At 72.9% G+C, this 55,183-nt stretch carries 57 protein-coding genes (2 of these 57 running past the window's edge); 36 read left to right on the top strand and 21 right to left on the bottom strand.

Translation table 11 applies throughout. From position 1 onward, the window contains the following. From IH61_RS0101400 to IH61_RS0101390, 3 genes are all read right to left on the bottom strand, one after another. Positions 1-655: the 5' portion of a Rossmann-like and DUF2520 domain-containing protein gene (locus IH61_RS0101400; protein WP_031063562.1), read on the bottom strand. It extends 260 nt beyond the left edge of the window; the window shows 655 of its 915 coding nt (coding positions 1-655); the start codon lies at positions 653-655; its stop codon lies beyond the left edge, outside the window. 77 nt (positions 656-732) lie between these two features. Next, the gene (locus tag IH61_RS0101395; protein WP_031063559.1) at positions 733-1,422 is read right to left on the bottom strand and encodes a response regulator; all 690 of its coding nucleotides are present in this window, start codon (positions 1,420-1,422) and stop codon (positions 733-735) included. Positions 1,423-1,451: 29 nt separating this feature from the next. Next, on the bottom strand, positions 1,452-2,678 hold the full coding sequence (locus tag IH61_RS0101390) for a sensor histidine kinase (RefSeq protein ID WP_031063556.1): 1,227 nt from the start codon (positions 2,676-2,678) through the stop codon (positions 1,452-1,454). A gap of 130 nt (positions 2,679-2,808) precedes the next feature. Here IH61_RS0101390 and IH61_RS0101385 point away from each other — a divergent pair, with 130 nt between their 5' ends. Both IH61_RS0101385 and IH61_RS0101380 read left to right on the top strand, forming a co-directional pair. Then, positions 2,809-3,825, top strand: a complete 1,017-nt coding sequence (locus IH61_RS0101385; protein WP_031063553.1) for an SAM-dependent methyltransferase — start codon at positions 2,809-2,811, stop codon at positions 3,823-3,825. Beyond that, complete coding sequence (locus IH61_RS0101380) at positions 3,822-4,991, top strand: NADH-quinone oxidoreductase subunit D (RefSeq protein ID WP_031063550.1); 1,170 nt, start codon at positions 3,822-3,824, stop codon at positions 4,989-4,991. Before IH61_RS0101385 ends, IH61_RS0101380 begins: the two co-directional genes overlap by 4 nt. Positions 4,992-5,048: 57 nt before the next feature. Here IH61_RS0101380 and IH61_RS0101375 read toward each other — a convergent pair whose 3' ends face one another. Next, entirely contained in the window at positions 5,049-5,945 is an 897-nt protein-coding gene (locus IH61_RS0101375; protein ID WP_063763111.1) for a hypothetical protein, read from the bottom strand. A 263-nt stretch (positions 5,946-6,208) separates the two neighbouring features. On the opposite strand from IH61_RS0101375, the gene IH61_RS0101370 reads away from it, so the two are divergent. The 6 genes from IH61_RS0101370 to IH61_RS0101345 all read left to right on the top strand — a co-directional run bounded on the left by IH61_RS0101370 (position 6,209) and on the right by IH61_RS0101345 (position 12,857). Continuing rightward, positions 6,209-7,072, top strand: a complete 864-nt coding sequence (locus IH61_RS0101370; protein ID WP_051836071.1) for a glycerophosphodiester phosphodiesterase — start codon at positions 6,209-6,211, stop codon at positions 7,070-7,072. An 89-nt stretch (positions 7,073-7,161) separates the two neighbouring features. Continuing rightward, positions 7,162-8,124 carry a Ppx/GppA phosphatase family protein gene (locus IH61_RS0101365; protein WP_031063541.1) on the top strand — a complete coding sequence of 321 codons (963 nt, stop codon included), beginning with the start codon at positions 7,162-7,164 and terminating at the stop codon, positions 8,122-8,124. Positions 8,125-8,639: 515 nt separating this feature from the next. Beyond that, positions 8,640-9,443, top strand: a complete 804-nt coding sequence (locus tag IH61_RS0101360) for a sugar phosphate isomerase/epimerase family protein (protein WP_031063537.1) — start codon at positions 8,640-8,642, stop codon at positions 9,441-9,443. Positions 9,444-9,476: 33 nt separating this feature from the next. Further along, entirely contained in the window at positions 9,477-10,265 is a 789-nt protein-coding gene (locus IH61_RS0101355; RefSeq protein ID WP_234326973.1) for a class I SAM-dependent methyltransferase, read from the top strand. A 140-nt stretch (positions 10,266-10,405) separates the two neighbouring features. Further along, positions 10,406-12,250: a dihydroxy-acid dehydratase gene (gene ilvD, locus IH61_RS0101350; protein ID WP_031063531.1), complete on the top strand. Its 1,845-nt coding sequence runs from the start codon at positions 10,406-10,408 to the stop codon at positions 12,248-12,250. A 79-nt stretch (positions 12,251-12,329) separates the two neighbouring features. After that, a complete protein-coding gene (locus IH61_RS0101345) occupies positions 12,330-12,857 on the top strand; it encodes a hypothetical protein (RefSeq protein ID WP_031063527.1) in 528 nt (175 codons plus the stop codon). Between the two features lie 6 nt (positions 12,858-12,863). Here the strand turns inward: IH61_RS0101345 and IH61_RS40205 are convergent, their stop codons facing one another. Continuing rightward, on the bottom strand, positions 12,864-14,189 hold the full coding sequence (locus tag IH61_RS40205; protein ID WP_051836069.1) for a hypothetical protein: 1,326 nt from the start codon (positions 14,187-14,189) through the stop codon (positions 12,864-12,866). A gap of 113 nt (positions 14,190-14,302) precedes the next feature. After that, entirely contained in the window at positions 14,303-14,752 is a 450-nt protein-coding gene (locus IH61_RS0101335) for a hypothetical protein (RefSeq protein WP_158844506.1), read from the bottom strand. 219 nt (positions 14,753-14,971) lie between these two features. Here IH61_RS0101335 and proC point away from each other — a divergent pair, with 219 nt between their 5' ends. From proC to IH61_RS0101300, 7 genes are all read left to right on the top strand, one after another. Then, on the top strand, positions 14,972-15,799 hold the full coding sequence (gene proC, locus IH61_RS0101330; RefSeq protein ID WP_031063519.1) for a pyrroline-5-carboxylate reductase: 828 nt from the start codon (positions 14,972-14,974) through the stop codon (positions 15,797-15,799). Positions 15,800-15,993: 194 nt separating this feature from the next. Next, positions 15,994-17,157 carry an MFS transporter gene (locus IH61_RS0101325; RefSeq protein ID WP_037971290.1) on the top strand — a complete coding sequence of 388 codons (1,164 nt, stop codon included), beginning with the start codon at positions 15,994-15,996 and terminating at the stop codon, positions 17,155-17,157. Between the two features lie 38 nt (positions 17,158-17,195). Further along, entirely contained in the window at positions 17,196-18,392 is a 1,197-nt protein-coding gene (locus IH61_RS0101320; protein WP_051836067.1) for an acetoin utilization protein AcuC, read from the top strand. Between the two features lie 226 nt (positions 18,393-18,618). After that, complete coding sequence (locus tag IH61_RS0101315) at positions 18,619-18,828, top strand: helix-turn-helix domain-containing protein (RefSeq protein WP_045699258.1); 210 nt, start codon at positions 18,619-18,621, stop codon at positions 18,826-18,828. A gap of 191 nt (positions 18,829-19,019) precedes the next feature. Continuing rightward, entirely contained in the window at positions 19,020-19,118 is a 99-nt protein-coding gene (locus tag IH61_RS44085) for a 30S ribosomal protein bS22 (RefSeq protein ID WP_003948845.1), read from the top strand. A 148-nt stretch (positions 19,119-19,266) separates the two neighbouring features. After that, positions 19,267-20,367 carry an NAD-dependent epimerase/dehydratase family protein gene (locus IH61_RS0101305; RefSeq protein ID WP_031063508.1) on the top strand — a complete coding sequence of 367 codons (1,101 nt, stop codon included), beginning with the start codon at positions 19,267-19,269 and terminating at the stop codon, positions 20,365-20,367. A gap of 7 nt (positions 20,368-20,374) precedes the next feature. Next, on the top strand, positions 20,375-21,388 hold the full coding sequence (locus IH61_RS0101300; RefSeq protein WP_031063506.1) for a lysophospholipid acyltransferase family protein: 1,014 nt from the start codon (positions 20,375-20,377) through the stop codon (positions 21,386-21,388). A 138-nt stretch (positions 21,389-21,526) separates the two neighbouring features. Here the strand turns inward: IH61_RS0101300 and IH61_RS47590 are convergent, their stop codons facing one another. The 3 genes from IH61_RS47590 to IH61_RS0101285 form a co-directional block, all read right to left on the bottom strand. Then, positions 21,527-22,828, bottom strand: coding sequence for a DUF5667 domain-containing protein (locus IH61_RS47590; RefSeq protein ID WP_031063504.1), 1,302 nt, complete (start codon positions 22,826-22,828; stop codon positions 21,527-21,529). 270 nt (positions 22,829-23,098) lie between these two features. Next, the gene (locus IH61_RS48050; RefSeq protein WP_051836084.1) at positions 23,099-23,920 is read right to left on the bottom strand and encodes an ECF subfamily RNA polymerase sigma factor, BldN family; all 822 of its coding nucleotides are present in this window, start codon (positions 23,918-23,920) and stop codon (positions 23,099-23,101) included. A gap of 571 nt (positions 23,921-24,491) precedes the next feature. Then, on the bottom strand, positions 24,492-25,505 hold the full coding sequence (locus tag IH61_RS0101285) for an HAD family hydrolase (protein WP_031063500.1): 1,014 nt from the start codon (positions 25,503-25,505) through the stop codon (positions 24,492-24,494). Between the two features lie 37 nt (positions 25,506-25,542). On the opposite strand from IH61_RS0101285, the gene IH61_RS0101280 reads away from it, so the two are divergent. The 7 genes from IH61_RS0101280 (at position 25,543) to hemB (ending at position 32,828) form a co-directional block, all read left to right on the top strand. Next, positions 25,543-25,818, top strand: coding sequence for a glutaredoxin family protein (locus IH61_RS0101280; protein WP_031063499.1), 276 nt, complete (start codon positions 25,543-25,545; stop codon positions 25,816-25,818). Positions 25,819-25,969: 151 nt separating this feature from the next. Then, the gene (locus IH61_RS0101275; RefSeq protein WP_051836066.1) at positions 25,970-26,716 is read left to right on the top strand and encodes a 3'-5' exonuclease; all 747 of its coding nucleotides are present in this window, start codon (positions 25,970-25,972) and stop codon (positions 26,714-26,716) included. Positions 26,717-26,823: 107 nt separating this feature from the next. After that, entirely contained in the window at positions 26,824-27,714 is an 891-nt protein-coding gene (locus IH61_RS0101270; protein WP_051836083.1) for a redox-sensing transcriptional repressor Rex, read from the top strand. Positions 27,715-27,739: 25 nt separating this feature from the next. After that, a complete protein-coding gene (locus IH61_RS0101265) occupies positions 27,740-29,083 on the top strand; it encodes a glutamyl-tRNA reductase (protein WP_051836065.1) in 1,344 nt (447 codons plus the stop codon). A 41-nt stretch (positions 29,084-29,124) separates the two neighbouring features. Next, positions 29,125-30,135, top strand: coding sequence for a hydroxymethylbilane synthase (gene hemC, locus IH61_RS0101260; RefSeq protein WP_051836064.1), 1,011 nt, complete (start codon positions 29,125-29,127; stop codon positions 30,133-30,135). Further along, on the top strand, positions 30,132-31,784 hold the full coding sequence (locus IH61_RS0101255) for a uroporphyrinogen-III synthase (protein ID WP_031063486.1): 1,653 nt from the start codon (positions 30,132-30,134) through the stop codon (positions 31,782-31,784). Before hemC ends, IH61_RS0101255 begins: the two co-directional genes overlap by 4 nt. Before the next feature lie 63 nt (positions 31,785-31,847). Further along, entirely contained in the window at positions 31,848-32,828 is a 981-nt protein-coding gene (hemB, locus tag IH61_RS0101250) for a porphobilinogen synthase (RefSeq protein ID WP_031063484.1), read from the top strand. An 87-nt stretch (positions 32,829-32,915) separates the two neighbouring features. Here the strand turns inward: hemB and IH61_RS0101245 are convergent, their stop codons facing one another. The 3 genes from IH61_RS0101245 to IH61_RS0101235 form a co-directional block, all read right to left on the bottom strand. Further along, on the bottom strand, positions 32,916-33,197 hold the full coding sequence (locus IH61_RS0101245) for a hypothetical protein (protein WP_031063482.1): 282 nt from the start codon (positions 33,195-33,197) through the stop codon (positions 32,916-32,918). A gap of 214 nt (positions 33,198-33,411) precedes the next feature. After that, entirely contained in the window at positions 33,412-33,756 is a 345-nt protein-coding gene (locus tag IH61_RS0101240) for a hypothetical protein (RefSeq protein WP_031063479.1), read from the bottom strand. Positions 33,757-33,834: 78 nt separating this feature from the next. Then, a complete protein-coding gene (locus tag IH61_RS0101235) occupies positions 33,835-34,179 on the bottom strand; it encodes a hypothetical protein (protein ID WP_031063477.1) in 345 nt (114 codons plus the stop codon). 305 nt (positions 34,180-34,484) lie between these two features. Here IH61_RS0101235 and IH61_RS0101230 point away from each other — a divergent pair, with 305 nt between their 5' ends. Beyond that, on the top strand, positions 34,485-35,141 hold the full coding sequence (locus tag IH61_RS0101230; RefSeq protein ID WP_031063474.1) for a hypothetical protein: 657 nt from the start codon (positions 34,485-34,487) through the stop codon (positions 35,139-35,141). A gap of 139 nt (positions 35,142-35,280) precedes the next feature. Here the strand turns inward: IH61_RS0101230 and IH61_RS0101225 are convergent, their stop codons facing one another. The 3 genes from IH61_RS0101225 to IH61_RS0101215 form a co-directional block, all read right to left on the bottom strand. Beyond that, the gene (locus tag IH61_RS0101225) at positions 35,281-35,664 is read right to left on the bottom strand and encodes a hypothetical protein (RefSeq protein WP_031063471.1); all 384 of its coding nucleotides are present in this window, start codon (positions 35,662-35,664) and stop codon (positions 35,281-35,283) included. Between the two features lie 146 nt (positions 35,665-35,810). Further along, the gene (locus IH61_RS0101220) at positions 35,811-36,083 is read right to left on the bottom strand and encodes a chaplin (RefSeq protein WP_031063468.1); all 273 of its coding nucleotides are present in this window, start codon (positions 36,081-36,083) and stop codon (positions 35,811-35,813) included. 110 nt (positions 36,084-36,193) lie between these two features. Then, complete coding sequence (locus IH61_RS0101215) at positions 36,194-36,436, bottom strand: chaplin (protein WP_031063467.1); 243 nt, start codon at positions 36,434-36,436, stop codon at positions 36,194-36,196. A gap of 347 nt (positions 36,437-36,783) precedes the next feature. Here IH61_RS0101215 and IH61_RS0101210 point away from each other — a divergent pair, with 347 nt between their 5' ends. Both IH61_RS0101210 and IH61_RS0101205 read left to right on the top strand, forming a co-directional pair. Beyond that, positions 36,784-37,023, top strand: coding sequence for a chaplin (locus IH61_RS0101210; RefSeq protein ID WP_031063464.1), 240 nt, complete (start codon positions 36,784-36,786; stop codon positions 37,021-37,023). 247 nt (positions 37,024-37,270) lie between these two features. After that, positions 37,271-38,911 (top strand): RICIN domain-containing protein, encoded by a 1,641-nt coding sequence (locus IH61_RS0101205; RefSeq protein ID WP_234326971.1) that lies wholly within the window; start codon positions 37,271-37,273, stop codon positions 38,909-38,911. Between the two features lie 9 nt (positions 38,912-38,920). Here the strand turns inward: IH61_RS0101205 and IH61_RS0101200 are convergent, their stop codons facing one another. After that, on the bottom strand, positions 38,921-39,544 hold the full coding sequence (locus IH61_RS0101200) for a DUF4291 domain-containing protein (protein ID WP_051836063.1): 624 nt from the start codon (positions 39,542-39,544) through the stop codon (positions 38,921-38,923). A 151-nt stretch (positions 39,545-39,695) separates the two neighbouring features. On the opposite strand from IH61_RS0101200, the gene IH61_RS0101195 reads away from it, so the two are divergent. Both IH61_RS0101195 and IH61_RS0101190 read left to right on the top strand, forming a co-directional pair. Next, complete coding sequence (locus IH61_RS0101195) at positions 39,696-40,961, top strand: glycosyltransferase family 39 protein (protein ID WP_031063454.1); 1,266 nt, start codon at positions 39,696-39,698, stop codon at positions 40,959-40,961. A gap of 84 nt (positions 40,962-41,045) precedes the next feature. Then, positions 41,046-41,537: a MarR family winged helix-turn-helix transcriptional regulator gene (locus IH61_RS0101190; RefSeq protein ID WP_031063452.1), complete on the top strand. Its 492-nt coding sequence runs from the start codon at positions 41,046-41,048 to the stop codon at positions 41,535-41,537. 32 nt (positions 41,538-41,569) lie between these two features. Here the strand turns inward: IH61_RS0101190 and IH61_RS0101185 are convergent, their stop codons facing one another. Beyond that, positions 41,570-42,199: a hypothetical protein gene (locus tag IH61_RS0101185; RefSeq protein WP_420713815.1), complete on the bottom strand. Its 630-nt coding sequence runs from the start codon at positions 42,197-42,199 to the stop codon at positions 41,570-41,572. 243 nt (positions 42,200-42,442) lie between these two features. On the opposite strand from IH61_RS0101185, the gene hemL reads away from it, so the two are divergent. The 8 genes from hemL to IH61_RS0101145 all read left to right on the top strand — a co-directional run bounded on the left by hemL (position 42,443) and on the right by IH61_RS0101145 (position 50,611). Beyond that, positions 42,443-43,771, top strand: coding sequence for a glutamate-1-semialdehyde 2,1-aminomutase (gene hemL, locus IH61_RS0101180; RefSeq protein ID WP_031063448.1), 1,329 nt, complete (start codon positions 42,443-42,445; stop codon positions 43,769-43,771). A gap of 58 nt (positions 43,772-43,829) precedes the next feature. Further along, the gene (locus IH61_RS0101175) at positions 43,830-44,480 is read left to right on the top strand and encodes a histidine phosphatase family protein (protein ID WP_051836081.1); all 651 of its coding nucleotides are present in this window, start codon (positions 43,830-43,832) and stop codon (positions 44,478-44,480) included. Positions 44,481-44,695: 215 nt separating this feature from the next. After that, entirely contained in the window at positions 44,696-45,313 is a 618-nt protein-coding gene (locus IH61_RS0101170) for a TlpA disulfide reductase family protein (protein ID WP_037971213.1), read from the top strand. Beyond that, a complete protein-coding gene (locus tag IH61_RS0101165) occupies positions 45,310-46,107 on the top strand; it encodes a cytochrome c biogenesis CcdA family protein (RefSeq protein WP_051836062.1) in 798 nt (265 codons plus the stop codon). Before IH61_RS0101170 ends, IH61_RS0101165 begins: the two co-directional genes overlap by 4 nt. A gap of 2 nt (positions 46,108-46,109) precedes the next feature. After that, positions 46,110-47,897: a cytochrome c biogenesis protein ResB gene (gene resB / locus IH61_RS0101160; RefSeq protein ID WP_051836061.1), complete on the top strand. Its 1,788-nt coding sequence runs from the start codon at positions 46,110-46,112 to the stop codon at positions 47,895-47,897. Positions 47,898-47,963: 66 nt separating this feature from the next. Then, on the top strand, positions 47,964-49,028 hold the full coding sequence (gene ccsB, locus IH61_RS0101155) for a c-type cytochrome biogenesis protein CcsB (protein WP_420713816.1): 1,065 nt from the start codon (positions 47,964-47,966) through the stop codon (positions 49,026-49,028). Between the two features lie 121 nt (positions 49,029-49,149). After that, on the top strand, positions 49,150-49,554 hold the full coding sequence (locus IH61_RS0101150; RefSeq protein WP_031063440.1) for a hypothetical protein: 405 nt from the start codon (positions 49,150-49,152) through the stop codon (positions 49,552-49,554). Positions 49,555-49,963: 409 nt separating this feature from the next. After that, positions 49,964-50,611 carry a ScbR family autoregulator-binding transcription factor gene (locus IH61_RS0101145; RefSeq protein ID WP_051836060.1) on the top strand — a complete coding sequence of 216 codons (648 nt, stop codon included), beginning with the start codon at positions 49,964-49,966 and terminating at the stop codon, positions 50,609-50,611. Positions 50,612-50,694: 83 nt separating this feature from the next. On the opposite strand, the gene IH61_RS0101140 is transcribed toward IH61_RS0101145, so the two are convergent. The 4 genes from IH61_RS0101140 to IH61_RS0101125 form a co-directional block, all read right to left on the bottom strand. Next, positions 50,695-51,312: a ScbR family autoregulator-binding transcription factor gene (locus IH61_RS0101140; RefSeq protein WP_031063435.1), complete on the bottom strand. Its 618-nt coding sequence runs from the start codon at positions 51,310-51,312 to the stop codon at positions 50,695-50,697. A gap of 183 nt (positions 51,313-51,495) precedes the next feature. Then, positions 51,496-51,705, bottom strand: a complete 210-nt coding sequence (locus tag IH61_RS0101135) for an acyl-CoA carboxylase epsilon subunit (protein ID WP_031063432.1) — start codon at positions 51,703-51,705, stop codon at positions 51,496-51,498. Between the two features lie 83 nt (positions 51,706-51,788). After that, a complete protein-coding gene (locus IH61_RS0101130) occupies positions 51,789-53,390 on the bottom strand; it encodes an acyl-CoA carboxylase subunit beta (protein WP_031063429.1) in 1,602 nt (533 codons plus the stop codon). Between the two features lie 489 nt (positions 53,391-53,879). Beyond that, positions 53,880-54,290, bottom strand: coding sequence for a PLD nuclease N-terminal domain-containing protein (locus tag IH61_RS0101125; RefSeq protein ID WP_031063427.1), 411 nt, complete (start codon positions 54,288-54,290; stop codon positions 53,880-53,882). Positions 54,291-54,388: 98 nt separating this feature from the next. Here IH61_RS0101125 and IH61_RS0101120 point away from each other — a divergent pair, with 98 nt between their 5' ends. Beyond that, positions 54,389-55,183 carry the 5' portion of a menaquinone biosynthesis decarboxylase gene (locus tag IH61_RS0101120; RefSeq protein WP_031063424.1) on the top strand. The gene runs 657 nt beyond the window's last position, so the window shows 795 of its 1,452 coding nt (coding positions 1-795); the start codon lies at positions 54,389-54,391; its stop codon lies off the right edge, out of view.

The following is a 55,183-nucleotide window of genomic DNA, read 5'->3' as shown; positions in this document are numbered from 1 at the left end:
TCCGGCCGGGCTCGGCGACCCCGGCGGTGCGCAGCAGCTCCATCGCCTGTGCGACCAGGGTGACCAGGTGGTTCGCGCCGTGTGCGAGGGCCGTGTGGTAGAGCGGGCGGACGTCCTCCGGCACCCACTCCGGCTCGCCGCCCATCTCCACGACGAGCGCCTCGGCGACCGGCCGCAGCTCCTCGGGGGCGGTCACGCCGAACGGGCAGCCGGCCAGCCGGGCCAGGTCGACGGAGGTGCCGGTGAAGGTCATCGCCGGGTGCAGGGCCAGCGGCAGCGCCCCGGCCCGGGTGGCGGGCTCCAGGACGGCGACGCCGTGCGCGCCGGAGGTGTGCACCAGCAGCTGGCCGGGCCGTACGGCTCCGGTGGCGGCGAGCCCGGCGACCAGGTCGGCCAGCGCGTCGTCGGGGACGGTCAGCAGGACGAGGTCGGCGGCGGCCATGACCTGCGGCGGGGTGACGATCCGCACGCCCGGCAGCAGCGCCTCGGCGCGGCGGCGGGAGGTGGCGGACACCCCGGACGCGGCGACCACGGTGTGCCCGGCCAACTGCAGCGCGGCGCCCAGCGCGGGGCCCACCCGGCCGGTGCCGACCACGCCCACCGCGAGGCGGGCCGGCCGGTTGCCGGGGTCGCTCGGGTCGTCGTAGGTGCTCACGCGCCACCCTTATTTGCCGTGAATCCGTTCCGGTCCACCTGCGGGTACCGGACGTACCGCACCAGTCTACGGGGGCGTCAGTCCGTGGCCCCGGCCCGGATCAGCCCCGCCTCGTAGGCCAGCACCACGGCCTGGACGCGGTCGCGCAGGTCGAGCTTGGCCAGGATGCGGCCGACGTGGGTCTTCACGGTGGCCTCGGAGAGCACCAGCCGGGCCGCGATCTCGCCGTTCGACAGGCCCTGGGCGACCAGCAGGAACACCTCCCGCTCGCGCTCGGTCAGCGGGGCGATCACGTCGGAGCCGGGTGCGGTGCTCGGGGTGGGCAGCACCTCGGCGAAGCGGTCGATCATGCGGCGGGTGGTGGTCGGGGCGACCACGGCGTCCCCGCCGTGCACGGCGCGGATCGCGGCCACCAGCTCCGTCGGCGGGACGTCCTTGAGCAGGAAGCCGCTGGCGCCGGCCTTGAGCGCGGCGAAGGCGTACTCGTCCAGGTCGAAGGTGGTGAGGATCAGCACCCGCGGGGCGTTGGGCAGCGGGCTGCCGTCCTCGGCCAGGCAGATCCGGCGGGTCGCCTGGACCCCGTCCAGGCGCGGCATCCGGACGTCCATCAGGATCACGTCGACCGGTGTGTGCCGCAGCCGCTCCAGCGCCTGTGCGCCGTCACCGGCCTCGGCGGCGATCTCGATGTCGCCCTGTGACTGGAGGATCATCCGGAAGCCGGTGCGCAGCAGCTCCTGGTCGTCGACGAGCATCACGCGGATGGTCAAAGGTGGCTCCTAGGGCGTCGGCGCGGCGGTCAGTGCGCGGTCTTGAGGGGGAGTGTGGCGCGGATGCGGAAGCCTCCGCCGGGGCGGGGGCCGATGTCGAGGTTGCCGTTGATCATGCCGACGCGTTCGCGCATGCCGATGAGGCCGTGGCCCTGGCCGTCGGTGCCGCCGGCGGCGAGGTGCTCGGTGGTGGTGCCGCGGCCGTCGTCCTCGATCTGGACGGCGAGTTCGCGGTCGCCGTAGTCGACGGTGACGTGGGCGTGGGCGTGGGGTCCGCCGTGTTTGCGGACGTTGGTGAGGGCTTCCTGGACGATGCGGTAGACGGTGAGTTCGACGCCGCGGGGGAGGTCCTTGGGGGCTCCGGTGGTGGTGTAGTCGACGTGGAGTCCCGCGGTGCGGACCTGGTCGAGGAGTTCGGGGAGTTCCTCGACGCCGGGCTGGGGGACGTAGTCGTCGGTGGTGTCGCTGGTGCGCAGGACGCCGAGGAGGCGGCGCATCTCGACGAGGGCCTGTCGGCCGGTGGTGGCGATGGTGGTGAGGGCCTGTTTGGCCTGGTGGGGGTTGTTGTCGAGGACGTAGGCGGCGCCGTCGGCCTGGACGATCATGACGGAGACGTTGTGGGCGACGACGTCGTGGAGTTCGCGGGCGATGCGGGCGCGTTCGGCGGCGACGGCGACCTTGGCCTGGGCATCGCGTTCGCGTTCGAGGCGGGCGGCGCGGTCCTCGAGCTCGGTCAGGTACGCGCGACGGACCCGCGTCAGCCGACCCCACGCCCAGCACAGGATGAACGGGGTGCTCATCAGCAGCATGATCAGCGCCGCTTCGCCCAGGTTGTACGAGCGGGTGTGCGCGTCGCCCGCGGCGTCGATCGTCGTCTTGACCGGGTGCATCCGCCAGTAGACCAGCGGTCCGGCGCTCGCCCCGGCGACCAGCGCCAGCCGGGACGTCCACTTCTGGCCGAAGGCGGCGCCGGTGTAGGCGAACACGAGGTAGGCGAGGGAGGAGGCGGCGGGATCGATGTTGGCGGCGATCTGGCCGAGCGCGATGCCGGTGGCGCCGGCCACCGTGACGTCCGGGAAGCGCCGCCGGAAGACCATCAGCGCGGGCAGCAGCAGCGCGACCAGGATCTGGGCGTCGAATCGCCAGCCCTGGTCGGAGGCGTTGTTCGGCAGGAGGCCGAAGAAGAGCACGACCGACGCCCATACGGAGTCGACCACCATGGGGTGTCGGCGGAGCCAGGCGTTGAGTCGATGCACGTGTCCAGCGTAGGCAGTCGGGTGTGGTGCGAAGGTCCGCCGATAGGGCGATACGTCCCTACTCCGTAGGTCGGAGACGTCCCTGTGCCGGGGGAGGGACACCGGCACGCGGCCGGTAGCGTCCCCCTCCATGACGTGGATGCGGTGGGCGCCCGCCGTGGAGAAGGCGCTGTACGACCCCGAGGGCGGTTTCTACCGCAGGCCCGAGGGCCCCGCCGGGCACTTCCGCACCTCGGTGCACGCCTCGCCGAGGTTCGCCCGTGCGGTGGCCCGGCTGCTGCTGGAGGTTGACGCGGCCCTCGACCGCCCGGAGGAGCTGGCCCTGGTCGACGTCGGGGCCGGGCGCGGGGAACTGCTCACCGGGGTCCTGGCCGAACTGCCCGCCGAGGTGGGGGAGCGGCTGCGCCCGTACGGCGTGGAGATCGCCGGGCGCCCGGCCGGTTTGTCGTCCACAGCCCTGTGGACGAGCGAGGTGCCGCGCGGCGTCACCGGGCTGCTGTTCGCCAACGAGTGGCTGGACAACGTGCCGCTGGACGTCGGGGAGGTGGACGACGCCGGGGTGCTGCGCTACGTGGAGGTGGAGACCGGGACCGGCGAGGAGCGGCTCGGCGAGCCCGTCCCGGCGGCGGACGCGGCCTGGGCCGCCCGCTGGTGGCCCGTCGAACACCCCGGGGACCGGGTGGAGTTCGGCGGCCCCCGCGACGCCGCCTGGGCACGGGCCGTCGCCGGGCTGGAGCGGGGCCTGGCCGTCGCCGTCGACTACGGGCACACGTCCGGGCGGCGGCCGCCGTTCGGGACGCTCGCCGGATTCCAGGGCGGGCGCGAGGTGGCGCCCGTACCGGACGGCTCCCGCGACGTGACCGCCCACGTGGCCCTGGACGCGATCGCCGTCCCCGGTCTCCACAGCCTGTGGACGACGCAGCGCGAAGCCCTGCGCGCGCTCGGGGTCAGCGGCGGGCGGCCGCCGCTCGCGCTCGCCTCCACCGACCCGGCCGGGTACCTGCGGGCGCTCAGCGGCGCCGGGGAGGGGGCCGAGCTCACCGACCCGGGCGGGCTCGGCGGCTTCGGGTGGCTGCTGCAGGCCGTCCGCATGCCGGTACCTAGGGGCTTGGAGACCCTCGTGGGATGGCAGACTCTGGGGTCATGAGGGAGACCACGGTCGGCATCGGAGCGGGAGCCGAGAACTTCACCGGCGCGGCGGGCACCACCGACATGGTGCTCAACATCGGCCCGCAGCACCCCGCCACGCACGGCGTGCTGCGGCTGCGCCTGCTGCTGGACGGCGAGCGGATCGTCACCGCCGAGCCGGTGATCGGCTACATGCACCGGGGCGCGGAGAAGCTGTTCGAGGCCCGTGACTACCGGCAGATCATCATGCTGGCCAACCGGCACGACTGGCTCTCCGCCTTCTCCAACGAGCTGGGCGTCGTCCTCGGCGTCGAGCGGATGCTCGGCATGGAGGTCCCCGAGCGGGCGGTGTGGATCCGCACCCTGCTCGCCGAGCTCAACCGGGTGCTCAACCACCTGATGTTCCTCGGCTCCTACCCGCTGGAACTCGGCGGCATCACCCCCGTCTTCCACGCCTTCAACGGCCGCGAGGACCTCCAGCACGTGCTGGAGGAGGCGTCCGGCGGGCGGATGCACTACATGTTCAACCGCGTCGGCGGCCTCAAGGAGGACCTGCCCGCCGGCTGGCTCGGCCGCGTCCGCACCGCCGTCGGCGTCGTCCGCTCGCAGCTGCCCGTCTTCGAGGACCTCGTCCTCGGCAACGACATCTTCCGTGCCCGTACGGCCGGCGTCGGCGTCCTCACCGCCGCGCAGGCCCAGGCGTACGGCGTCAGCGGGCCCATTGCCCGGGCCAGCGGGCTCGACCTCGACCTGCGCCGCGACGAGCCGTACCTCGCCTACGGCAGCGAGGAACTGCGGCAGGTGCTCACCGTGGTCACCCGCGAGGAGGGCGACTGCCTCGCCCGCTTCGAGTGCCTCCTGGAGCAGGCCCACAACTCCCTGGACCTCGCCGACGCCTGCCTGGACAAGCTCGCCACCCTGGCGCCCGGGCCCGTCAACCAGCGGCTGCCCAAGGTGCTCAAGGCACCCGAGGGCAGCACCTACACCTGGACGGAGAACCCGCTCGGGATCAACGGGTACTACCTGGTCTCACGCGGCGACAAGACGCCCTGGCGCCTCAAGCTGCGCTCGGCGTCCTTCAACAACGTCCAGGCGCTGACCGAGCTGCTGCCCGGGACGCTGGTGGCGGACATGGTGGCGATCCTGGGGTCGATGTTCTTCGTCGTCGGGGACATCGACAAGTAGGGCTCAGGCCCTCAGGCCCTCGGGGCTCCAGGGCTCCAGGGCCCGGGCTTTCAGGGGTCAGGGCTTCTTCTTCGGCTTGACCGGGTCCGCCGGGTGCGGCGCCACCTTGCGGTCGCCCTTGGTGGCGATCCGCTCCTCGCACAGGCCGGCCAGCACGTCGTACGCCGCCTTGCCCATCAGCTCGGTGAGCTCCGGGCGGTAGCTGACGTACACCGGCTCGGCACCCTGGTGCGCGGCCGGGGCGCCCGTGCACCACCAGTGCAGGTCGTGGCCGCCCGGGCCCCAGCCGCGGCGGTCGTACTCGCCGATCGAGACCTGGAGGTAGCGGGTGTCGTCGGGGCGGTCGATCCAGTCGTAGGTGCGGCGGATCGGCAGCTGCCAGCAGACGTCCGGCTTGAACTCCAGCGGCTCGTGGCCCTCCTTGAGCGCCAGCGCGTGCAGGGCGCAGCCGGCGCCGCCCGCGAAGCCGGGGCTGTTCACGAAGATGCAGGCGCCGTTGACGCGGCGGGTCTGGCGGTCGCCGTCCTCGTCCAGCATGGTGACGCCGCCGTCCGCGACCAGCCTGCCCTTGGCGTCCGTGCCGTGCGGGTGGTTCTCCCACAGCTCGGGCGTCAGGCGCTTCGCGTGCTTCATGACGCGCTTCTCGTCGTCCTCGTCCGAGTAGTGCGCGCCCAGCGTGCAGCAGCCGTCCGAGGCGCCGCGGCCCTCGCGGATGCCGTGGCAGCCCTGGCCGAAGACGCAGGACCAGCGGGAGGTCAGCCAGGTCAGGTCGCAGCGGAAGACCTGCTCGGCGTCCTCCGGGTCGGCGAACTCGATCCAGGCGCGGGGGAAGTCGAGCGGGACCTCGTCGCGCGGGATCTCGCGGCGCAGGGTCGGCATCGCGAGGTCGACGGGGGCGGGGGAGGCTTCGGGCTTCGCCTTGGCCTTCTTCTTGGACGTTTCTGCTGGTGCCACCCGGTAAGGGTAGAGCTTTCGCGGGGCAGTGGACGGGTTGCGGCGGGTGTCGGCGGCGGTGGACGGTACGGTCTTCGACGAACCGGAGAACTGGCGGGCCGTCATCATCCGGAGGATTTGGGGCGGTTTGATCGGAATCGCCCCTCCACCCCGTTGTTCCGGACGGCAGACCGCAAGCCGCAGATCGCAAGCCGCAGACCGCAGACCGCAGACCGCAGGCGTCAGACGACCCCGCCCGAGCAGGAGCAGGAGCCACCCCGGCCGTGACCGCCTCGCCCCGCGCCGCCGTCCAGGCGGCCGCTCTCCTCGCCCTCGCGGTGCTGGCCGCCGGCTGCGCGGCCTCCGAGGGCCCCGCCCTGCGGGCCCGTTCCGCGTCCGCGCCGCCGGTCTGCGACAGCCCGGTGGTGGTGGGCCACCGGGGGGCTCCGCGCAGTGCGCCCGAGAACACGATGGCCTCCTTCGAGGCGGCCCTCGACCAGGGCGCGGACTGGCTGGAGACGGACGTGCAGACCACCCGGGACGGCGTCCCGGTGCTGATGCACGACGCCACCGTGGACCGCACCACCAACGGCAAGGGCGCCGTCGGCGACCTGACCGCCGCGCAGGTCGCCGCCCTGCGGGTGACGGCGGGACCGGGCCGCGCCGAGCCCGTCCCCACCCTGGAGCAGCTGCTCAAGCGCCTCGTCGGCAGCAACGCCACGCTGCTGATGGAGATCAAGTGGCAGCGCACGCCCGAGGACGTCACCCGGATCGCCAGGATCGCCGCCGGCAGCGGCGCCCACGTCGTCATCTACAGCTTCTCCGTGGACCACCTGCGCCGCGCCCACGCCGTCGCCCCCGCCCTGCCGGTGGTGCTGATCCAGGGCGCCGGGCTCGCCGAGGACCCGGGCGACCTGCCGTTGCGCGGGATGGCCCTGGAGTCGACGCTGGCCTCCGCCGACCGGATCGCCGCGGAGCGGAAGGCTGGCCGTGAGGTCTACGTCTGGACGCTCGACGACGAGGTGAACTGGCAGACCATGGCCGCCCGGGGCGCGGACGGCCTGATCACCGACCTGCCCGGCGCGGCCCGCCGCTGGGCGGACACCAACTGCCGCCCCGAGCGCAGGATCGCCCACCGCGGCCACTGATCACGGACCGTCACGGACCGGTCGCGGACCAGCGCGACTACCGCTGCAACGGGCCTGCCCCGGGACGAGATCGCGTAGCGTGGAGAGTTATGCGACTCGGTGTACTCGACGTAGGTTCCAACACGGTCCACTTCCTCGTGGTGGACGCCCATCCGGGCGCTGCCCCCCTGCCCGCGTACTCCCACAAGGCCGAACTGCGCCTGGCCGAACTGCTCGACGAGGACGGCGCGATAAGCGAGGCCGGCATCGAGCGGCTCGTCGGCCACGTCGCCTCCTCGATCCGGGTCGCCGAGGACAAGGGGGTCGTCGACGTCCTGCCGTTCGCCACCTCCGCCGTCCGCGAGGCCGCCAACGGCGAGGAGGTGCTACGCAGGGTCACCGCCGAGACCGGTGTCGAACTCCGGGTGCTCTCCGGCCAGGACGAGGCCCGGCTGACGTTCCTGGCCGTGCGCCGCTGGTTCGGCTGGTCCTCGGGCCGGCTGCTCAACCTGGACATCGGCGGCGGCTCCCTGGAGATCGCCTGCGGCCCGGACGAGCAGCCCGCCGTCGCCTGTTCGCTGCCGCTGGGCGCCGGCCGGCTCACCGCCCGCTGGCTGCCGGAGGACGTCGCCGACCCGGACGGGCTGCGCGAGCTGAGACGCCACGTCCGCGCCGAGATCGCCACCGTGGTCGGCGAGATCACCCGGCTCGGACCGCCACAGCACGCCGTCGCCACCTCCAAGACCTTCAAGCAGCTCGCCCGGATGACGGGCGCCGCCCCCGCCGACGCCGGCCCGTACGCCGACCGCCGGCTCACCCGCTCCGGACTGCTGGCCTGGCTGCCCCGGCTGTCCGCGATGACCGTCGCCGAGCGGGCGCAGATCCCCGGCGTCTCGGAGGGCCGCGCCAAGCAGCTGCTCGCGGGCGCGATCGTCGCCGACGCCGCGATGGACCTGTTCGGGCTGGAGGAGCTGGACGTCTGCCCGTGGGCGCTGCGCGAGGGCATCATCCTGCGCCGCCTGGACACCATGGACAGCCCCACCGACCGCCGCCGCCCGGCGCTGGCGAGCTGACGGGCCGGGGCCGCCCCCGGGCACCCGCTCCCCGTCCGGAGCGCGGTCCGTTTACGCTGTCTCCCGTGGTGCAACCAGCGGACGACGACGGGACGCGGGAGGGCCGCGCCCCCGGGGACGGGCGGCAGCGGCCGGACGGACCGCGCCGTCGGCTCGGGGAAGCGGTGCAGCGCACCGCCGGGAAGGCCGCCGCCAAGAAGGCAGCCGCGAAGAAGGCGACGGCGGGGAAGGCCGCCACCGAGAGCACCCCGAAGAAGGCCGCGCGCAGGAAGCCCGCGCAGAAGAAGCAGAGCCAGCAGAGCCAGCAGAGCCAGCAGGGCCAGCAGAGCCAGCAGAAGCAGCAGAGCCAGCAGCCGCCGCCCCGGAAGCCCGCCGAGACCCGCACCGCCCGCGCCGCCGGAGCCGCCAAGGCCGCCGTGCAGTCCGTCCGCTCCGTCAAGGCCGCCAAGCGCGACGCCGCCCGCCCCCCGCTGCTGCGCACCACCGACCGCCTGGTGCTGCCCCGGCACCCGGCCCTGCACATCCCCGACACCAAGGTGGCCCTGTCCACCGCCTCGGTGTACCCGGCGAGCACCGTCGTCGCCTTCGAGCTGGCCGCCAGGCTCGGCTACGACGGCGTCGAGGTGATGGTCTGGAACGACCCGGTCAGCCAGGAACTCGAGGCCCTGCGCCGCCTCTCCGACACCCATCGGATGCCGATCCTGGCCGTCCACGCGCCCTGCCTGCTGATCACCCAGCGGGTGTGGACCACCGACCCGTGGACGAAGCTGGTCCGGGCCCGGGCGGCGGCCGAGAAGCTCGGCGCGAGCGCCGTCGTCGTCCATCCGCCGTTCCGCTGGCAGCGCCAGTACGCCCGCGAGTTCGTCGAGGGCATCAACCGGATGGCGGGCGAGACCGACGTCCGCTTCGCCGTCGAGAACATGTACCCCTGGCGCTACCGCGACCGCGAGGTGCTCGCCTACTCCCCGGGCTGGGACGTCACCGACGAGGAGTACCGGCACTTCACCATCGACCTCTCGCACGCCGCGACCTCCCGGATCGACGCCTTCGCGATGGTCGAGCGGATGGGCGACCGCCTCGCCCACGTGCACCTCGCGGACGGCAGCGGCTCCGGCAAGGACGAGCACCTGATCCCCGGCCGGGGCAAGCAGCCCTGCGCCGAACTGCTGGAGCACCTGGCCCGCACCGGCTTCGACGGCCACGTGGTGCTGGAGGTCAACACCCGCCGCGCCGCCTCCCCCGCCGAACGCGAGGCCGATCTCGCCGAGGCCCTCGCCTTCACCCGGCTGCACCTCGCCTCCCACTCGGGCGTACGCTGACGGCCGGTCCGCAGGGCACGCCGAGGGGGAGCAGTGACGAACGATCAGAAGTTCTCCGAGATCCGCAACTTCCGCGAACTCGCCGCGAGCTTCGGCTCCGTGGCCGCCGCCTACGACCGCGGCCGCCCCGGCTACCCGCAGGAGCTGTTCGACGAGCTGGAGCGCGCCTGGGGCCGCAGCCTCGAGGGCGCCAGGACCCTGGACGTCGGCGCCGGTACGGGCATCGCCGCCCGCCTGCTGGCCGCCCGTGGCGCGGACGTGGTCGCCGTGGAGCCCTCCGCCGGGATGGCCGCCCAACTGTTGGCCGTCTCACCGCAGTTGCCGCTGGTGCGTGGCGAGGGTGACGACCTGCCCTTCCACGACGACTCCGCCGACCTGATCACCTACGCCCAGGCGTTCCACTGGACGCACCCCGAGAAGTCCCTGCCCGAGGCGGTCCGGGTCCTGCGGCCAGGCGGCGCCCTCGCCGCCTGGTGGAACGTCTTCGACGAGAGCGTCCCCTGGGTCCGCGCCCGCGACGAGCGGCTCTCCGCCGCCCTGTCCGGCCGCTACCACGGCTACGGCCACATCGACGACCTGACCGCCCCCTTCGCCGCCGCCGGGCTGCGGGTCCACCGCGCCGAGCTGAGCTGGCAGCGACGGGTGCCCGTCGAGCAGGTCGTCGACAACCTCACCTCCCGCTCCTTCTTCGCCTCCCTGCCGCCCGAGCGCCGCGAGCCGCTGCTCGCCGACGAAAGGGCCGCGCTGCTGGCCGAGTTCCCGGACGGGCAGGTCGTCGAGCCGTACGTCCTCGACCTCACCGTCGCCGTCACCCCCGCTTGATCCGCGCTCGACCGGACCTGCCCGCATCGCGGACGGACCGTCCGCCGGCCGGACAGCGGGCGTAGGCTCGATACCCACAACGGCCCCCGCACCCTTCCACCGGCGGGGCGCCGGCGAGAGCCCCGAAGGAGTGGAGCACAGTGCCCGAGCTGAAGTCCCGTACGGTCACCCACGGTCGCAACATGGCAGGCGCCCGGGCGCTCCTCCGGGCCGCCGGCGTAGCCCGCGAGGACTTCGGCAAGCCGATCATCGCGGTCGCCAACTCCTTCACCGAGTTCGTCCCCGGCCACACCCACCTCCAGCCGGTGGGCCGGATCGTCTCCGAGGCGATCAAGCAGGCGGGCGGCATCCCGCGCGAGTTCAACACCATCGCCGTCGACGACGGCATCGCCATGGGCCACAGCGGCATGCTCTACTCGCTGCCCTCGCGCGACCTGATCGCCGACTCCGTGGAGTACATGGTCAACGCGCACTGCGCCGACGCCCTGATCTGCATCTCCAACTGCGACAAGATCACCCCGGGCATGCTGATGGCCGCGCTGCGCCTGAACATCCCGACCGTCTTCGTCTCCGGCGGCCCGATGGAGGCCGGCAAGGCCACCCTCGTCGACGGCACCGTGCGCAAGCTCGACCTGGTCGACGCGATCTCCCAGGCGGTCAACGAGAACGTCTCCGACGAGGACATCGCGATCATCGAGGAGAACGCCTGCCCGACCTGCGGCTCCTGCTCCGGCATGTTCACCGCCAACTCGATGAACTGCCTCACCGAGGCCATCGGCCTCTCCCTGCCCGGCAACGGTTCCGTCCTCGCCACCCACACCGCGCGCAGGGCCCTGTACGAGAAGGCCGGTCGGACCGTCGTCGAGATCACCAACCGCTACTACGGCGGCGACGACGCCTCGATGCTGCCCCGCGCGATCGCCACCCGCGCCGCCTTCGAGAACGCCATGGCCCTGGACATCGCCATGGGCGGCTCGACCAACACCATCCTCCACCTGCTCGCCGCCGCCCAGGAGGCCGAGCTGGACTTCGACCTGTCGGCCATCGACGCGATCTCCCGCAGGGTGCCCTGCCTGTCCAAGGTCGCGCCCAACGGCTCGTACTACATGGAGGACGTCCACCGCGCCGGCGGCATCCCCGCCATCCTCGGCGAGCTGTACCGCGGCGGACTGCTCAACGAGGACGTCCACACCGTCCACTCCGACTCGCTCGACGAGTGGCTCAAGACCTGGGACGTGCGCGGCGGTTCGCCCTCCGCCGAGGCCGTCGACCTGTGGCACGCCGCCCCCGGCTGCGTCCGCTCCGCCGAGGCGTTCTCGCAGTCCGAGCTCTGGGAGTCCCTGGACACCGACGCCGCCAAGGGCTGCATCCGCAGCGTCGAGCACGCCTACTCCGTCGAGGGCGGCCTCGCCGTGCTGCACGGCAACCTCGCCGAGGACGGCTGCATCGTGAAGACCGCCGGCGTCGACGAGTCGATCTGGACGTTCAGCGGCCCCGCCGTGGTCTGCGAGTCCCAGGAGGACGCCGTCGAGGCGATCCTCGCCAAGCGCATCAAGGAGGGCGACGTCGTCGTCATCCGCTACGAGGGCCCCAAGGGCGGCCCGGGCATGCAGGAGATGCTCTACCCGACCTCCTTCCTCAAGGGCCGGGGCCTCGGCAAGGCGTGCGCGCTGGTCACCGACGGCCGCTTCTCCGGCGGCACCTCGGGCCTGTCCATCGGCCACGCCTCCCCGGAGGCCGCCTCCGGCGGCACCATCGCCCTGGTCGAGGACGGCGACACCATCGCCATCGACATCCCCGGCCGGACCATCTCCCTCGAGGTCCCGGACGAGGTCCTCGCCGAGCGCCGCCGCGCCCTGGAGGCCGGGGACGGCTACCGGCCGAAGAACCGCGACCGCCAGGTCAGCGCGGCCCTGCGCGCCTACGCGGCGATGGCCACCTCCGCCGACAAGGGCGCCGTCCGGGACGTGTCCAAGCTCGGCTGACACCGTGGGCAGCGGGGAGCCGTTCCGATCGACGGGACGGCTCCTCGCCGCCGACCCCGCCCGGGGGATAATCGACGGCGTGAGCGAGCAGCCCCCCACCACCGCCCCCGTCCCCGGCGCCCCCGAACCGGAGACGATCCGCTTCTTCGGCACCACCTGGCTGAACCGGGACGGCGGCTACTGGCTGCGCCGGGTCGGCTTCTCGGCGGGCGCCCTGCTGGCGACCGCCGCCGCCGTCCTCGTCCTGCGCTTCGGCGTGGAGGGCGTCAGCCTCTCCCGGAGCGGCGGCTTCCTGAACGGGCTGCTGACCGCCGCCATCGCGGTCTGCTCGATGATGGCCGTCATGCGCACCTGGAAGGTGCTCACCGAGGGCAAGGACCGGCTCACCGGCTGGATGGCCGAGGACAAGTCGCTCGGCGCGGTCTGGCTGATCGGCGGCGCCGGCACCCTGGCTGCCTACTTCGCCCGCAGCCTGGTCGAGGCCCCCGGCGAGTCCGTCAAGCGCGCCGCGCACGAGCGCGCCCTCGCCCAGTACGCCAAGCGCCAGTCGGGACGCACCGGCCGGCCCGACGCCAAGGCGCCGGGCCGGGGCAAGCGCAAGCGCTGACGGCGCTCAGCTGCGGCTGACGGTCCCGCAGCCATGGGTGGTGCCGTCCGACAGGCCCTTGCTGCGGTCGTACGGGTCGGTGGTCGGACCGGTCCGCTCGGGGCCGGGACGGTCGAATCGGTCGAACTGGGCGAACTCCGGGTGCAGGAAGCCGTCGTAGACGTAACAGGCGCTGTTGCCCTTCTCCGACTGCGACTTGGCGATGACCAGCTTCTTCGGCTCGACCTTGTAGTGGTCCGGGTCGTAGAAGCGGTAGTCGTCGACCCTGCGGAGGATCGTGCGGGCCGTCCAGTCGGAGCCGGCGGACTCGGACGCGCGGACCACCAGGCCCACCGGGTGGGCGGTGCCGCCCTGGGGAGCCGGCTGCTGCGGCGGGGTGGCGGGCGAGGCTTGCCGGTCCTTGGCCAGCTTCTCGGCGTCGGGGCCCGGCGCCACCGGGTAGACGTACGTGAAGTCGGTGTGGACGAGCACGCCCCCGGCGCCGTCCCCCTCGTAGGTGAGCTGGCCCTGGACCTTGACGACCTCACCGATCATGCGGGCCTCGCGCGGGTCGAACCGGGCGAACCAACCGGTCGCGTTGGAGCCCTGCTTGGGGTGCTCGAGGGCGGCGACGGCACCGGCGCGGTCCTGGCTGTCGAGGAGCGCCAGCGCGGCGTCCGGGCGGGCACCCGCGATCACCTTGGGGTCGAGGTTGGCAGCGGTCAGGTAAGCCTTGACCTGCTGCAGCTGCTCGGCGACCTCCTCGGCCGAGAAGACACCGACGGCCTTGGCCTCCGGCAGCACGAACGCCTCGGCGCCGTTCGGCCAGCCCTCGGCGGGGGAGCCGGCCCACGGGTGGGCGACGGTCGGCTGGTCCGGGTCGGTGGTCGGCGGCGCGGAGCTCGGCTTGGCCGTCTCCGGGGCGACGGTCGGCACGGGCGTGGAGGCGCCGGTGCCGGACGAGTCGCGGTGGAGCCAGTTGCGCAGCCCGTCCACGTTCAGCGCCGCCAGCAGCACCACGACGGTCAGCACGATGAACAGCGGGGTGCGCCACTCCAGCCCGCGGCGGCGCGGCTTCGGGTTGCCCCACGGGTCGAGCGCCTGGAGCTTCGGCTTGCGGCCGAAGCGGCGCTTGGGCGGCTTCGGCCCGTCGTTGACCGAGCGGCGCCCGCCCGGGTCGACCGGCGGGGTGTGCTTCCACCGTGCGGAGAGCATGCGGGTGCGCCCGCTCTGCTCCTTGACGGAGGCCCCCTTGACGAAATCCTCGTCCAGGACGAGGTCTGCGAACGGGTCCTTCCCGCCCGCCTCGCGGCCCTCGTCGGGACGCGGTTCCGGATCTTCGGCTATCGGCATCGCGCCAGTATGCCGACAGGGGGTGACGGTTTGTCGATCGGGGGCACACCTTGTGGTGAACTCGCGCGCGAGCCGCGCGAGTTCAGTGTCGTTTCATCCGGAACGCGCCGCTTTCACCCCTTCTTGCGGGCCTGCTTCACCGACCCCACCACGCCGACCACGCCCAGCAGGATGGCCGCGGGCAGGAGCGACTCGAAGAAGGCCCAGATCAGGCCCGCGTCACTGAGCAGCCACTGCGCCACGGTGTTCAGCACCAGCAGCCCGCCGGCCGCCGGAAGCGCCGCCTTCCACGGGTGCGCGTCCGCCCAGCGGGCCAGCCGCCGGTCCGTGGTGTCGCGGCGCAGCTGCCCACCGACCGAGCCGACCAGGAAGAAGAAGAACAGGCCCCAGCCGGCCGGACCGGCCAACATGCTCAGCGCCCAGTCCCCGGTGATCGCCTCGATCCCCAGGGCGGTCGCCCCCACCACCGCACCGACTCCCGCGGCAGTCCGCCACGGGCCCACCGTCGCCGAGGCGACCGCGAGTTGCCGGTTCTCACGTCGGGACATCTCGTCGTGTGCCATGGCTCCACGGTGCTCCCGCGAAGCCCCGCGAGCCATAGGGGAAACCCCCGAGTTTCCCCTGAGGGCAGCCTCCACCCGGCAGAACCGCCCCTGCCCCTGCCCCTGTCAACGCCGCCGTCCCCGCCCCGGTCCCCGCCACCGCTCACGGAGCGGACGCTCCCACCGCCCGCCCCCGCCCGGTGCGAGGATGGCCGCAGTACCGAGGTGAGGAGCCGAACAATGGCCAGCAGTGGGGCACACGGACAGAAGATCGCCTTTCTGGGCACCGGCAAGATCGGCGAGGCGCTGCTCTCCGGCCTGCTGCGCGCCGGCAAGGCCCCGGCGGACGTGATGGTGACGGCCCGCCGCCCCGAGCGCGCCGCCGAACTCGCCGACCGGTACGGCGTGGCGGCCGTCTCCAACGCCGAGGCGGCCAAGCTCGCCGACACCCTGATCCTCGCCGTGAAGCCCCAGGACATGGGCTCCCTGCTGGAGGAGCTCGCCCCGCACCTCGGCGCCGACCGGCTGGTGATCTCGGCGGCGGCGGGCATCCCGACCGGCTGGTTCGAGGAGCGGCTCTCCGCCGGTACGCCGGTGGTCCGGGTGATGCCCAACACGCCCGTCCTGGTGGACGAGGGAATGAGCGTGATCTCCGGCGGCTCGCACGCCACGGAGGAGCACCTGGCGCGGGCGGAGGAGATCTTCTCCTCGGTCGGCAAGGCCCTGCGGCTGCCCGAGGCCCAGCAGGACGCGGCGACCGCGCTCTCCGGCTCCGGCCCGGCGTACTTCTACTTCCTGGTCGAGGCGATGACGGACGCGGGCATCCTGCTCGGCCTGCCCCGGCAGGTGGCGCACGACCTGATCGTGCAGTCCGCGATCGGCGCCTCGGTGATGCTGCGCGACTCCGGCGAGCACCCGGTGAAGCTGCGTGAGGCGGTGACCTCCCCGGCGGGCACGACCATCGCCGCGATCCGCGAGCTGGAGAACCACGGGGTGCGGGCCGCGCTGCTCGGCGCCCTGGAGGCGGCCCGGGACCGCTCCCGGGAACTGGCCTCAGGCGGCAAGTAGGCGGTGGATCCCGTGGAGAAAGTCGCTGCACGACCCCTCCCGTAGCGGCGGCGCACCCCCTACGCTCTCGGCCAATATCGTCGTACCGGCCAGTAGCGAGGTCCCGCATGAGCGTCGAAGCACCCGCGCAGTCCGGACAGCCCGAACAGCCCGAACAGCCCGAACAGCCCGGAGCTCTTGAGCTCACCCCCGGGCTGCGCGCCGGCCGGGCCGCCCTCGCGGTCAGCTTCCTGCTCCAGGGCGTCACCTTCGCCCTGCTGGTCACCTGCATCCCGGAGATCCAGCACCGCTACGGGCTGAGCGACGGACTGTTGCCCGTCTTCCTGGCCGCCGTGCCGATCCTCGCGGGCGTCGGCTCGCTGACCTCCGAGCGGGTGGTCAGGCGCACCGGCGCCCGCGCCGTGCTCAGGGTCGTCCAGCCGGCGATCTGCCTGAGCCTCGCGGCCGCGGGCCTCGGCGACGAGCTGTGGCAACTCGCCCTGGCCCTGGGCGCGTTCGGGCTGCTGGTCGGCGCACTGGACGCCAGTATGAACATGCTCGGGGTCGGCCTCCAGCACCGCTACGGCCGCTCGATCATGATCGGCTTCCACGCCGCCTTCAGCCTCGGCGGCATCCTCGGCGCCGCCGTCGCGGGCCTCGGCTCCCACTACGACCTCGGCCTGCCGGTGCTGTTCGGCGCCTCCGCCGCCGTCATCGCCCCGCTCGCGGTGCTGACCGGCACCAGATTCGCCGGGCCCGCCGAACTCGGCGACGCCGTACGGGAGGCGGCCGAGGCCGCGGCCCGGTCCATCCCCTGGCGCCCGCTGCTGCCGCTCTGCCTGGCGATGGCCTTCGCCTACATCGCCGACGCCTCCGTCTCCAACTACAGCGTCAAGTACCTCACCGACGGCCTCGGCAGCCGCGAGGACCTCGCCAAGCTCTCCTACCTCGGCTACATGGTGGCCATGCTCCTCGGCCGCGCCCTCGGCGACCGCGCGGTGCAGCGCTTCGGCGCCGTCCCCGTGGTCCGCGTCGGCGCCGCGCTGGCCGCGCTCGGCTTCGCCCTGGCCGCCGCCGCGCCCGGCGCCTGGGCGGGCATCGCCGCCTTCACCGTCCTGGGCCTGGGCATCTGCGCGATCATCCCGCAGGTCTTCGCGGCCGGCGGCCGGCTGTTCCCGGCCGACTCGGACGCCGCCGTGGCCCGGCTCAACCTCTTCAACTACGTGGGCTTCCTGATCGGTTCGCCACTGGTCGGCGCGATCGCCGACGCGAGCTCGTACCGCTGGGCACTGCTCGCCCCGATGCTGCTGGTGCTCGCCGTCCTGCCGCTGGCCGAGCGCTTCGCGCCCACCCCCGTTCCCGCACCCGTCGCGCCCTGACAGCCGCCCGGCCACCCCCACCCGCTACGGTGGAGGCCATGCCCGAAGCCGAGCGTGACACCCCCTGCGGCCTGCACCTCTTCTGGGACGAGGCCGTCACCGCCTACGACTTCGGCCCCGGCCACCCGATGGACCCGACCCGGCTCGCGCTCACCATGCGCCTCGTCGAGGCCCTCGGGCTGAGCACCGGGCCCGGGGTGGGCGTCCGCTCCGCCCCGCCCGCCGGGGACTCCACCCTGCAACTGGTGCACACCCGGGAGTACGTCGAGGCCGTCAAGCACGCCGCCGCCCACCCCGAGCTGTCCGACCCCCGGCACGGGCTCGGCACCGAGGACAACTGGTCCTTCCCGGCCGTCCACTCGGCCTCCGCGCTGATCGCCGGGCAGTCCGTGGCCGCCGCCGAGGCCGTCTGGCGCGGCGAGACCCCGCACGCCGTCAACTTCTCCGGGGGCCTGCACCACGCCATGCCCGACAAGGCGTCCGGCTTCTGCGTCTACAACGACCCGGCCCTGGCCATCGCCCGGCTGCTCGAACTCGGCGCCGAGCGCGTCGCCTACGTCGACGTGGACGTCCACCACGGCGACGGCGTCCAGCAGGCGTTCTGGAACGACCCCCGGGTCCTCACGATCTCCCTGCACGAGCACCCCGCCACGCTCTTCCCGCAGACCGGCTGGTCCACCGAGACCGGCGGCCCCGACGCCGTCGGCACCGCCGCCAACCTCCCGCTGCCCGCCGGCACCGGCGACGCGGGCTGGCTGCGCGCCTTCCACGCCCTGGTGCCCGAGCTGCTCTCCGCCTTCCGCCCGCAGGTCCTGGTCACCCAGCACGGCGCGGACACCCACCTGGAGGACCCGCTCGCCCACCTCGCCGTCACCGTCGACGCCCAGCGGCTGATCGCCGAGGAACTGCACGACCTCGCCCACCAGGTGGCCGGCGGCCGCTGGGTCGCCACCGGCGGGGGCGGCTACGCCGTCGTCGACGTCGTCCCGCGGACCTGGACCCACCTCGTCGCCACCGCCGCCGGACGGCCCGTCGACCCGGCCACCGAGACCCCCGAGACCTGGCGCGCCGAGGTCTACCGCCGCACCCGCCGCCCCGCCCCGCTGCGGATGACGGACGGCGCGCGCCCCGCCTGGCGCGACTTCGACGCGGGTTACGATCCGGCGGACCGGCTCGATCAGGCCATCCTCGCGGCCCGCCGCGCGGTGTTCCCCCACCACGGACTGCTGGCCTGAAAACGGCGTTTCGGCCGTCGGCGGACCGGGCGGTGCGTACGCCGACCGGGCACATCGGCCGGGCGGCTACGTACTGCAACAGTCCTATCTCTCACCGTACGAGGACTGCTTCTCCCCTCTTCCCACTGGTACCACCCATAACTACTCTGGGGATACACGTGTGCCGGTGGAGTCACCGGAGGGGAAGCCGGTGCCTTGCACACGGGTTAAGGGTCGGGTGATGGTCATGAGTTCCGTCGAGCGCCCCCTGCAGGAAGTCGTCTTCCTGACCGTGGCGGAGGTCGCTGCGGTCATGCGGGTGTCCAAGATGACGGTGTACCGCCTGGTGCACAGCGGAGAGCTGCCGGCCATCAGGGTCGGGCGGTCCTTCCGGGTGCCCCAGCAGGCGGTGCACGAGTACCTCAAGGAGTCCTACGTGCGTCTCGAGAGCGCGTAGTTCGCGGGCGTTCGGACCCGGGCCCGCCGACGCGGACCCGGGTCCGTTCGCCGTGGATTTCCCGGGCGTTCCCCGGATGAGGGGAGTGCGAGTTAGGGCCCCGGGCACCCGGACGGTAGGCTAGGCCCTCACGTCAGTCGTATGGGCTCCGTCTCTCACGGGCGAGAGTCTCAGTGAGCGAGGGTTGTTCCGTGGGCTCTGTCATCAAGAAGCGTCGCAAGCGTATGGCCAAGAAGAAGCACCGCAAGCTTCTCAAGCGGACCAGGGTCCAGCGTCGCAACAAGAAGTAAGCGTCCCCGGCCGCGCCTAGCGCGCCCAGCGCTTGCATCGCCCGCCCAGGCCCTCGTGGCCCGGGCGGGCGATGTCGTTTCACGGCCCGGTACGGCGGCGCGGTACGGTGCACGCAGGCTTCTCGGGCCGGGAATGGGGTGCAGCACCGTGGGCGTCGTCGTGCTCGTCACCGGCGTGGCACGCCATCTGGGTGCCCGCTTCGCCGCCGAGATCCGCCGCCGTCCGGGTGTCGACCTGGTGGTCGGCGTGGACGTGCAGCCGCCCCGCCTCCCTCCGGAGGAGCCGGAGGGGCCGGCCGCCCCGTACCGCTTCCACCAGCTGGACCTGCGCCGCCCGGCCGTCGCCCGGGTGATCGCCGAGCACCGGGTGGACACCGTGGTGCACCTGAGCGTCAGCGCCACCGGGCTGGGCTCCACCAACCGCTCCGCGGTGAAGGAGTCCAACGTCATCGGCACCATGCAGCTGCTCGGCGCCTGCCAGAAGGCCCCAGGGGTGCGCCGGCTGGTGGTGAAGTCGACCACGGGCGTGTACGGCTCCGCCCCCCGCGACCCCGCCGTCTTCAGCGAGCGGATGCAGCCCAAGGACCAGCCCGGCGGCGGCTTCGCCAAGGACGCGGCCGAGGTCGAGGGGTACGTGCGCGGCTTCGCCCGCCGCCGTCCGGACGTCGCGGTGACGGTGCTGCGTTTCGCCAACATCGTCGGCCCGGGCGCGGACACCCCGCTCAGCGAGTACTTCGCGCTGCCCGTCCTGCCGACCGTCCTCGGCTACGACCCCCGGTTGCAGTTCGTCCACGAGGACGACGCCGTCGCCGTGCTCTGCCGGGCCGCGGGGGAGCCCGAGCCGGGCACCGTCAACACCGGGACCTTCAACGTGGCCGGCGAGGGCGTGCTGCTGCTCTCCCAGTGCGCCCGCCGGCTCGGCCGCCCGATGCTGCCGCTGCTGCTGCCCGCCGTCTCCTGGATGGCGGTGCTGGCCCGGCAGACCAGGCTGGTGGACGTCTCGCCGGAGCAGTTGCGCCTGCTCACCCACGGCCGGGTCGTGGACACCACCCGGCTGCGGGAGACCTTCGGCTACCGGCCGCTCTTCGGCACCCCGGAGGCGTTCGCCGACTTCGCCGCCGCCCAGCGGCCGGGCCTGCTGCCGCCCGAGCGGCTGGCCGCCGTCACCGACCGGATGACCGCCCTGCTGGGCCGCGAGGGCACGAGCGACCTCCCTTCCGCACCGACCCGCCCCCGCCCGAGGAGCTGAACCCGCCATGAGTGCCGCAGCCGAGAACGCGCCGCGCGAGGCCAAGGTCATCCCCATCGAGTCCGCCCCGAGCTGGTCGACCTCCGAGGCGACGGCCCCGGCCCTGGCCGACCGGATCGCCGGGGCCGTGGGCGGGGCGCTGTCCGGGCAGCTCGGCCCGGCCGCCACCAGGGTGTTCGGCAAGGGCTGGGAGGGCCGGGCCGCCGAGGGCCTGTCCTTCCTGCGCCGCCGGCTCACCGGCGAGTACGAGGTGGACGAGTTCGGCTTCGACCGGGAGCTCACCGAGGAGGTGCTGCTCTCGCTGCTGCGCCCGCTGGCCGAGAAGTACTTCCGCATCGAGGTGCAGGGCGTCGAGAACATCCCGGCGGAGGGCGGCGCGCTGATCGTCGCCAACCACTCCGGGACGATCCCGCTGGACGCGCTGATGACCCAGGTCGTCATCCACGACCACCACCCGCACCGGCGGCACCTGCGGATGCTCGCCGCCGACCTGGTGTTCGTGCTGCCGGGGGTCAACGAGCTGGCGCGCAAGGCCGGCCACACCCTGGCCTGCAACGAGGACGCCCAGGCGCTGCTGGAGCGCGGCGAGGTCGTCGGGGTCTGGCCGGAGGGCTTCAAGGGCATCGGCAAGCCGTTCTCCGAGCGCTACAAGCTGCAGCGCTTCGGGCGGGGCGGCTTCGTCGCCTCGGCGCTGCGGGCGAAGGTGCCGATCGTGCCCTGCTCGATCGTCGGGGCGGAGGAGACGTACCCGATGATCGGCAACGTGAAGACCCTGGCCCGGCTGCTGGGCCTGCCGTACGTGCCGATCACGCCGACGTTCCCGTGGCTGGGCCCGCTCGGGGCGGTGCCGCTGCCGACGAAGTGGACGATCCGCTTCGGCGAGCCGATCGCGACCGACGGCTATCCGGCGGAGGCGGCGGACGACCCGATGCTGGTCTTCGACCTGGCCGACGAGGTGCGCGAGACCATCCAGCACACCCTGTACCAACTTCTGGTGCAGCGCCGCTCGGTGTTCTTCTGACGCCCGGTGTTCTTCTGGCGCACGGTGTTCTTCTGGCGCCCGGTGTTCTGACGCCCGGTGTTCCTCTGATCGGTTGATCAGTGCGCCCACGGGCCCCGGTGGAGCTTCCACCGGGGCCCGTGGGCGTTCCGGGCGGGATCAGCCGCCGAGGATGCGCAGCCCGGGCAGCAGCCCCGGGACGAGCGGGGGCACGTCCACGCCCTGCTGCTGCGGGGCCGCGCCGGCCGGGCCGGGCGCGCTGCTGGCCTGGGGCGCCTGCGGCGGGGCCGCGTCGGTGCTGGGCGAGGGCTTGGTGCCGGTGAGGCCGTTGGTGAGGTTGCCCACCAGGCCGTTGACGGCGTCCGCGCCGCCGCCGGGCAGGGTGCTGGGCAGGCCGCCGCCCTGGGTGCCGCTGCTGGTGGCCCCGTTGCCGGGGTTGGCCGGGGTGCGGTCGGTGCCGCCGGGGCGGTTGGCGCCCGTGCCGGTGCCGCCCTGGGTCTGGTCGGTGCCGGGCGTGGTGCCGGTGCCGGCCGGGGTGTCGGCGGAGGAGCCGGGGGTCCTGCCGGCGGTTCCGTCGTCCGCTCCGTTGCCGGGCCGGCCGTCGCTCTTGGCGGCGGGCTGGGCCAGGTGCAGGGGCGCGACGTCCTCGCTTATGTCGTCGAAGAGGCGGTTCACCAGGTCGGCCTGCTGGGTGAGTTGGACGGGCAGTTTGCCCTCGAGCTCCGTCCAGCGACCGTCCTCGTCCTTGGCGAACCCGGCGAGGGCGCGCATCGGCTCGAGCGAGCCGTTGCTGCGGTAGATGGAGCGCAGCAGGTCGCGGCCCTTGAGGGCGTCGGCGTGCATGTCGTCCAGGGCGCGGCGGACCTGGTCGACGGTGCCCGGGCTGAGGGCGCCGGCCGGGTCGGTGCGGCCGACCAGGCTCTTGGCCTCGCCGAGGCGGGTGGCGGCGTTGTCGAGCAGTAGTTGGCCGCGCTCGGAGTCGGAGTCCGCGAAGTCGAGCCGGAGTCCTTCGAGGCCGCGCTTCATGCCGTACAGCGTGTCGCCCGGGAGGGCGTTGGAGCTGGCGGCCGCGGCGCCGGCCAGGCTGCCGACGGCGAGCCCGGCGACCAGGCCGCCGATCGCGAACCGGCGGCTCCAGCGGCCGCGCGGTGCGGTGCGGACGGCGCGGTGGCGTCGCTGGCGGGGCACGGTGGCGCCGCCTCCGCCGGCGAAGGCTTGCTCGAACGCGGCCATCAGCTGGGCGCGTTGGACGGTCCGGACCTCGGGGTCGAGCTCCGGACCGGGCAGGGCTCCCAGCGCGTCGGCCATGCCGACCAGTTCGGCCATCGCGGCCGGACCGGCGCCGGTGGCGGCGGGGTCGGCCGTCTCGGCGCCGGCCGCGCGGCGCTGCTCCGTCTGGTGGGCCTCCAGCACCTCGGCGAAGGCCCTCGCCCGCCGGTGCTCCAGCACGTTTGCCGTCACGGGCCACACCTCCCTTCGTCGTTGTCGACTGCCTGGCCTGCCGGACGGTTGCCCGGGCGGGCCAAGGCCACTCCATCGGGTGACAGGTCGCAATTCGACTTGACGGTATGCCCGGTGGTGGCTTGCACGCTGGCCAACGAGCGGTGCGGGCGGTCGGTTACGCGTGGCTGATCATCGGATCGACCGTTCACCCGGACGTGTCGGCCGCACACGGATGGTGACGTGCGGCCCGGCGGGCCCCCGGCTATCGCGCCTTCGGTCACCGCCGCCTCACCGCGCGTCGGGCGGGAGGAGCCGGGCCAGGGTGCGCACGGCCCGGTACTGGAGGGTCTTGATGGCGCCCTCGTTCTTGCCCATGATGCGCGCCGTCTCGGCCACCGAAAGCCCTTGCAGGAAGCGGAGGGTGACGCACTCCTGCTGCTGCGGGTTGAGCCGGCGCACGGCGTCCAGCAGGGCGGCGTTGGAGAGGGACTCCAGCACCGACTCCTCGGGGCTGCGCTCGCACTCGTTGGAGTCGAGCATCTCGCCGGTGGTGACCTCCAGCCGGAACCGGCTGGACTTGAAGTGGTCGGCCACCAGGTTGCGGGCGATGGTGACGAGCCAGGCGCCGAAGTCCCGCCCCTGCCAGGTGAAGGTGCCGATCCGGCGCAGCGCGCGCAGGAACGTCTCGCTGGTGAGGTCCTCGGCCGTGGCCCGGCTGCCGACCCGGTAGTAGATGTAGCGGTAGACGGTGTCGGCGTAGTGGTCGTAGAGCCGGCCGAAGGCGTCGCTCTCGCCGTTCTGGGCCCGCTCGACGAGCTCCATGATCGGGTTGTGCTCGGTCTCGTAGCCGGGGCTGGGGGCGGTGCGGGTGCGCCCGCGTCCGAGGCCCGTGCTGCCGGAGCGGCTGCGCGAGCCGGTGCCGGCGGAGCCCGCGGCGGTGGTGCGCAGGGCGAGGCCCGGCCCGGGCTGGGGGCCGAACGCGGCTCCGGCGGGGACGAGTTGGGGTGAGGCGGCGAGCTGGCTGCGCAGCAGGGTGCGCAGCAGGTCGAGGCCCGTGGAGATCTGCCGCTCGGGGGCCGGTCGGCCGCGCAGACCGGTGCGGGGGCGCAGGGGCGCGGACGACGGGCGGGAGGGTGCAGGCGCGTCGTTCCGGACGGGTGGGTACACGGGACTCCCAGAGGCAGAACTGTGGACGGATCACCTCCGCCTGCGCGGAGAGCGCGCCCCGTGCCGCCCGTTCGAGCGGGGCGGTGGGGTGACGCGCATCCAGGAGAGAATAACGCTTTGTGCAATGACAGCTACACCGTGTGGCCGAAGTGGTCGTTTGAGATCCACTTGATGTGCATATTCGGCTGACACTGACCGGAGATGTCATCGTTCATCCGGCTCAACGTGACCGAACGGGCGCCCAGGGTGACCAATTCGATGCTGCGACGGGCGGTTTCCCAGCCTTGGCGGTCGGCAATCCCTGACTTTCCCGGACTGGCGAACGATCAGAACCGGTCACCGGCTGCCAGGTTCACACAGTGGGGTGCGAAACGCCTGGTGGGAGCGGGAGTTCGCCCGTACGAGGGGGCGGAAAAAGGCCCTGGTTGACGCCGCGTCGCCCGTCCGGGGGAGTGTCGGGGAATGCCGGGGGAGTGTCGCGAAACCCTGCGAGGAAGGGAGTTCGGGCGGCGGCTCAGCCGCGCCGGCGCCGTCGGTGCAGCGCCACCGCGGCCGCCGCCGCCCCGGCGAGCACCCCGAGCGCGGCGGCCGCCGGCAGCCCGATGCGGGCGGCCCTGCGCCCGGTGCGGAAGTCCCGCACCCGCCAGCCCTGGGCCCGGGCGTGGCGGCGCAGCGCGCCGTCCGGGTTCACGACGTACGGGTGGCCGACGAGGGAGAGCATCGGGATGTCGTTGGCCGAGTCGCTGTAGGCGGCGCAGCGGTCGAGGTCGAGGTGTTCGCGCCGGGCGAGGGCGCGCACCGCGGAAGCCTTGGCGGGCCCGTGCAGCATCTCTCCGACGAGCCCGCCGGTGTAGAGGCCCTCGCGGGCCTCGGCGACGGTGCCGAGCGCGCCGGTCATGCCGAGGCGGCGGGCGATGATCCGGGCCACCTCCAGCGGGGCTGCGGTGACGAGCCAGACCCGCTGCCCGGCGTCCAGGTGCATCTGGACGAGGGCGCGGGTGCCGGGCCAGATCTTGTCGGCGACGACGGGCTCGAAGATCTCCTCGCAGATCGCCTCGAGGTCGGCGGTGGGCTTCCCGGCGACGATGCCCAGGGCGGTGTGCTTGGCGTCGGAGATGTGGTCCGGGTCCTCGGTGCCGTGCAGTCGGAAGAGCGTCTGCTGCCAGGCGAAGCGGGCGATGTCGCGGCGGGTGAGGAAGCCGCGGCGGTAGAGGCCGACGCCGAGGTAGAAGATCGCGGCGCCGCGCAGGATGGTGTTGTCGCAGTCGAAGAAGGCGGCGGCGTGCGGGTCGTCCGGGTCGGGGGTGTGGTTCCCGGCGGGGGCCTTGGGCGCCTTGCGGCCCCCGGCGGCGGGCGCCTCGAGGCCCTCCGCCGCGCCCTCCGGTGCGGCCTTCGGCTCGTCCTCCGGCAGGGGCTGCGGCGCGGCGCGCAGCGCCGCCTCGGCGGCCTCCGCCGCGGCCTCGCCCGCCAGGGCGCTCCGCTCGGTGGGGGAGCGCCTCGCCTGGGTGAGCCTTCGGAGCACGGCCATGTCATCGAGCATAGCCAGCCGGGCGGAGAATGCTCCCGTGAGCCCTTTGCTGCGACGCAGGACCCCCAAGCCCGAGGACCGTACCGTCACCCTCCTCGCCAAGCCCGGCTGCCATCTGTGCGACGAGGCCCGCGAGGTGCTGCAGCGGGTGGCGGGCGAGCTCGGGGTTGCCTTCGAGGAGAAGGACATCACCGAGGACGAGGAGCTGTTCCGCCGTTACTGGGAGCAGATCCCGGTGACCCTGATCGACGGGCGCCAGCACGACTTCTGGCGGGTCGACGAGGCGAGGCTGAGGGCCGCCCTGGCGCACTGACCGGGCTTCACCGCCCCCGCCGTCCGGCGGGGGCGGTTCGCCGAATCGTTGTCGAATACACCCCGGCTCGGCTTGGTTCGGGGTGCCACGGTCGGCTTACGATCGAATGCGTTTGCGCCCGTGGGGGGCTGAGCACACGAGGAGTGCCACCATGCTTCCCCGCCCGACCCCCGGCACGCCCGAAGCCCCCTCCGGGGCCCGGGGCTTCGCCGTGGTGGACGTGGAGGCGACCGGCCGCAGCCCGTGGCGCCACCGGGTGGTGGAGATCGCGGTGGTGCTGCTGGACGTGGGCCTGCGTCCCGAGGGCGAGTTCGCGACCCTGCTGGACCCGTCGGGCCCGGTCGGCCCCACCCATGTGCACCGGATACGCCAGGCCGACGTCGAGGGCGCCCCGCGCTTCCGCGAGATCGCCCCGCACCTGCTGGAGCTGCTGGCGGGCCGGGTGCTGGTGGGCCACCACGTCACCTGCGACCACGCCTTCCTGGACCGCGAGTTCGCCCGGATCGGGGTGCCGCTGCCGCCCGTCCCCCTGCTGTGCACGATGCGCCTGGCCCGCGAGCACCTGCCCCCGGCGCCCGGCTACGGCCTGGCGGCCTGCGTGGAGGCGGCGGGCCTGGGCTGGTACCCGGCGCACACCGCGCTGGGCGACGCCCGGGTGACGGCCGAGCTGCTGCGGCACTGCCTGGGCGCCCCGTCCTGCCCGCCGGACGACTGGGCGGGCCCGCTGCGCGAGGCCGCCGTGGTGCCCTGGCCCCGGCTGGGCCGGGCCCGCTCCCGCCCGTCCGACGCGGGCGTCCCGCTGGTGCGCAGGGAGGCGCCGTACGGCCCGTGGCTGCCCGGTGCGCAGGCCCCGGCGGTGGTCCTGACGCGGTGCGGTGCTATGGGCTCGACGGCGTGATGCGCATCACTGTGCGGGGACAAATCGGACACCATCTTTGTGCACACGTTCACAAACGCATAGCCTGGCTGCCAAAGCCCAGCTTCACCCACAGGAGCACCGTGGCAATCGGCCGATCACCACAGAGCAGTTCGCAGACGCCCGACCAGGGCGCCGCGCGCCGACCCTCGCGTGCCCGGGGTATCCCGGAGGCGACCGTCGCGCGCCTTCCCCTCTATCTGCGGGCCCTCACCGCGCTCTCCGAGCGCTCGGTGCCGACCGTCTCCTCCGAGGAGCTGGCCGCCGCGGCCGGAGTGAACTCCGCCAAGCTGCGCAAGGACTTCTCCTACCTCGGCTCCTACGGCACCCGGGGTGTCGGCTACGACGTCGAGTACCTCGTCTACCAGATCTCCCGCGAGCTCGGCCTGACCCAGGACTGGCCCGTCGTCATCGTCGGCATCGGGAACCTCGGCCACGCGCTCGCCAACTACGGCGGCTTCGCCTCCCGCGGCTTCCGCGTCGCCGCCCTGCTGGACGCCGACCCCAACGTGGTCGGTTCCACGGCGGCCGGCCTGCCGGTACGGCACATGGACGAGCTGGAGTCGATCGTCGAGTCCCAGCACGTCTCCATCGGCGTGATCACCACCCCGCCCGGCGCCGCCCAGCAGGTCTGCGACCGACTGGTCGAGGCGGGCGTCACCAGCATCCTGAACTTCGCCCCCACCGTGCTGACCGTCCCGGACGGCGTGGACGTGCGCAAGGTGGACCTCTCCATCGAGCTGCAGATCCTCGCCTTCCACGAGCAGCGCAAGGCCGGTGAGGAGCCCGACCGCACCGAGTCGGTCCTCGACCGCGCTCCGGGCCCGGTCCGAGCGGCCGCCGCCAAGCTGAGGCGGGCGGCCGGCGGCAGTGGCAAGGGCCGCGCCGCCGCCGACCCGGCGGCCAACGACCAGGCCGAGCAGGTCAAGGACAAGAGCGCCAAGGGCGACGGGGACCTCTCCGCGGTGATGCCCGCATGAACACCGAGAGCCGCTGGGGGCGGGCATGAGTCTTCTCGTCGTCGGACTGAGCCATCGCACGGCTCCGGTCGGCGTGCTGGAGCGCGCCGCGCTGACGGGCGAGGTGCCCACCCGCCTGCTGCACGACGCCGCCGCCACCGCCACGGTGGCCGAGGCCGCGCTGCTCAACACCTGCAACCGGATCGAGCTGTACGCGGACGTGGACAAGTTCCACGCCGGCGTCGCCGAGCTGTCGCTGCTGCTCGCCCACCACAGCGGGGTGGACCTGGAGGAGCTGACCTCCCACCTGTACGTCCACTACGAGGACCGCGCCGTCCACCACCTCTTCTCGGTGGCCTGCGGCCTGGACTCGATGGTCGTCGGCGAGGGCCAGATCCTCGGCCAGCTGCGCGACTCCCTGGCCAAGGCCCAGGAGGAGCACACCGCCGGGCGCGGCCTCAACGAGCTGTTCCAGCAGGCCCTGCGGGTCGGCAAGCGCGCCCACAGCGAGACCGGCATCGACAAGGCCGGCCAGTCCCTGGTCACCTTCGGCCTGGAGCAGGTCGCCGCCGGCGCGGGCGAGATCGCCGGCAAGCGCGCCCTGGTCGTCGGCGCCGGCTCGATGAGCTCGCTGGCCGCCGCCACCCTGGTCCGCTCCGGCGTCACCGACCTGATGATCGCCAACCGGGCCCCCGCCCGCGCGGAGCGCCTGGTCGAGATCCTCGGCCCGGACGTCGCCCGCACCCTGGACCTCGCCAAGGTCCCCGAGGCCCTCGCCGACGTCGACCTGGTGATCTCCTGCACCGGCGCGGCCGGCGTGGTGGTCAGGGCCGAGGACGTGGCCGCCGCCGTCGCCCTGCGGCCGGCCGGCGCGAGCCCGCTCGCCCTGCTCGACCTCGCCATGCCGCGCGACGTCGACCACGCCGTCCACGAGCTGGACGGCGCCCTGCTGGTCGACCTGGAGAGCCTCTCCCACGCCCACGCCGCCACCCCCGGCGCCGGCGACGTCGACCAGGTCACCCGGATCGTCGCCGACGAGGTGACGGCCTTCGGCGCCGCCCAGCGCGCCGCCCGGATCGCGCCGACCGTCGTCGCCCTGCGCTCGATGGCCTCCGACGTCGTCGCCGCCGAGCTGGGCCGCCTGGACTCCCGGCTGCCCGACCTCGACGAGCGCTCGCGCGCCGAGATCACCCAGACCGTCCGCCGCGTCGTCGACAAGCTGCTCCACGCCCCGACCGTCCGGGTCAAGCAGCTCGCCGCCGAGCCCGGCGGCGCCTCCTACGCGGAGGCCCTGCGCGAGCTGTTCGACCTCGACCCGGCGGCCGTCCACGCCGTCTCGGGCACCCCGGTCGGCGGCGCACCCCAGCCCTCCGCCGGGGGCACCAGATGAACCGTCAGCCATCCCACGAGTACCACCGGGACGATCACCTCATGAATGGTCAAGCGATCACGGAGCCGGCCCCGGCCGACTCCGCCCCCCTGCGGCTCGGCACCCGGCGCAGCGCGCTGGCCATGGCCCAGTCGGGCATGGTGGCCCGCGACGTGACCAGGGTCACCGGGCGCCCCGTCGAGCTGGTCGAGATCACCACCTACGGCGACACCTCCCGCGAGGCGCTGGCGCAGATCGGCGGCACCGGCGTGTTCGTCTCCGCGCTGCGCGACGCGCTGCTGGAGGGCCGGATCGACTTCGCCGTGCACTCGCTCAAGGACCTGCCCACCGCCGCCCCCGAGGGCCTGGCGCTGGCAGCCGTCCCCGAGCGCGAGGACGTCCGCGACGCCCTGGTCGCCGCCGAGGGCCTGGCGCTGGACGAGCTGGTCGAGAAGCTGGAGGGCGCTGGCCGCCCGGCCCGCGTCGGCACCGGCTCCCCGCGCCGGATGGCCCAGCTCAACGCCTGGGCCGCCGCCCGCGGCGCCCAGCTGGAGACCGTCGCGATCCGCGGCAACGTGGACACCCGCATCGGCTACGTCGCCTCCGGCGAGCTGGACGCCGTCGTGCTGGCCACCGCCGGACTCAACCGGCTCGGCCGCAGCGCCGAGATCTCCCAGCACCTCGACCCGGAGCTGATGGTCCCCGCCCCCGGGCAGGGCGCGCTCGCCATCGAGTGCAGCGCCGCCGACACGGAGCTCACCGCCGCGCTCGCCGCCCTGGACCACGCCCCCACCCGGGTCGCCGTGACCGCCGAGCGCGCCCTGCTGGCCACCCTGGAGGCCGGCTGCTCGGCCCCGGTGGCCGCACTCGCCACCTGGGGCGGGGAGAACGAACTGCGGCTGGACGGAGTGGTCGGAGACCCCGACGGAACCGCCCTGCTGAAGATGTCCGCCAACGGTCCGATCGTCCTCGACGAGACCGCCGAACAGCAGGCGCGGGCCCTCGGCCACGCGCTCGCTGAACGGCTGCTCGCCGCGGGCGCGGCCACCCTGATGGGGGAGCGAGCCCGATGAGCCCCACCGCCGCCACCGACGCCCTGTTCCCGAACGGGCACCCCGCCACCGGGCGGTGCACCTTCCTGGGCGCGGGCCCCGGGGACCCGGGCCTGCTGACCCTGCGGGCGGTCGAGGTGCTGGCCACCGCCGACGTCCTGGTCGCCGACCCGCTGACCGCCGTCGCCGTGCGCAGCCACTGCCCCGCCTCCGTCCAGGTGCACAACCCGGCCGCCGAGGGCGCCGACTTCGACCTGGCCAAGCTGGTCGGCGAGGCCGTCCGCTCCGGCAAGCACGTCGTGCGCACCGTCGACGGCGACCCGGGCCTGGACGGCTGCGCCGCCGAGGAGATGCTCAGCTGCGCGGGCGACGGGATCGCCTTCGAGGTCGTCCCGGGCGTCGCCCAGTCCGTCGGCGTCCCCGCCTACGCGGGCGTCCCGCTGCGCGGCGCGTCCGGCGCCGACGTGCGCTTCGTCGAGGCTTCCGCGCTGCTGGCCGGCCGCCCGGTGGACCTCGGCTCGGCCGACACCACCCTGGTGGTCCGCACCACCCTGGGCCAGCTGCCCGCCACCGCCGGCGCCCTGGTCGCCGGCGGCCGCGGCGCCGAGTCGGCGCTGAGCGCCACGCTCTCGGGCACCACCACCCGCCAGCGCACCTTCACCTCGACCCTCGCGGGCATCGCCGCCGACCTCAAGGCCGCCCGGGTGCTGCCCTCGCCGGTCTCGGCCCCCGTCGACCCCGCCACCCCGGTGATAGCCGTGGTGGGTGAGCAGGTCGCCCACCGCGCCTCGCACTCGTGGTTCGAGACCAAGCCGCTGTTCGGCTGGAACGTCCTCGTGCCGCGCACCAAGGAGCAGGCCCACGGCCTGTCCGAGCAGCTGCGCTCGTACGGCGCGGTGCCCCAGGAGGTGCCGACCATCGCGGTCGAGCCGCCGCGCACCCCGCAGCAGATGGAGCGGGCCATCAAGGGCCTGGTCACCGGCCGCTACGAGTGGATCGCCTTCACCTCGGTCAACGCCGTGCGCGCCGTCCGGGAGAAGTTCGAGGAGTACGGCCTGGACGCCCGCGCCTTCGCCGGGATCAAGGTCGCGGCGGTCGGCGAGACCACCGCGCAGGCCCTGGTGGACTTCGGCGTGAAGCCCGACCTGGTGCCCTCCGGCGAGCAGTCCGCCGCGGGCCTGCTGGAGGACTGGCCGCCGTACGACCCGGTCTTCGACCCGATCGACCGGGTGCTGCTGCCGCGCGCCGACATCGCCACCGAGACCCTGGTCGCCGGCCTGGTCGAGCTGGGCTGGGAGGTCGACGACGTGACGGCCTACCGGACGGTGCGCGCCTCGCCGCCGCCGGCCGAGACCCGCGAGGCGATCAAGGGCGGCGGCTTCGACGCGGTGCTCTTCACCTCCTCCTCGACGGTGCGCAACCTCGTCGGCATCGCCGGCAAGCCGCACAACGTCACCGTCATCGCCTGCATCGGCCCGGCCACCGCCAAGACCGCCGAGGAGCACGGCCTGCGGGTCGACGTGATGGCCCCGGCACCGTCGGCGGCCGCGCTGGCCCAGGCGCTGGCAGACTTCGGGGCCAAGCGCCGGGACACCGCGTCGGCCGCCGGTGAGCCGGTCTACCGGCCCAGCGAGCGCCGCCCCGGCTCGCGCCGCAAGGCCGCCCGCTGATGTTCCGCCCGGGGGCGGTGACCACCGCCCCCGGTGCCGTGCAACCGTTCGGAGAGAGAAGCCGTGTCCGCTGAATTCCCGTTCGTCCGCCCCCGTCGGCTCCGCCGGAGCCCGGCGATGCGCCGCCTGGTCGCCGAGACCCGGCTGCACCCGGCGGAGCTGATCCTGCCGCTGTTCGTCCGCGAGGGCGTCAGCGAGCCCGTGCCGGTCACCTCGATGCCCGGGGTCGTCCAGCACACCCGCGACACCCTGCGCAAGGCCGTCGTGGAGGCGGCCGAGGCGGGCCTGGGCGGCGTGATGCTGTTCGGCGTCCCGCTCGTGCAGGACGCGACGGGCAGCGAGGGCACCAACCCGGACGGCATCCTCCAGCAGGCGATCCGGGACGTGGTCTCCGAGGTCGGCGACTCCCTGGTGGTCATGTCCGACCTCTGCCTGGACGAGTACACCGACCACGGCCACTGCGGGGTGCTGGCCGCCGACGGCAGCGTCGACAACGACGCCACCCTGGAGCGCTACGCCGAGATGGCCCGGGTGCAGGCCGACGCGGGCGTCCACCTGGTCGGCCCCTCCGGCATGATGGACGGTCAGATCGCCGTCATCCGCAAGGCGCTGGACGAGTCCGGGCACCAGGACACCGGCATCCTCGCCTACACCGCCAAGTACGCCTCCGCGTTCTACGGCCCCTTCCGCGAGGCCGTCGGCTCCTCGCTCAAGGGCGACCGCAAGAGCTACCAGCAGGACCCGGCCAACGCCCGCGAGGCGCTGCGGGAGCTGGAGCAGGACCTCGCCGAGGGCGCGGACATGGTGATGGTCAAGCCGGCCATGGCCTACCTGGACATCCTGCGCCAGGTAGCCGACGCCTCCCCGGTGCCGGTCTCCGCGTACCAGGTGTCCGGCGAGTACGCGATGGTCGAGGCGGCCGCCGCGAACGGCTGGATCGACCGCGAGCGGATGGTCATGGAGACGCTCACCTCGATCCGCCGCGCGGGCGCCGAGCAGATCCTCACCTACTGGGCCCTCGAGGCCGCCGCGATGCTCAAGTAGCAGGCACGGTACGACGGAAGGCCGGGCCCCCGCGAAGGAGGGGGCCCGGCCTTCCGTCATGCGAACGTGCGACCGTACGACCGGAGACTACTTCCAGTCGTGGGAGTGCCAGCCGTTGGTGTGGGCGAAGCCCTCGAAGCCGCCCATCACGTCGGTGGAGGTGGCGGCGATGCCGCCCATGGCACCGGCGGCGGTGTTCGAGGTGTGGGCGATGCCCCAGCCCTCGGCGGCCAGGAACGGCTCGTCGGCGGAGGCGACGAACTGGCCGCCGCCCGCGAGACCGGTGTGGGCGAACGCCGGGGTGGCGGCACCGGCGAGCGCCAGTGCGGCGGCGGCGGTGAGCGCGGCCTTGGCCAGCGTGCTCTTCATGGAACTGCCCTCTCTCTCGGAGCGCCCGGGCGGGCGCTCTTGACACGTGATCACATCCGGCCGCCGGGCCCGACGCCCCACGCGCCGGGCCCGGCAGCCGGTCACCCGGTCGGACCGCGCCGGATGGGCGGCCGGGCCGGACACCTCGTCACAAGCCCGGAGGGCCCGGGGAGACCAACCTCCCCGGGCCCTCCGTCCGTGCTGCGCGCCTTGATCAGCCGATCAGGTGCGAGACACCCGCGTCGCCCGAGGACTGGGTGTTCTGGCCGACGTTGCAGATCTGCTTCGGGGTGCTGTTCAGGACGGGCACCTCGACCGGAACCGCGACGCCGACGACGGCGACGGCGATGTTGTGGACCTCCGGCAGGCAGATGTTGGCGTTGTCCAGGGTGTGGAAGTTCGGGCTGCCGTTGCCGTGGGTGCCGGTCTGGTTGGTACCGCCGTTGCCCTGAACGGAGGTGGCGGCGCCGTCCGAGTCGATGATGGCGGAAGCCGAGCCGGCGGACATCGCGATGGCGGCGGCGGCCAGGCCGGCGGCGGCGAGGGACTTCTTGATCATTTCCGGTTTTCCTCTCGAGGGGTGAATCGGGGAGCGATTCGAAGGTGGTTCAGAAGGTTCGGTGCGGCTGGGGGAGCGTCAGCCGACCAGGTGGGACACGCCCGCGTCGCCGTGGCTCTGGGTGCCCTGGCCCTGGGTGCAGTACTGCTTGCCGCCGCTGTTGGCGATCGGGACCTCGACCGGAACGGCCACGCCGAGCACACCCACCGCGATGTTGTGGATCTCGGGGAGGCAGACGTTCGCGTTGTCCAGGAAGTGGAAGTTCGGGCTGTTGTTCCCGACGGTGCCGGTGAAGTTGGTGCCGCCGTTGCCCTCGATCGAGGCGGCGGCGCCGTCCGCGTCACCGATCGCCGAAGCGGGCGCGGCGGCGGCGGCCAGCGCGGCGACGGCCAGGCCGGCGGCGGCGAAGGACTTCTGGATCATGGGGAGATCCCTCTCTGAAATGCTCTCTGGTTTCCGTGCGTACAACGCGTAGAACGCTCAGACCCGGTCTGCAGTCACTGACGTCCAGATCAAAGAATGACGGCACGGAAGGTTACGGGGATTTTTGAAAAGAGTCCGGGAGGCGCGTCCGGGGGTGGTTTCCGGTCGGATTATTAGTCCGAACCGGTTAACGCCCGCAATCCGGACTCGGGCTGACTCGTTGAAGCAGTTTGCTTTCCGACCGCGTGCGCGCGGTCTTCGGTACGAATGGATCTCCAGTACGGACAGGTGGAACGGTGAAAAGCATGAAGTTCTCCAAGCGGGCCGGCGCGATGCTGCTGGCGGTCGGTGCGGGCGTGCTCGCCTCCCAGGGATCGGCCTCCGCCGCCCCGATCGGCCCGGACCAGGTCGGGGCCCTGGAGGACAAGCTGGCCACCCAGCAGGTCCCCGCCGACATCCCGCTGGCGCCGCTGGGCAGCCACCTCCAGGCCGGCATCCCGGCCTCGCTGCTCATGCCGCCCGTGCCCGGCCGCACCACGAGCACCGAGCTGGTCCCGGACCACCTCGTCCCGCAGCTGGGCACCGGCAGGGTCGGCCCCAGCGCCAAGGCCGAGCTGCCGCTCCCGCTGGTGGACCGGGGCGCCGACCTCGGCCAGGTGCTGCTGGACGCCCCGGCGGCCCCGCTGCACGCCGACACCCCCGGCCTCGCCGTCGGCAAGCCGCTGGCCCTCGCCCAGGACGGCACCGGCCAGCTCGCGGACGGCCGGCTCAAGGTGGACGAGGTGGACCCGCGCCTGCTCACCGGCGCCGTCCAGGCCGTCCCCGGGGCCAGCGCCAGCCTCGGCGGCGACGACGAGCGGATCTCCGTCACGGACAAGGTGAACGACCTGGCCACCACCGCCACGGCGACCACCACCGGCGTCGTGCAGCAGACCGGCCTGAGTGACCTGACCCAGCTCTGAGGGTCCGAACGAGGAAGGGCCGGGCCCCCGCCGCGGGGTGCCCGGCCCTTCGCCGTACCTCGTCGTACCTCGTTGTACGTCTTCGCACCTCGTTGTACGTCGCCGCACTTCGCCGCACTTCGTCGTACGCGGCGCGGGCTCAGCCCGGCAGCACGCCGCTCAGCCCGCCGACCAGCGGCAGGTCCTTGACGCCGCCGCCCGCGCTCAGCGGCCCGGTCAGCAGGTCCGTGCCGACCGGGGCGATGCCCTGGTCCGGCTTGACGGTCGCGCCGTTGTTCAGCACGTCGGCCGAGGAGTTCGCCCACGGGTCCAGCCGCAGGCTCTTGATCGGCGCGACGCCGTAGCCGAGGCCGGAGGTCGTCCCGCCCAGCGCCTGGCCGACGTCCGTCTTCGCGAGCGTCGCCGGGCCGGCCGCGGGGGCCGGGGCGGTGGCGGCCTGGGCCGTGCCGGCGCCCAGCAGCACCGCGGCGCCCACCGCGGCGGCCAGCGAGGCCCCGGTCTTCGTCGAGGTCTTCGGAAGCATGCGGATCACCCTTCGGTGGATCGGGGTTCCGGACGGTCGACCGCCCGGGGATGCCGAACTGCCCCCCGGCCGGTCGGTCGGGGGGCAGCACTACGGCCGATGGGGGTCCCCCGGCCGAAGGCCGGGGGGAGGGTGCCGATCGGCGATCAGCAGTCGTCCGCGGGGTGGTGCGGGTGCGCGTCGACGTTGGCGCAGGTGTTGCCGAAGGCCGGGTTCAGCAGGCCGATCACGTTGATCGAGTTGCCGCACAGGTTGATCGGCACGTGGACCGGGACCTGGATCTGGTTGCCCGAGGCGACACCGGGGGAGCCGGCGGCCACGCCCTCGGCGCCCGAGCTGGCGGCGGCGGAGCCGGCCGCGCCCAGGACCAGGCCGGCAGCGGCGGCGGAGAGGACGGCGGCCTTCTTCATGTTCTGCATGGGGGTTGATCTCCTCGATCACACACGGGGTGGAGCGTGCCGCGCCCCGCACTCCGGGGCGCGGCACGGGCTCGGGGGAATCGCGCGTCGCCGGTGCGGCGACGGCCGATTCAGCCGATGTTGGCGCAGTTGTTGCCGAACGCCGGGTTCAGGATGCTGATGACGCCGATGGAGTTGCCACAGACGTTGACCGGGACGTGGACCGGAATCTGGATCTGGTTGCCCGAGAGCACACCCGGGGAGCCGGCGGCGACACCCTCGGCGCCGGAGCTGGCGAACGCACCGCCCGCAGCACCGAGGACCAGGCCGGTGGCGGCCAGGGACAGCGCGGCGGCCTTCTTGAAGTTACGCATCTGTTCTCCTCCGATTTCTGCCCGACCGATGGGAAATGTCGGGAGGCGGGCGAGCAGGAATGCTCACCCGAGGTCTTCTGGGATTTCCGTGGTTTTCACTCCGGCGGCGCACACCGGCGTGTGGACGCCCATGGCTCGGACGTTGACGCAGCCGCCGCGTCGTGAGGGAGAACGAGACACGAGCCGTGGGGAAACGGTCCGGCCGAAGGTGATCACCCGAATGCCGATCGGGGCCGCCATTGCTCCGGACGGGTGACAGTGCGGGCACTGTCGCAACCGGCCCGGATGGGTCTCGTTCTAGATGTCGCACTCCCCGTGCATCTTTGTTGATCAGTCAGGAGGCTCACATGAGCATCAAGAAGACCGCCGCCGTCGGCGCGGCCGTGGTGGGCATCGTGGCCGCCGGCGCCGGCACCGCGATGGCCAGCTCCGGCGCCGAGGGTGTCGCCGCGGGTTCCCCCGGTGTCATCTCGGGCAACCAGGTTCAGATCCCGGTGCACATTCCGGTCAACCTGTGCGGCAACACCATCGACGTCGTGGGCCTGCTGAACCCGGCGTTCGGCAACCACTGCGTCAACGCGGGCTGACACCCCGGCACCCGGTTCGGCCGGTGCGGGCCGCCGCCGCGCGCTTCCCTCCTGGGGCGCGTGGCGGCGGCTCTTTCGCGTTCCCCCTCGGAACCGCCCGGAGCCTCCGTCACGGGGCTTGCCGCAAGCCTTGTTGGACTACTCGTCAGTACCTAATGTGAGACCTGCTCACCTTTTCTTGCTCCTCCTGCTCGAACCGCCCGGCGCCCCCCGGCCGGCGGTTCCCCACCCCCGCAAGGAGTTGCGTGTGACCAGGTTCCGATCGCCGGGGGCGCTGCTCGCCACCGGCGCCCTGCTCGCGGCCCTCGGCTTCGTCGGCGCCCCCGCCGCCGTCGCCGACACCCCCGCCGCCCCGGCCCCCGCCACCGCCCGTCCGGCCGCGATCGTCTCCCTCGGCGACAGCGCCATCTCCGGCGAGGGCGCGGGCACCGACACCAACGACGGGTACTTCCCGGAGACCGACACCCCCACCAACTACTGCCACCGCCATCCCAAGTCGGAGATCTTCGTCACCGACATCCCCGGGGTGACCCCGATCGACCTCGCCTGCTCCGGCGCCCAGACCGGCGACCTGGTCAGCGACCCCGCCCTCGCGAAGATCACCGGCCCGGGCAGCGGCGACTTCGGCGAGCCCAAGCAGGACGTCGAACTCGCCGACGCGGCCGGGAAGTACGACGTCAAGATGGTCGTGGTGACCATCGGCGCCAACGACGACTTCAACTTCAGCGGCGTCATGATGCACTGCCTCGCGCAGTACTTCCCCGTCCCCAAGGACCAGGGCTGCCGCGACACCATCGGCAGCGACGAGATCCGCCGGCGGGCCGTGGCCCTCCAGCCGAAGGTCGTCGCCGCGCTGAAGAACATCCGGCAGACCATGCGCAACGCGGGCTACGACGACTCCTCGTACCAGCTGGTCTACCAGTCGTACTTCAACCCGATCACCCCGGACATCCGCCGCAACGACTACCTCGGCAAGATCGCCGACGGCTGCCCGGCCTTCCCCGAGGACCTCGCCTGGGGCCACAACTGGGTGGTGCCGACCTTCAGCGACGCCCTGCGCGGCGCGGCCGAACAGGTGCCCGGCGTGCGGTACCTGGACCAGCGACGGGTCGCCTTCGGGCACGAGGTCTGCGCCGAGTGGACCAGTTCCCCGTACGAGTACTCCAACGGCGACGTCATCAACCTCGCCGAATGGGCCCGCAACGGCTGCGACTCGCAGATCGGCATCCCCGGCCTGTGCATGAACATGGTCCGCCAGTCGTACCACCTGCGGGTGGCCGGCTACCGCGGCGAGGGCGTCTGCCTCGGCCAGTTCTTCGCCCGGCCCGACCTGCCGCAGGCGTACTGCACCCTCAACCAGCAGAACGTCACCTCCATCCAGCCGCTCAGCCCCGGCAAGCCCTTCGGCGACACCCCCGAGGACGGCGCCTGGTACCAGCTCACCAACGCCGCCAGTGGCAACGCCCTAGACCTCACCGGCGGCGGCACCTACGGCGACTCCACCAACGGCCGCACCGCCATCACCTATCCGGCCACCGGCGGGCTGAACCAGTCCTTCGTCCTGGAGGCCAAGGCCGGCGGCAGCTACGAACTCGACTTCAGCGGCAACCGCGGCATGTGCCTGGACGCCGACACCGCCTCCACCGCCCCCGGCACCCGGATCCAGCAGTGGGGCTGCAACGCGGGCGCCAACCAGCACTGGATCTTCAAGCCCGCCGGCGACGGCACCTACCGGATCGCCGACTCCGCCGACCCCACCAAGGTCCTCGCCGCCTCCACCACCCTCGACGCCAAGGGCAACGCCACCGTCCGGCTCGCCACCGACACCGGCGCCCCCGAGCAGCGCTGGCAGCTCACCAAGCTCGGCATCGTCTACCTCCACGGCTAGACACCGCCGCTACGAAGCCGTCGCCGCCCCCACCCGGGCGGCGACGGCCCCGCTCATCGGGTACGGCGTCTCCACCGGCAGCAGCCCCGGATCACGGGTCAGCCGGACCTGCTCGGCCAGCGCCGTGACGTCCGTGATCCGCACGATCCACTCGTCCGCGTAGCGCCGCGCCGCCTCACCGCGCAGCCCGACCTGGATCGTCCGCCACCCCAGCGCGCCCAGGTTCACCGACCGCTCCGGGTCCCACTGCACCCGCACCGGGCTCTGCCGCAGCTCCCGCTTCCACGCCGCCTGCGACTCGTGCACCCGGCCCGTGTACGCGCTGAGCACCGACCGCTCCAGCGCCCACTCGAAGCCCTCCCGGGCGATCTCCACCGCGAGCACCCGCTCCTGGCCGGCGCTGCGCCCCCAGTCGCTGCGGTGCATCATCCACAGGAAGGACGGCTTGATCCACGTCATCCGCTCCCGCGAGAACGCCTCCGGGAACCGCCCCTCGGCCGCCGCCGGCTCGGCGATCTCCGGCCGGAACGCCTGGTAGACGGTCAGGGTGTCGGCGGTGTGGGCGGCCCGGATCTGGCGCAGCGGGACCGGGGGAGGCAGCGGGACGGGGGGAGGGGTTGCGGTGCTCGGCATGGCGGCATCGTCCAGGGCCGCGCCCGGCGGGCGCCACGGGTTTTCGCCGGGCGAGGCGGGAGGGGCTGGAGGGACGGTGCCGTAGGCTCTCGGGCAAATCGCTGCGCCGAAGCCGCGCGGGAGCCATGAGCGGGGCGGAGTACGAGAGCAGATGAGCACGGCATCGAGTACCGCGTCGTCCAGTGCCGGGACCGCCGCGGCGCCGAGGGCACCCGAGGTCACGGAGCGGGCGCCCGGGGGGTTCGGGGCGCTGGCGCGCCGGTTCGCGCCCGCCCTGGGCGCGTACGCGGTGGTCAAGGCGATCGGCCTGGCCGTCTTCATCGGGCTGCTCGTGCACACCGGGGACTACCTCAGGAAGGCCCCGGGCCGCGGCGGCGGCGCCCGCCCCTGGGACGTGCTCGGCACCTGGGACGGCATCTGGTACCAGCGCATCGCCGCGAACGGCTACAACCCGCAGCTGATCCCGCTGCACGGCTTCCCGCAGGCCACGTTCTACGAGAACTCCTCCGCCTTCTTCCCGCTCTACCCCTGGCTGATGAGGCTGGTCGGCGCCGTCACGGGCCTGGGCCCGTACGGCTCCGGGATCGTCGTCTCGGTGCTCGCCTCGCTGGTCGCGGCGGCCGGGATCTTCGCCGTGGCCGAGCGGCTGGGGGGCTTTCGCGCCGGGGTGATCGCCGCCGTGGTCTGGGGGCTGTTCCCCGGCTCGGGCGTGGAGTGGGCCGTCTACTCCGACTCGCTGTTCGTCGCCCTCTCCGCCTGGGCCTGCTACTGCGTGATGACCCGCAGCTGGCTCACCGCCGGCGCGCTGACCCTGGTGGCGGGCCTCAACCGCCCGACCGCCGCCGCGCTGATCGCCGCCGTCTCGATCTCCGCCCTGGTGGCGCTGGTCCGCCGCAGGGACGGGGTGGCCCGCCCGCTGACCGCGATGCTGATCACCCCCTGGGGCCTGATCGGCTACATCGCCTGGGTCGGCTGGCGGATGGGCGACTGGGGCGGCTACTTCAAGCTCCAGCGCGGAGCCTGGAACCGCTACTTCGACGGCGGTGCCTCCACCCTGCGCACCGTCATGGACGTGGTCACCGGCCACTGGACGTTCTGGCAGTCCAACCCGGCCCCGGACCTCATCGCCATCGCCCTGCTGATGGCCCTGCCGGGCCTGCTGGTGCTGCTGCGGCAGGCCCGCCCGCCGCTGGTGCTGTGGGTCTACACCGGGCTCACCATCGCCACGGCCCTGAGCAGCAATCAGATCTTCGACAACATCTCCCGCTACCTGCTGCCCGCCTTCCCGCTGTTCATCGGCCTGGCGGTGGCCCTGCGCAGGGTGCGGACCTCGACCCTGGTCGGGCTGTTCGCGATGCCCGTCCTGGCGGCCGGCTGGTACGCGGGGTACGCGCTCTTCGAGCTGGGCATCCCGTAGGCCCGGCGGCCGCGGTGGAGCCACGCGGATTGGTTCGCAACGGGATCATCCGCTCCCGGACGGGCCGTTGCTAACCTCGACCGCATGACGACGACCCCGCCGGCGCCCCGCACCCGTGACCTCTCCGGACTGCTGGACCACGCCAGCCACGTCCTGGCGACCAGGATGGCGGCGGCCTTCGCCGAGCTGGGGATCACCCCCCGCGAGTACAGCGTGCTCTTCCACGCCCAGCAGGCCGAGCACACCCAGATCCAGCTGGCCGAGCTGACGGACGTCGACAAGACCACCATGGTCGTCACCGTCGACGAACTGGAGAAGGCCGGCCTCGCCGAGCGCCACCCCTCCACGGCCGACCGCCGGGCCCGGATCGTCTCCGTGACGGAGGCCGGCGCCCACGCCGTCGAGCGCGGCACCGCCATCGCCGACCGCGTCCACCGGGACCTGCTGGACTCCCTGCCCAGCTCCGAGCGCGAGGTCTTCGTCACCGCACTGGCCCGCCTGGTGGAGGGCCACCTCGCCGAACCGGTCGGGAGCGACCGCCCCGTCCGCCGCGCCCGCCGTCCCCGCGGCACCTGACCACCGGCCAACTGCCGCGCGGCGCGGGACCGTTACGGCCAGACCAGGCAGTACAGCTGGTGCCCGGCGTCGTGCAGCCGGTTCGCGAAGTCCTGCCACTCGTGCAGCATCGTGTAGATGACGAAGGCGTCGCGCGGCCCGCGCCGGTCCGGGACGGTGGACCAGATGAAGGCCGCCGCGCCGAGCTCGGTCTCGTCCGCCTTGCGCAGCGGCTCGACCACGTTGTGCGGGAGCTGGACGACGGCGTAGTCGGGGTGCAGGACGACGAGCTCGAGCGGCGGCACCTGGTGCAGCGGTACGCCCTGGATGCCGGTGAGCACCATCGCGCTCATCGTCTCCGGCTTGATCTTGGTCGACAGGTGCCCGTTGGGCGAGCCGCTGGTCTCCATCAGGTCCCCGAGCCGGCCGAGCGCGCCGAGCTCGCCCGCGTCCAGGCCCAGCCCGCCCGGGCCGAGCGCGGTGGGCACTCTCGCGGCGGTCGCGCGGTCCGGTGCGCCGAAGTACTTGTACGTCACCCCCACGCGTCCCTCACCCCGCCTCTCGCCGCCGCGACGGCCACGTCCCGTACCCGCTCCCGTACCCCCGCGTGCGGCTTCGGTCGGACGGCGGGGGCCACCCGCAGCCTCGTCGTAGCCGTCCTGCGCCTCGGACACTCGGACCATCCTCACCGGAATTCGCCGGAATCGACAGACCCCCGCACGCCCGGCGTCCCTCCGGACGTGCTCCTTACCCGTCATGCGCCGCCGTACCCATTCGCGGTACGCGGCAGTCCTTCCACACCCCTGCCACTCACCGGCGCGCTCACGCGCCCGGTGTGCAAGGACAACCTACCGACAACAGTGCCCGGATCATCGTTCCAGATGATCGGGTCCGACATGCAGAGGGCAAGGACACGATTTGAGACCATGTCCTTTGTGAGCTACCCCTATGAAGCCCCCCAGTCCCAGTCGCTGTTCGACCGCGCCTCGGTCGTGACGCCCGGCGGCGTCAACTCCCCGGTGCGCGCCTTCCGCGCGGTCGGCGGCACGCCGCGCTTCATGGTCTCGGGCACCGGTCCCTACCTCACCGACGCCGACGGCCGCGAATACGTCGACCTGGTCTGCTCCTGGGGCCCGATGATCCTCGGCCACGCGCACCCCGCCGTGATCGACGCCGTCCAGCAGGCGGTGACCCACGGCACCTCCTTCGGCACGCCCGGCCGGGGCGAGGTCGAACTGGCCGAGGAGATCGTCTCCCGGGTCGCCCCGGTCGAGCAGGTCCGCCTGGTCTCCTCCGGTACGGAGGCCACCATGTCGGCGATCCGGTTGGCCCGCGGCTTCACCGGCCGGGCGAAGGTGGTCAAGTTCGCCGGCTGTTACCACGGTCACGTGGACGCGCTGCTGGCCGCCGCCGGTTCCGGCGTCGCCACCTTCGGCCTGCCGGACACGCCCGGCGTCACCGGCGCCCAGGCCGGCGACACCATCGTGCTCCCGTACAACGACCTGGCCGCCGTCGAGGCCGCCTTCGCCGCGCACCCCGGCGAGATCGCCTGCGTCATCACCGAGGCGTCGCCCGGCAACATGGGCGTCGTCCCGCCGCTGCCCGGCTTCAACGGGGGCCTGGCCCGCCTCTGCCGCGAGAACGGCGCGCTGTTCGTCTCCGACGAGGTGATGACCGGCTTCCGCGTCTCCAAGGCCGGCTGGTACGGCCTGGAGGCCGCGAACGAGGGCTGGGCGCCTGACCTGCTGACCTTCGGCAAGGTCATGGGCGGCGGCTTCCCCGCGGCGGCCTTCGGCGGCCGCGCCGACGTGATGGCCCACCTCGCCCCGGCCGGCCCGGTCTACCAGGCGGGCACCCTCTCCGGGAACCCGATCGCCACCGCGGCGGGCCTGGCCCAGCTGCGCGGCTGCACCGACGAGGTGTACGCGACGGTCGACAAGGTCTCCGCCGAGATCTCCGGCCTGGTGTCCGAGGCGCTCGCCAAGGAGGGCGTGGCCCACCGGCTGCAGACCGCCGGGAACATGTTCTCGGTCTTCTTCACCGAGGCGCCGGTCACCAACTACGACGAGGCGAAGACCCAGGAGGCGTACCGTTTCACCGCCTTCTTCCACGCCATGCTGGCCGAGGGCGTCTACCTGCCGCCGTCCGCCTTCGAGTCCTGGTTCGTCTCGGCGTCCCACGACGAGCGGGCGATCGAGCGGATCGCCGCCGCCCTTCCGGCCGCCGCCCGCGCCGCTGCCGCCGCCACCGCCTGACCGAGACCTTCAGGAGTACCGAGAAGTGAGCGCCAAGGAGATCACCGTCGTCCACGTGATGCGACACGGTGAGGTGCACAACCCGGAGGGCGTCCTGTACGGGCGCATGCCCGGCTACCACCTGTCCGAGCTGGGCCGGCTGATGGCCGACCGGGTCGCCGAGGACCTGGCCGGGCGGGACATCACCCACGTGGTGGCCTCCCCGCTGGAGCGCGCCCAGGAGACCGCCGAGCCGATCGGCAAGGCGCACGGCCTGGAGGTCGCCGTCGACGAGCGGCTGATCGAGGCGGAGAACATCTTCGAGGGCAAGACCTTCGGCGTCGGTGACGGCTCGCTGCGCAACCCCGGCTACTGGAAGTACCTGACCAACCCGTTCAAGCCGTCCTGGGGCGAGCCCTACCTCGACCAGGTCGTGCGGATGATGGGCGCGCTGGGCGCCGCCCGGGACGCCGCGCGCGGGCACGAGGCGGTCTGCGTCAGCCACCAGCTGCCGATCTGGATCCTGCGCTCCTTCGTCGAGCGCCGCCGGCTCTGGCACGACCCGCGCAAGCGGCAGTGCTCGCTGGCCTCGCTGACCAGCTTCACCTTCGAGGGCGACAAGATCGTCTCCGTCGGCTACCGCGAGCCGGCCCGCGACCTGCTGCCCGCCCACCTGATCGGCAAGGGCAAGAAGGGCGACAAGCCGGTGGGCAAGAGCTTCGGCGCCTGAACGCGACCGAACGCGCCCGCACGTGGCCGCACGCGAGCGAGCTCGGCTGAGTGCGGCCGAGCGCCGCGCCAGGCCCGCGTAAACGGCGGGTAAGTATGGCCTCGGGCCGCCCGGTGACCCCCGGGCGGCCCGATTGCGTCGCAGGTCAGACGGGGTGCGGCGCGCAGGGCGGGACCCCGGCGAACGGTGCCCGGCCTCCATGCGAAACTTTTCACATGTCTGCCATGACGCGCCCCCGTCCCCGTGTCGCCGCAGCCGCCGCCGCCACTGCCGCCGCCGCTGCGCTCGCCCTCACCGGATGCTCCTCCTCGGGCTCCTCGGGCAACGGCGCGGACCAGGTGGGCTTCGTCTCCGTCAAGGACACCAACATCTCCAAGGCCGAGCCCGGCCACCGCGTGGAGGCCCCCGACATCTCCGGCGAGACGCTCGACGGAGGCCAGGTGAAGCTCTCCGACTACCGGGGCAAGGTCGTGGTGCTCAACGTCTGGGGCTCCTGGTGCGGCCCCTGCCGCGGCGAGGCGGACGACCTGCAGCGCGTCTGGACCAAGTACAAGGACCAGGGCGTGCAGTTCCTGGGCATCAACACCCGGGACTCGGAGAAGACCAACGCCGTCCGCTTCGAGCAGGAGAAGGGCGTCACCTACCCGAGCATCTTCGACCCGGCCGGCAGCCAGCTGCTCAAGTTCCCCAAGGGCAGCCTGAGCATGCAGTCCATCCCGACCACCCTGATCATCGACCGGGACGGCAAGCTGGCCGCCCGCGCCGTCGGCGGCACGGTGGACGACGCGCTGGAGTCGATCCTCCAGCCGGTGGTCGCGGAGCCCGCGAAGTGAGCGCCGAAGCCGCCGCACTCCACCCCGCCGCACTCCACCTGGCCGACACCTTCACCACCGTCCAGAGCGGGGCGCTGCTGGCCGCCGCGCCGATCGCGGTCGCGGCCGGACTGCTCTCCTTCTTCTCGCCCTGCGTCCTGCCGCTGGTGCCCGGCTACCTCTCGTACGTCACCGGCTTCTCCGCCGCCGACCTCGCCGACGCCCGCGGCGCCCGCCGCGGCCGGATGCTGGCCGGCGCGGCCCTGTTCGTCCTCGGCTTCACCGCGGTCTTCGTCTCCGGCGGCGCGCTGTTCGGCCAGTTCGGCGACACCCTCCAGGAGCACAAGCGGGTCATCTCGATCGTGCTCGGCACGGCGACCGTCGTCATGGGCCTGGCCTTCATGGGCCTCGTCCCCGGCCTGAGCATGCGCGAGGTCCGCTCGCACCGCCGCCCGGCCATCGGCCTGCTGGGAGCCCCCCTGCTGGGCGTGGTCTTCGGCGTCGGCTGGACGCCCTGCATCGGCCCGACCATGTCCGCCGTCCAGGGCCTGGCCCTGAACCAGGCCGATGCGGCACGCGGCGCACTGCTGATGACCTTCTACTGCCTGGGCCTGGGACTACCGTTCATCGTGGCCGCGCTGGCCTTCCGCCGGGCGCTGGGCGCCTTCGGCTGGGTCAAGCGGCACTACCCGCTCGTCATGCGGATCGGCGGCGGCATGCTCGTCCTGGTCGGCCTGCTGCTCGTCACCGGGCAGTGGGACGCGATGGTGAGCGACCTGCAGTCCTGGACCGCCGACTTCCAGATCGGAATCTGAGCGTGAGCAAGACCACGACCGAGGCCGAGCTGCCGCCGGCGCCGGACGACACCGAGGCCGAGCGGCTCAGCACCGCGCCGGTCGATTCGGACGGCCCCACCGGCATAGGGGTGATCGGCTGGGCGCGCTGGATGTGGCGTCAGCTGACCTCCATGCGGGTCGCGCTGATCCTGCTGTTCCTGCTGTCGCTGGCCGCGATCCCCGGCTCGCTGCTGCCGCAGAACGGCCAGGGCAGCCAGGCCGCGCTCAAGGTCGTCGCCTGGAAGGCGCAGCACACCACCGTCGCGCCGATCTACGAGAAGCTCCAGCTGTTCGACGTCTACAGCTCGGTGTGGTTCTCCGCGATCTACATCCTGCTGTTCGTCTCGCTGGCCGGCTGCATCGTGCCGCGCACCTGGCAGTTCGTCGGCGTGCTGCGCTCCCGCCCCCCGGCGGCGCCGCGCAACCTGACCCGGATGCCGGTGTACGCGGCCTGGCGCACCGAGGCCGAGGCGGAGGCGGTCAACGCCGCCGCGCACCGGCTGCTGCGCAGGCGCGGCTTCCGGGCGCACCTGTCGGGCGACTCGGTGGCGGCCGAGAAGGGGTACCTGCGCGAGGTCGGCAACCTGCTGTTCCACCTGTCGCTGTTCGCCCTGCTCGGCGGTTTCGCCTGGGCGAGCCTGGCCTCCGGCACGGCCGGCAAGCTGATGATCGAGGGCGAGGGCTACGCCAACACGATCACCCAGATCGACGACTTCAGCGGCACCCCGTTCTACACCTCCGACGACCTCGACCCCTTCTACCTGAAGCTGGACGCCTTCACCGCCCGCTTCCAGTCCAGCGGTTCGCAGATCGGCGCGGCCCGGCAGTTCACCGCGAACGTCGAGTACTCCACCGGCAGCGACCCGACGCAGACCAAGCAGGGCAAGATCGAGGTCAACCACCCGCTGGAGATCGGCGGCAGCAAGGTCTTCCTGATCGGCCACGGCTTCGCGCCCGTGGTGACCGTCAAGAACGCCAAGGGCGAGGTCGTCTACCACGGCGCCACGCCGTTCCTGCCGCAGGACGCCAACCAGACGTCCACCGGCGTCGTGAAGGTCTCCGACTACGGCGTCGGCCCGGACGGCAAGAAGGTCCAGCTCGGGTTCACCGGCAACTTCCTGCCGACCGCCCCGGCCAGCTTCGAGAACACCGGCCCGATCTCGCTCTTCCCGGACGACGCCGCCCCGATGCTGGTGCTCAACGCCTGGGCGGGCGACCTCGGCAACGACGCGGGCCGGCCGCAGAACATCTACCAGCTGGAAACCCGCAAGATGACCCAGCTGATGCAGGACGGCCAGCCCGCGAGGGTCCGGCTCAAGCCCGGCCAGGGCTGGGACCTCCCGGACGGCTACGGCACGCTCACCTTCGACGGCTACAAGCGCTTCGTCAGCCTCAACATCTCGCACCGCCCGGGCAACGAGGTCGCCCTGACCGGCGCGGTCCTGGCGATCCTCGGCCTGATCGGCTCGCTGTTCATCCAGCGCCGCCGGATCTGGGTGCGGGCCCTCGCCCTGCCGGGCGGCGGCACCCAGGTGGAGCTGGCGGGCCTCAGCCGCAGCGAGTCGGCCAAGATCGCCGAGGAGCTGGCCGAACTCGCGGTGGACCTCCAGGACGACGCCCCCGCCACGGACGACGCCTCCGCCGCGGACGGCTCTGACAACACTGACGACTCCGACGACTCTGACGACTCGGAAGACCCCGGCCCCGACCCCGGAGCTGTGGACGCACCCTCGGAACCTGCCCCCGCCGACCTGAACTCCAAGGAGTAGACGGTGCAACTCGCCTCGGTCGACCCACAGCTGGCCGATCTTTCCAACAAGCTGATCTATTCGGCCATGGTGGTCTACACCCTCGCCATGTTCGCCCACATGATCGAGTGGACGTTCGGCAGCAAGGGCGCCATCGCCGTCCGGTCGAACGCGGCGGCGGCCAGCCTCTCCGAGACCGTCGCCACGGCCTCGACGAAGGCCGCCAAGAAGGTCACCGTCACGGTGGCCGGTACCGGCGGCCGGACCACCACGCTCACCCGTACCGCCGTGGCCGGCGAGGGCGCGACGGTGGTCACCAGCGGCCGCGGCGCGGACGAGGTGGACGGCCCCGGCGCGGCCGGCACCAGCGAGCGGGCCGACCTCGCCGGCCGCATCGCCGTCTCCCTCAGCGTGCTGGCCCTGCTGCTGCACGGCGGCGGCATCGTCGCCCGCGGCCTGTCGGTCTCCCGCTGGCCGTGGGGGAACATGTACGAGTTCTCCTGCGCCTTCGCCTTCGCGATGACGGCCTCCTACCTGGCGCTGCTGGCCTGGAAGAAGAACGTGCGCTGGCTGGGCCTGCCCGTCGTGCTCGCCGCGCTGCTGACCCTGGGCATCGCGACCTCGCTGCTGTACACCGAGTCCGACCAGCTCGTCCCGGCGCTGCACTCGCCGTGGCTGGCGATCCACGTCTCCACCGCGATCTTCTGCGGCGGCGCCTTCTACGCGGCGTTCATCGCCACCCTGCTCTACCTCGGCAAGGACTCCTTCGAGAGGCGCACTGCCGCCGGTCTGACCACCGGCCCGCTGGGCACCTCGGCCTCGATCTGGCGCCGCCTGCCGGCCGCGTCCACCTTCGACAAGCTGTCCTACCGGATCAACGCCCTGGTGTTCCCGCTGTGGACGTTCACCATCATCGCGGGCGCGGTCTGGGCCGAGGCGGCCTGGGGCAAGTACTGGGAGTGGGACCCGAAGGAGACCTGGTCGTTCATCACCTGGGTCGCCTACGCCGCCTACCTGCACGCCCGCGCCACGGCTGGCTGGAAGGGCCGCAAGGCGGCCTACCTGGCGCTGGCGGCCTTCGCCTGCTGGCTCTTCAACTACTACGGCGTGAACATCTTCGTCACCGGAAAGCACTCCTACGCGGGGGTCTGACCGGGGCGGCACACACCCACCGGCCCGGCTTTCCGCAGAGGTAGCCGGGCCGAGGTGCGACAGGGGTAGTTCGTGCCGGCCGCCGGCCGGTACGGGAGGGACTTGAGGAGGAGATCGCGCAATGGAGTGCGACGAGGTCATGCTGACCGTCCGAATCACCGCTCGTGAGCAACTGCTGCTCCGGCGGCTCGCCCAGGGGCACCGGAGCGACGTGTCCGAGGTGGTGGCGGACGGCCTGCTGGACGTCATCCCCACGCTCAGCTCGCCGCAGGACGCCTACCGGCTGCTCGGCGCCCTGGCGTCGCCCGCGCCGTGCGCCCTGACGGTCTGGCTGCCGGCCCCGCTGGCCGACCTGCTGGTGCCGGGGGCGGCCCGGATCGCCCAGATCACCGGGCTGCGGATCGAGTCGGCCAGCGCGATGCTGGGCGCCGCGCTGCGGCTCTGGCTGACCCAGGACCCGGTCCGGCTGGCCACCAACCTCAGCGTGATGCACGCGGGCCGCCCGGCGGCCCTGGCCGCCGCGTAGAGCCCGCTCCCCGCCTCCCGCGTCAGCCTGCCGGCGGGAGGCGGGACCCGGCTCCGACCGGCTCCACGAGCAGCAGGCTCCGGATGCTGGCCGGATGCTTCGGACGCTTCGGAGCAAAACATACATACCACCCGGTATGTGTTTCTGCGGTCAGGGCCACCCCGGCCGCGCGACCCGTCACACCCCCTCTGGACTGCGGAAATGCCGGTCGGGCGACCCCCGACCTCGGGCGGGGGCCCGTCCCCCCTGAACGGCGGGGTCGACGAGGGGGCTAGGTTAGAGACCAGCCGTGCGGTTTCGGTGATCGCCGTGCGCATGCGAGGCGCTGCACGCCGCGGTCGACGGCGCGCTGACAGCAGCCGGACGGGGTGGGGACCGCGTCCGGCAGAGCCATGAGGGGCGGGGGCCAGTGGTCAAGCAGGTACGCGCGGAACGGACCAGGAGCGCCGTGCTGGTCGCGGCGGCGAACACCTTCGCCGAGGTGGGCTTCGAGACCGCCAGCCTGGTCGGCATCAGCCGCAGGGCGGGCGTGAGCAAGGGCGCGCTCTACTTCCACTTCGTCTCCAAACAGGCCCTCGCGGACGGTGTGCGCGCCGCCGCCGGGCGGGAGATCGGCTCGGCCGCGCTGCGCGCCCTGCGCACCGAGGGCCGCCCGCTCCAGGGCCTGATCGACCTCTCGCACGAACTCGCCCGCATGCTGCGCGAGGACGTGGTGGTCCGGGCCGGCGTGCGGCTCGGCCGGTACGGGGCCGGCGACCAGGGGCTCTGCGCCGGGGCCGGGAGCACCCCGGCGGGCACCGACGCCACCTGGCGCAGCCTCACCGCCGTCGTCCACCGCCTGCTGGAGCGCGCCCACGACGCGGGGGAGCTGTGCCCCGAGGTGGACCGCCGCGCCGCTGCCGAACTGCTGACGGCCGTCGCCGCCGGACAGGTGCTGCTGTCCGGAGGCCGCCCGGAACGGCTCGGCCCGGACGGCGTGCGCCGGGTCTGGAAGGCCCTGCTGCCCGCCCTCGTCCCGGTCGAGCGCCTGGACTCCTACGACTACTGGCCGACCTGACCGACCTGACCGACCGACCTGACCGACGGTCCTGGCCGACCGACCTGACCGACCGGCCTGACCGACCGTCCTGGCCGACCGTTCTAGCCGTTCGTACGGTCGGCCACGCTCAGCCGGGCGAGCGCGTGCGGCTGGACGAGCCCGGGCAGCAGCAGCGTCCACATCGTGGTCATCCGCGGCACGAGGTCCCGCCGGTCGGTGAGCACCTGGGAGCTGAGCTGGATGCCGGTGACGGCCCCGGTGATCACCCCGGCGGCCGCCGCCGGCTCGATGCCCGGGTGGAGGTCGCCCTCGGCCGCGGCCTGCCCCAGCAGCTCGGCCACCAGGTCCATCCAGCCCTGGTAGGCCGCGCGCTGCGGCTGGGTGAAGCTGCCGTGCTCGATGGTGAGCCGGATGCTGCCGCGCACCAGCGCGTCCTCCTGGAGGGCGTGCGCGAAGGCGTACCCGAGGTCGATCAGCTTCTGTACCGGGGAGTCCGAGCGCGGCACCCAGGTGGCGATCCAGGCGCCCTGCCCCTCGATGACGGCGAGCGCCAGCTCCTCCTTGGAGCGGAAGTGGAAGTAGAGCGCGCCCTTGGTGACGCCGGCGCGCTCGAGGATCTCGGCCATCGTGGCGGCGGCGTAGCCCCGCTCGTCGAAGACCTCGGCCGCCGCCAGGAGTACCGCCTGGCGCGTCGCCAGCGCACGGGCCTGCCTGGCCATCGCAGCCTCCTGGTGGTTCTGGTGCCCTGGGGCGGGGCCGCGGTTCAGTCCGCTACGCATCCTACCGAGCCGGTTCCGCTTGTCGGGGCGGGTGGAACGCCCGGTGGGCGCCTTGTGCGTGGCGCCGGAACGCAGAGACGGCCGGTCACCGCGAAGGGTGACCGGCCGTCTCGAGGAGTGGGATCAGGCGGCCTGCTGCCAGCTGACGGGGGAGTAGTACGCCGGGCGGCGCTCCAGGCGCTGCCAGCTGGCGATCGGCTCGACCGGCGCGGCGGCCGCGGCCTGCTGCGCGACGGCCGCGCGGGCCGCCAGCACGGCGGTGAGGGCGGCCAGCTCCTCGTCGGAGAGGGAGCCGCGCACGATGCGGACGAGAGGTTCGGCGGAAGCGGTCATGGTCTGGTTTCTCCCCCGGTGGCAGTGGTGTGTGGTGGCACTCGGTACGGCACTCGGAACGGCCCGCGGCGCGAAGCGCCGTGCTACATCGGCGGGTTGCCGTGCTTGCGGCTGGGCAGGTCGGCGTGCTTGGTGCGGAGCATCGCGAGGGCGGAGGCGATCACCTGGCGGGTCTCGGCGGGGTCGATGACGTCGTCCACGAGGCCGCGCTCGGCCGCGTAGTACGGGTGCATCAGCTCGCTCTTGTACTCCTTGATCTTCTGGGCCCGCATGGCTTCCGGGTCCTCGGCGCCGTTGATCTCGCGGCGGAAGATCACGTTGGCCGCGCCCTCGGCGCCCATGACGGCGATCTCGTTGGTCGGCCACGCGTAGGAGAGGTCGGCGCCGATCGAGCGGGAGTCCATCACGATGTACGCGCCGCCGTACGCCTTGCGCAGGATCAGCGAGATCCGCGGCACCGTGGCGTTGCAGTACGCGTACAGCAGCTTGGCGCCGTGGCGGATGATGCCGCCGTGCTCCTGGTCGACGCCGGGCAGGAAGCCGGGCACGTCCAGCAGCGTGACGATCGGGATGTTGAAGGCGTCGCACATCTGGACGAAGCGCGCGGCCTTCTCGGAGGCGTTGATGTCGAGCACGCCGGCCAGCGACTGCGGCTGGTTGGCGATGATGCCGGTGACGTGGCCGTCGACGCGGGCCAGCACGCACAGCACGTTGGTGGCCCAGCGCTCGTGGACCTCGAGGAACTCGCCGTGGTCGACGATCTCCTCGATCACCTTGCGCATGTCGTACGGGCGGTTGCCGTCGGCCGGCACCAGGTCCAGCAGGCTGTCGTTGCGGCGCTCGACCGGGTCGTCGGAGACGACGGAGGGCGGCATCTCGCGGTTGTTCTGCGGCAGCAGCGACAGGAGGAAGCGGACCTCCTCGATGCAGGACTGCTCGTCGTCGTAGACGAAGTGCGAGACGCCCGAGACGCCGGCGTGCACGTCGGCGCCGCCGAGGCCGTTCTGGGTGATCTTCTCGCCGGTCACGGCCTGGACGACGTCCGGGCCGGTGATGAACATCTGCGAGGTCTCGCGGACCATGAAGACGAAGTCGGTCAGCGCGGGCGAGTAGGCGGCGCCGCCGGCGCACGGGCCGAGCATCACGGAGATCTGCGGGATGACGCCGGACGCCTTGGTGTTGCGCTGGAAGATGCCGCCGTACCCGGCGAGCGCGGTGACGCCCTCCTGGATGCGGGCGCCGGCGCCGTCGTTGAGGCTGACCAGCGGGGCACCGGCCGCGATGGCCATGTCCATGATCTTGTGGATCTTCTGCGCGTGGGCCTCGCCGAGCGCTCCGCCGAAGATGCGGAAGTCGTGGGCGTAGGTGAAGACGGTCCGGCCGTGGACGGTGCCCCAGCCGACGATCACACCGTCGGTGTGCGGCTTCTTGGCCTCCAGGCCGAAGCCCTGGGCGCGGTGGCGGCGCAGCGGCTCGACCTCGTGGAAGGAGCCCTCGTCCAGCAGCAGCTCGATGCGCTCGCGGGCGGTCAGCTTGCCCTTGGCGTGCTGGGCCTCGGTGGCCTTGTCGCTGGGGCCGCGGAGCACCTTCTCGCGCAGCGCGTGCAGCTCGGCGACCCGCCCGCGCGCGTCGGCCGCGATCTCGGGGACCTCGTCGCCGACCGGTGCCTCATGCACAACCGTCATCTCGAACCACTCCAAGGGTGAGGGAACTGTCCGACAGCCAACGAATGCTGTGCCCCCGGCTGCGAATCACTTTCTTCACTTATGACTGTACGAGGGGCCGAGGGTCGGTTTCGGCGTCGATTCCGTACAAGGTCGGGTTCGTTTAGCTGTGGCCCCTGCACAGAAGCGGGCGCGGGGGGCCGTTCGCGCTCGGTGTCCGTTCGCGTACACGGGGTTGGCGCGGAGATGATGGTCCGATGATCTGAACATGAAGGAAAGCCCAGGTCAGCGAGGTCTGACGCGATGGCCGAAAGGGGCCGCAGAGCGCAGGTGGCCGATAGCCGGGAGTAGGCGCCCGGTCGCGGGCGATGCGGGCCGAAAGCCCTCCGATCGTAGGGAAGCGCCAAAAACGCCACAGCCCACCCGGAGGCGTCCGTGTGGGCTGTTGGAGGTAGATCAGGTCAGGTCGGAGGTGGATCGGGCCGGAGGTGGATCAGGTCGGGCCGCACCTCAGGGCTTGTGGCCGTCCTCCGGCTCGTCCTTGCCGCGCAGTTCCCGCTCGCGACGGCGCAGATCCGCCTCCCACTCCTTGAGCATCTCCTCGTGGTGCCGGTCGCTCTTCTTGAGGTCCTCGAGCGAGGCCAGGAACTCGGGGTCGTCGTCCGGCGCGACCTGTCGGCCCCCGCGCGGGGCCGGGTACGGGGAGTCGCCGGCCGTGGCGGGCGCGGTGCGTGCGAAGCCGCGCTGCTTGCCCGCGATCAGCCAGGCGATCGGGCCCAGCGGCGGGAAGAGCAGGACGATGAGCACCCAGACGACCTTGGGCAGGTGCTTGACCTCGTCCTCGGGCGTGGTCAGACAGTCGACGAACGCCCACACCCAGAGGGCGAGCGGAAGGATGATGGTCAGAAGAATCCGCAGCATGGCGGCGATCTCCCCCCGAGTGAAGGCGGCGGCGGCCGGGGCACCTCGACCGGGCCCCTTGACCGAGCCAGGCTATCGGGTGGCGGATACTGACAGGCATGGCATACGACGATCTCCGCTCCTTTCTGCGGGCCCTCGACCGCGAAGGCGACCTCAAGCGCATCAAGGCGGAGGTCGACCCCCACCTGGAGATCGGCGAGATCGTCGACCGGGTGCAGAAGGCCAAGGGCCCGGCCCTGCTCTTCGAGAACGTCAAGGGCTCGTCGATGCCGCTCGCGATGAACGTCTTCGGCACGGAACGCCGCCTCGCCAAGTCGCTCGGCCTCAAGGGCCCCGACGACATCTCCGAGAAGATCGCCGGTCTGCTCAAGCCCGAACTGCCCCAGGGCTTCACCGGTTTCCGCGACGCCTTCGGCAAGCTGGCCTCCATGACCCACGTGCCGCCGCGCAACGTGAAGGACGCGCCCGTGCAGGAGGTCGTCCTCACCGGTGACGACGTCAACCTCGACGAGCTGCCCGCCCTGTTCACCTGGCCGATGGACGGCGGCTCCTTCTTCAACCTGGGCCTCACCCACACCAAGCACCCCGACACCGGCATCCGCAACCTGGGCCTCTACCGCCTCCAGCGCCACGACCGCCGCACCATCGGCATGCACTGGCAGATCCACAAGGACAGCCGCAACCACTACGCCGTCGCCCAGAAGCGCGGCGAGCGCCTCCCCGTCGCCATCGCCTTCGGCTGCCCGCCCGCCGTCACCTACGCCGCCACCGCGCCGCTGCCCGGGGACATCGACGAGTACCTCTTCGCCGGCTTCATCGCGGGCGAGCGCGTGCGGATGGTCGACTGCAAGACCGTCCCGCTCCAGGTCCCGGCAGACGCCGAGGTCGTGATC

Source organism: Streptomyces sp. NRRL WC-3742, from assembly GCF_000720635.1.
Lineage (GTDB): Bacteria > Actinomycetota > Actinomycetes > Streptomycetales > Streptomycetaceae > Kitasatospora.
The sequence above is the reverse complement of the archived record's forward strand: the minus strand, read 5'-3'. Positions and strand labels throughout refer to the sequence as shown.

Excerpts from the sequence above, each read along its gene's own strand:
- IH61_RS0101175 (WP_051836081.1), top strand. The coding sequence starts at position 43,830 with ATGCGACACGGTGAGGTGCACAACCCGGAGGGCGTCCTGTACGGGCGC.
- IH61_RS0101240 (WP_031063479.1), bottom strand. The coding sequence starts at position 33,756 with ATGATCAAGAAGTCCCTCGCCGCCGCCGGCCTGGCCGCCGCCGCCATC.
- ccsB (WP_420713816.1), top strand. The coding sequence starts at position 47,964 with ATGGTGGTCTACACCCTCGCCATGTTCGCCCACATGATCGAGTGGACG.
- IH61_RS0101220 (WP_031063468.1), bottom strand. The coding sequence starts at position 36,083 with ATGCAGAACATGAAGAAGGCCGCCGTCCTCTCCGCCGCCGCTGCCGGC.
- IH61_RS0101195 (WP_031063454.1), top strand. The coding sequence starts at position 39,696 with ATGAGCACGGCATCGAGTACCGCGTCGTCCAGTGCCGGGACCGCCGCG.
- IH61_RS0101365 (WP_031063541.1), top strand. The coding sequence starts at position 7,162 with ATGCGACTCGGTGTACTCGACGTAGGTTCCAACACGGTCCACTTCCTC.
- IH61_RS0101320 (WP_051836067.1), top strand. The coding sequence starts at position 17,196 with ATGCCCGAAGCCGAGCGTGACACCCCCTGCGGCCTGCACCTCTTCTGG.
- IH61_RS0101385 (WP_031063553.1), top strand. The coding sequence starts at position 2,809 with ATGACGTGGATGCGGTGGGCGCCCGCCGTGGAGAAGGCGCTGTACGAC.
- IH61_RS0101150 (WP_031063440.1), top strand. The coding sequence starts at position 49,150 with ATGGAGTGCGACGAGGTCATGCTGACCGTCCGAATCACCGCTCGTGAG.
- IH61_RS0101245 (WP_031063482.1), bottom strand. The coding sequence starts at position 33,197 with ATGAAGAGCACGCTGGCCAAGGCCGCGCTCACCGCCGCCGCCGCACTG.
- IH61_RS0101230 (WP_031063474.1), top strand. The coding sequence starts at position 34,485 with ATGAAGTTCTCCAAGCGGGCCGGCGCGATGCTGCTGGCGGTCGGTGCG.
- IH61_RS0101255 (WP_031063486.1), top strand. The coding sequence starts at position 30,132 with ATGAGCCCCACCGCCGCCACCGACGCCCTGTTCCCGAACGGGCACCCC.
- IH61_RS0101335 (WP_158844506.1), bottom strand. The coding sequence starts at position 14,752 with ATGGCACACGACGAGATGTCCCGACGTGAGAACCGGCAACTCGCGGTC.
- IH61_RS0101215 (WP_031063467.1), bottom strand. The coding sequence starts at position 36,436 with ATGCGTAACTTCAAGAAGGCCGCCGCGCTGTCCCTGGCCGCCACCGGC.
- IH61_RS0101275 (WP_051836066.1), top strand. The coding sequence starts at position 25,970 with ATGCTTCCCCGCCCGACCCCCGGCACGCCCGAAGCCCCCTCCGGGGCC.
- IH61_RS0101190 (WP_031063452.1), top strand. The coding sequence starts at position 41,046 with ATGACGACGACCCCGCCGGCGCCCCGCACCCGTGACCTCTCCGGACTG.
- IH61_RS0101210 (WP_031063464.1), top strand. The coding sequence starts at position 36,784 with ATGAGCATCAAGAAGACCGCCGCCGTCGGCGCGGCCGTGGTGGGCATC.
- IH61_RS0101135 (WP_031063432.1), bottom strand. The coding sequence starts at position 51,705 with ATGACCGCTTCCGCCGAACCTCTCGTCCGCATCGTGCGCGGCTCCCTC.
- IH61_RS0101300 (WP_031063506.1), top strand. The coding sequence starts at position 20,375 with ATGAGTGCCGCAGCCGAGAACGCGCCGCGCGAGGCCAAGGTCATCCCC.
- IH61_RS0101265 (WP_051836065.1), top strand. The coding sequence starts at position 27,740 with ATGAGTCTTCTCGTCGTCGGACTGAGCCATCGCACGGCTCCGGTCGGC.
- IH61_RS0101130 (WP_031063429.1), bottom strand. The coding sequence starts at position 53,390 with ATGACGGTTGTGCATGAGGCACCGGTCGGCGACGAGGTCCCCGAGATC.
- IH61_RS0101170 (WP_037971213.1), top strand. The coding sequence starts at position 44,696 with ATGTCTGCCATGACGCGCCCCCGTCCCCGTGTCGCCGCAGCCGCCGCC.
- IH61_RS0101200 (WP_051836063.1), bottom strand. The coding sequence starts at position 39,544 with ATGCCGAGCACCGCAACCCCTCCCCCCGTCCCGCTGCCTCCCCCGGTC.
- hemC (WP_051836064.1), top strand. The coding sequence starts at position 29,125 with ATGAATGGTCAAGCGATCACGGAGCCGGCCCCGGCCGACTCCGCCCCC.
- IH61_RS0101380 (WP_031063550.1), top strand. The coding sequence starts at position 3,822 with ATGAGGGAGACCACGGTCGGCATCGGAGCGGGAGCCGAGAACTTCACC.
- IH61_RS0101225 (WP_031063471.1), bottom strand. The coding sequence starts at position 35,664 with ATGCTTCCGAAGACCTCGACGAAGACCGGGGCCTCGCTGGCCGCCGCG.
- hemL (WP_031063448.1), top strand. The coding sequence starts at position 42,443 with ATGTCCTTTGTGAGCTACCCCTATGAAGCCCCCCAGTCCCAGTCGCTG.
- IH61_RS0101235 (WP_031063477.1), bottom strand. The coding sequence starts at position 34,179 with ATGATCCAGAAGTCCTTCGCCGCCGCCGGCCTGGCCGTCGCCGCGCTG.
- IH61_RS0101315 (WP_045699258.1), top strand. The coding sequence starts at position 18,619 with ATGAGTTCCGTCGAGCGCCCCCTGCAGGAAGTCGTCTTCCTGACCGTG.
- IH61_RS0101125 (WP_031063427.1), bottom strand. The coding sequence starts at position 54,290 with ATGCTGCGGATTCTTCTGACCATCATCCTTCCGCTCGCCCTCTGGGTG.
- IH61_RS0101140 (WP_031063435.1), bottom strand. The coding sequence starts at position 51,312 with ATGGCCAGGCAGGCCCGTGCGCTGGCGACGCGCCAGGCGGTACTCCTG.
- IH61_RS40205 (WP_051836069.1), bottom strand. The coding sequence starts at position 14,189 with ATGCCGATAGCCGAAGATCCGGAACCGCGTCCCGACGAGGGCCGCGAG.
- proC (WP_031063519.1), top strand. The coding sequence starts at position 14,972 with ATGGCCAGCAGTGGGGCACACGGACAGAAGATCGCCTTTCTGGGCACC.
- IH61_RS0101285 (WP_031063500.1), bottom strand. The coding sequence starts at position 25,505 with ATGGCCGTGCTCCGAAGGCTCACCCAGGCGAGGCGCTCCCCCACCGAG.
- IH61_RS0101185 (WP_420713815.1), bottom strand. The coding sequence starts at position 42,199 with ATGGTCCGAGTGTCCGAGGCGCAGGACGGCTACGACGAGGCTGCGGGT.